General features: G+C 66.7%; 41 protein-coding genes and 1 tRNA gene. 24 read left to right on the top strand and 18 right to left on the bottom strand.

Annotated elements, in window-relative coordinates; all coding sequences use genetic code 11:
* Nucleotides 1–476 precede the first annotated feature (476 nt).
* From ABD089_RS03885 to istB, 5 genes are all read left to right on the top strand, one after another.
* A complete protein-coding gene (locus ABD089_RS03885; RefSeq protein WP_343884896.1) occupies nucleotides 477–1,037 on the top strand; it encodes a hypothetical protein in 561 nt (186 codons plus the stop codon).
* A gap of 311 nt (nucleotides 1,038–1,348) precedes the next feature.
* Nucleotides 1,349–1,918: a hypothetical protein gene (locus ABD089_RS03890; protein ID WP_343884897.1), complete on the top strand. Its 570-nt coding sequence runs from the start codon at nucleotides 1,349–1,351 to the stop codon at nucleotides 1,916–1,918.
* 75 nt (nucleotides 1,919–1,993) lie between these two features.
* Nucleotides 1,994–2,068 (top strand) — tRNA-Thr (locus ABD089_RS03895).
* Nucleotides 2,069–2,379: 311 nt separating this feature from the next.
* Nucleotides 2,380–2,802, top strand: a complete 423-nt coding sequence (locus tag ABD089_RS03900; protein ID WP_386769119.1) for a Mu transposase domain-containing protein — start codon at nucleotides 2,380–2,382, stop codon at nucleotides 2,800–2,802.
* Complete coding sequence (gene istB, locus ABD089_RS03905; RefSeq protein ID WP_343884899.1) at nucleotides 2,799–3,632, top strand: IS21-like element helper ATPase IstB; 834 nt, start codon at nucleotides 2,799–2,801, stop codon at nucleotides 3,630–3,632. Before ABD089_RS03900 ends, istB begins: the two co-directional genes overlap by 4 nt.
* Nucleotides 3,633–3,663: 31 nt before the next feature.
* On the opposite strand, the gene ABD089_RS03910 is transcribed toward istB, so the two are convergent.
* From ABD089_RS03910 to ABD089_RS03955, 10 genes are all read right to left on the bottom strand, one after another.
* Nucleotides 3,664–4,473 carry a DUF6339 family protein gene (locus tag ABD089_RS03910; protein WP_343884901.1) on the bottom strand — a complete coding sequence of 270 codons (810 nt, stop codon included), beginning with the start codon at nucleotides 4,471–4,473 and terminating at the stop codon, nucleotides 3,664–3,666.
* The gene (locus ABD089_RS03915; RefSeq protein WP_343884902.1) at nucleotides 4,470–5,345 is read right to left on the bottom strand and encodes a hypothetical protein; all 876 of its coding nucleotides are present in this window, start codon (nucleotides 5,343–5,345) and stop codon (nucleotides 4,470–4,472) included. Before ABD089_RS03915 ends, ABD089_RS03910 begins: the two co-directional genes overlap by 4 nt.
* Before the next feature lie 5 nt (nucleotides 5,346–5,350).
* On the bottom strand, nucleotides 5,351–7,165 hold the full coding sequence (locus tag ABD089_RS03920; protein ID WP_343884903.1) for a hypothetical protein: 1,815 nt from the start codon (nucleotides 7,163–7,165) through the stop codon (nucleotides 5,351–5,353).
* Nucleotides 7,162–8,124 (bottom strand): PD-(D/E)XK motif protein, encoded by a 963-nt coding sequence (locus ABD089_RS03925; protein WP_343884904.1) that lies wholly within the window; start codon nucleotides 8,122–8,124, stop codon nucleotides 7,162–7,164. The genes ABD089_RS03920 and ABD089_RS03925 overlap by 4 nt, the downstream gene beginning before the upstream one ends.
* Nucleotides 8,117–10,708 (bottom strand): Z1 domain-containing protein, encoded by a 2,592-nt coding sequence (locus ABD089_RS03930; RefSeq protein ID WP_343884905.1) that lies wholly within the window; start codon nucleotides 10,706–10,708, stop codon nucleotides 8,117–8,119. The genes ABD089_RS03925 and ABD089_RS03930 overlap by 8 nt, the downstream gene beginning before the upstream one ends.
* Nucleotides 10,709–10,817: 109 nt before the next feature.
* Nucleotides 10,818–12,266: a DNA cytosine methyltransferase gene (locus tag ABD089_RS03935; RefSeq protein WP_343884906.1), complete on the bottom strand. Its 1,449-nt coding sequence runs from the start codon at nucleotides 12,264–12,266 to the stop codon at nucleotides 10,818–10,820.
* A gap of 84 nt (nucleotides 12,267–12,350) precedes the next feature.
* The gene (locus ABD089_RS03940) at nucleotides 12,351–12,722 is read right to left on the bottom strand and encodes a very short patch repair endonuclease (RefSeq protein ID WP_343884907.1); all 372 of its coding nucleotides are present in this window, start codon (nucleotides 12,720–12,722) and stop codon (nucleotides 12,351–12,353) included.
* Between the two features lie 140 nt (nucleotides 12,723–12,862).
* The gene (locus ABD089_RS03945; protein WP_343884908.1) at nucleotides 12,863–13,405 is read right to left on the bottom strand and encodes a hypothetical protein; all 543 of its coding nucleotides are present in this window, start codon (nucleotides 13,403–13,405) and stop codon (nucleotides 12,863–12,865) included.
* Nucleotides 13,406–13,657: 252 nt separating this feature from the next.
* Nucleotides 13,658–14,464 (bottom strand): hypothetical protein, encoded by an 807-nt coding sequence (locus ABD089_RS03950; RefSeq protein ID WP_343884909.1) that lies wholly within the window; start codon nucleotides 14,462–14,464, stop codon nucleotides 13,658–13,660.
* Nucleotides 14,464–15,357: an ABC transporter ATP-binding protein gene (locus tag ABD089_RS03955; protein ID WP_343884910.1), complete on the bottom strand. Its 894-nt coding sequence runs from the start codon at nucleotides 15,355–15,357 to the stop codon at nucleotides 14,464–14,466. Before ABD089_RS03955 ends, ABD089_RS03950 begins: the two co-directional genes overlap by 1 nt.
* A gap of 129 nt (nucleotides 15,358–15,486) precedes the next feature.
* Here ABD089_RS03955 and ABD089_RS03960 point away from each other — a divergent pair, with 129 nt between their 5' ends.
* Nucleotides 15,487–16,692 carry a sensor histidine kinase gene (locus tag ABD089_RS03960; protein WP_343884911.1) on the top strand — a complete coding sequence of 402 codons (1,206 nt, stop codon included), beginning with the start codon at nucleotides 15,487–15,489 and terminating at the stop codon, nucleotides 16,690–16,692.
* Between the two features lie 21 nt (nucleotides 16,693–16,713).
* A complete protein-coding gene (locus tag ABD089_RS03965; RefSeq protein ID WP_343884912.1) occupies nucleotides 16,714–17,370 on the top strand; it encodes a response regulator in 657 nt (218 codons plus the stop codon).
* Nucleotides 17,371–17,656: 286 nt separating this feature from the next.
* On the opposite strand, the gene ABD089_RS03970 is transcribed toward ABD089_RS03965, so the two are convergent.
* On the bottom strand, nucleotides 17,657–19,270 hold the full coding sequence (locus tag ABD089_RS03970) for a DUF885 domain-containing protein (protein ID WP_343885380.1): 1,614 nt from the start codon (nucleotides 19,268–19,270) through the stop codon (nucleotides 17,657–17,659).
* Between the two features lie 293 nt (nucleotides 19,271–19,563).
* On the opposite strand from ABD089_RS03970, the gene ABD089_RS03975 reads away from it, so the two are divergent.
* Together ABD089_RS03975 and ABD089_RS03980 are read left to right on the top strand one after the other, a co-directional pair.
* Entirely contained in the window at nucleotides 19,564–22,269 is a 2,706-nt protein-coding gene (locus tag ABD089_RS03975) for a S8 family serine peptidase (protein WP_343884914.1), read from the top strand.
* Nucleotides 22,270–22,489: 220 nt separating this feature from the next.
* Complete coding sequence (locus ABD089_RS03980; RefSeq protein ID WP_343884915.1) at nucleotides 22,490–23,830, top strand: flavin monoamine oxidase family protein; 1,341 nt, start codon at nucleotides 22,490–22,492, stop codon at nucleotides 23,828–23,830.
* A gap of 92 nt (nucleotides 23,831–23,922) precedes the next feature.
* Here ABD089_RS03980 and ABD089_RS03985 read toward each other — a convergent pair whose 3' ends face one another.
* Nucleotides 23,923–24,564: a TetR/AcrR family transcriptional regulator gene (locus ABD089_RS03985; RefSeq protein WP_343884916.1), complete on the bottom strand. Its 642-nt coding sequence runs from the start codon at nucleotides 24,562–24,564 to the stop codon at nucleotides 23,923–23,925.
* Nucleotides 24,565–24,698: 134 nt separating this feature from the next.
* On the opposite strand from ABD089_RS03985, the gene ABD089_RS03990 reads away from it, so the two are divergent.
* Entirely contained in the window at nucleotides 24,699–26,813 is a 2,115-nt protein-coding gene (locus ABD089_RS03990; protein ID WP_343884917.1) for an MDR family MFS transporter, read from the top strand.
* Nucleotides 26,814–26,899: 86 nt separating this feature from the next.
* On the opposite strand, the gene ABD089_RS03995 is transcribed toward ABD089_RS03990, so the two are convergent.
* Both ABD089_RS03995 and ABD089_RS04000 read right to left on the bottom strand, forming a co-directional pair.
* Entirely contained in the window at nucleotides 26,900–27,238 is a 339-nt protein-coding gene (locus ABD089_RS03995) for a P-II family nitrogen regulator (RefSeq protein ID WP_343884918.1), read from the bottom strand.
* Nucleotides 27,235–28,617 carry an ammonium transporter gene (locus ABD089_RS04000; RefSeq protein WP_343884919.1) on the bottom strand — a complete coding sequence of 461 codons (1,383 nt, stop codon included), beginning with the start codon at nucleotides 28,615–28,617 and terminating at the stop codon, nucleotides 27,235–27,237. The genes ABD089_RS03995 and ABD089_RS04000 overlap by 4 nt, the downstream gene beginning before the upstream one ends.
* Before the next feature lie 221 nt (nucleotides 28,618–28,838).
* On the opposite strand from ABD089_RS04000, the gene ABD089_RS04005 reads away from it, so the two are divergent.
* Nucleotides 28,839–29,570 carry a hypothetical protein gene (locus tag ABD089_RS04005; protein WP_343884920.1) on the top strand — a complete coding sequence of 244 codons (732 nt, stop codon included), beginning with the start codon at nucleotides 28,839–28,841 and terminating at the stop codon, nucleotides 29,568–29,570.
* Between the two features lie 45 nt (nucleotides 29,571–29,615).
* Here the strand turns inward: ABD089_RS04005 and ABD089_RS04010 are convergent, their stop codons facing one another.
* Together ABD089_RS04010 and ABD089_RS04015 are read right to left on the bottom strand one after the other, a co-directional pair.
* Complete coding sequence (locus ABD089_RS04010) at nucleotides 29,616–30,104, bottom strand: SixA phosphatase family protein (protein WP_343884921.1); 489 nt, start codon at nucleotides 30,102–30,104, stop codon at nucleotides 29,616–29,618.
* A gap of 25 nt (nucleotides 30,105–30,129) precedes the next feature.
* Entirely contained in the window at nucleotides 30,130–31,149 is a 1,020-nt protein-coding gene (locus tag ABD089_RS04015) for a TRM11 family SAM-dependent methyltransferase (protein ID WP_343884922.1), read from the bottom strand.
* A gap of 41 nt (nucleotides 31,150–31,190) precedes the next feature.
* On the opposite strand from ABD089_RS04015, the gene crcB (ABD089_RS04020) reads away from it, so the two are divergent.
* Nucleotides 31,191–31,700, top strand: a complete 510-nt coding sequence (crcB, locus tag ABD089_RS04020) for a fluoride efflux transporter CrcB (RefSeq protein WP_343884923.1) — start codon at nucleotides 31,191–31,193, stop codon at nucleotides 31,698–31,700.
* Entirely contained in the window at nucleotides 31,697–32,056 is a 360-nt protein-coding gene (crcB, locus tag ABD089_RS04025; RefSeq protein ID WP_343884924.1) for a fluoride efflux transporter CrcB, read from the top strand. Before crcB (ABD089_RS04020) ends, crcB (ABD089_RS04025) begins: the two co-directional genes overlap by 4 nt.
* A gap of 136 nt (nucleotides 32,057–32,192) precedes the next feature.
* Here crcB (ABD089_RS04025) and ABD089_RS04030 read toward each other — a convergent pair whose 3' ends face one another.
* Nucleotides 32,193–32,756, bottom strand: a complete 564-nt coding sequence (locus ABD089_RS04030) for an inorganic diphosphatase (RefSeq protein WP_343884925.1) — start codon at nucleotides 32,754–32,756, stop codon at nucleotides 32,193–32,195.
* Nucleotides 32,757–32,821: 65 nt separating this feature from the next.
* Here ABD089_RS04030 and dacB point away from each other — a divergent pair, with 65 nt between their 5' ends.
* From dacB to ABD089_RS04080, 10 genes are all read left to right on the top strand, one after another.
* A complete protein-coding gene (gene dacB / locus ABD089_RS04035; protein ID WP_343884926.1) occupies nucleotides 32,822–34,252 on the top strand; it encodes a D-alanyl-D-alanine carboxypeptidase/D-alanyl-D-alanine endopeptidase in 1,431 nt (476 codons plus the stop codon).
* A complete protein-coding gene (gene tilS / locus ABD089_RS04040) occupies nucleotides 34,252–35,211 on the top strand; it encodes a tRNA lysidine(34) synthetase TilS (protein WP_343884927.1) in 960 nt (319 codons plus the stop codon). Before dacB ends, tilS begins: the two co-directional genes overlap by 1 nt.
* A 9-nt stretch (nucleotides 35,212–35,220) precedes the next feature.
* Nucleotides 35,221–35,772 (top strand): hypoxanthine phosphoribosyltransferase, encoded by a 552-nt coding sequence (hpt, locus tag ABD089_RS04045; protein ID WP_343884928.1) that lies wholly within the window; start codon nucleotides 35,221–35,223, stop codon nucleotides 35,770–35,772.
* Nucleotides 35,773–35,953: 181 nt separating this feature from the next.
* On the top strand, nucleotides 35,954–38,236 hold the full coding sequence (gene ftsH / locus ABD089_RS04050) for an ATP-dependent zinc metalloprotease FtsH (protein WP_343884929.1): 2,283 nt from the start codon (nucleotides 35,954–35,956) through the stop codon (nucleotides 38,234–38,236).
* Nucleotides 38,237–38,274: 38 nt separating this feature from the next.
* On the top strand, nucleotides 38,275–38,871 hold the full coding sequence (folE, locus tag ABD089_RS04055; protein WP_386769118.1) for a GTP cyclohydrolase I FolE: 597 nt from the start codon (nucleotides 38,275–38,277) through the stop codon (nucleotides 38,869–38,871).
* A complete protein-coding gene (folP, locus tag ABD089_RS04060) occupies nucleotides 38,871–39,698 on the top strand; it encodes a dihydropteroate synthase (RefSeq protein WP_343884932.1) in 828 nt (275 codons plus the stop codon). The genes folE and folP overlap by 1 nt, the downstream gene beginning before the upstream one ends.
* A gap of 76 nt (nucleotides 39,699–39,774) precedes the next feature.
* A complete protein-coding gene (folB, locus tag ABD089_RS04065; RefSeq protein ID WP_343884933.1) occupies nucleotides 39,775–40,131 on the top strand; it encodes a dihydroneopterin aldolase in 357 nt (118 codons plus the stop codon).
* Nucleotides 40,128–40,679 (top strand): 2-amino-4-hydroxy-6-hydroxymethyldihydropteridine diphosphokinase, encoded by a 552-nt coding sequence (gene folK / locus ABD089_RS04070; RefSeq protein ID WP_343884934.1) that lies wholly within the window; start codon nucleotides 40,128–40,130, stop codon nucleotides 40,677–40,679. The genes folB and folK overlap by 4 nt, the downstream gene beginning before the upstream one ends.
* Nucleotides 40,676–41,167, top strand: a complete 492-nt coding sequence (locus ABD089_RS04075) for a DUF3180 domain-containing protein (protein ID WP_343884935.1) — start codon at nucleotides 40,676–40,678, stop codon at nucleotides 41,165–41,167. Before folK ends, ABD089_RS04075 begins: the two co-directional genes overlap by 4 nt.
* A 63-nt stretch (nucleotides 41,168–41,230) precedes the next feature.
* Entirely contained in the window at nucleotides 41,231–41,830 is a 600-nt protein-coding gene (locus tag ABD089_RS04080) for a hypothetical protein (RefSeq protein WP_343884936.1), read from the top strand.
* Nucleotides 41,831–41,866: 36 nt separating this feature from the next.
* Here the strand turns inward: ABD089_RS04080 and ABD089_RS04085 are convergent, their stop codons facing one another.
* Complete coding sequence (locus tag ABD089_RS04085) at nucleotides 41,867–43,006, bottom strand: NADH-quinone oxidoreductase subunit D-related protein (protein WP_343884937.1); 1,140 nt, start codon at nucleotides 43,004–43,006, stop codon at nucleotides 41,867–41,869.
* Between the two features lie 180 nt (nucleotides 43,007–43,186).
* Here ABD089_RS04085 and ABD089_RS04090 point away from each other — a divergent pair, with 180 nt between their 5' ends.
* Nucleotides 43,187–43,504: a histone-like nucleoid-structuring protein Lsr2 gene (locus ABD089_RS04090; RefSeq protein WP_343884938.1), complete on the top strand. Its 318-nt coding sequence runs from the start codon at nucleotides 43,187–43,189 to the stop codon at nucleotides 43,502–43,504.

Raw genomic sequence — 43,504 nt, forward strand, 5'->3', positions numbered from 1 at the left:
AATCGAGGGGGCGCCTGCACGTTCCCCGAGTCACCGCCTCCCGGTCCCCGAGCGTGCCGGGGTCCCTCCGGCCAGAATCCGCCACAACGTGCGTGTCAGAGCAATCCGGTCCCGCCACGGGACCGGATCCGACTGGGGCGCACGTTTTGGCGAAGGTGTGTGCAAGGAGGCACACCGGGTCACCGCCTCCCGGTCCCCGAGCGTGTCGGGGTCCCTCCGGCCAGAATCCGCCACAACGTGCGTGTCAGAGCAATCCGGTCCCGCCACGGGACCGGATCCGACTGGGGCGCACGTTTTGGCGAAGGTGTGTGCAAGGAGGCTCACCGAGTCACCGGCCCCACGGTCCCCGAGCCTGCAGAGGGACCCTTCGTCCTGCGCACGCATCCCCGCCCCGCCTGTGGACAGGTCTCGAACCCACAACGGGTTGTCCACAGGCAACCGCTCGTGGGGTGTTTCTGGACCTGTGGGATGGCACGATGCCGGACATGAAGCGTGTGGGTGTGCTCCTCGTGGCGTTGGCCATGACTGGATGTTCGGGTGGTGGGTCGACCACTCCTGAGGCGTCGACGATGGCGAGTTCGGCGACGCCGTCGGTTTCGAAGTCCGTGTCCCCTTCAGAAGACCCGCTCTACCTGGAGGCCGTCGAGGTCTACAAGAAGCTCCTTGCTGAGGAGCGCAAGCTCATGCTCGCAGGTGGAGCGGACGAACTGCCTCAAGCAATGGGGGCACTCTTGATGGACCCCGCGAGAGCGGCGATGCAGCGCACCTACGCTGCCTCCAAGAGGACGGGTATTCGACAGGCAGCCGCTCCCGAGTCTCGTATCACGTGGCATCCGAATCCTGGCGTAAGTCAGGAAGGGTCCATTACTTCCTTGCAGTCCTGCGAAGACGCTCGTAAGGTTCCCATGCTCTATGAAGGAAGCGAGCTCAGCAAGGGTGACTTGGTTAACCGCACCGTGTTCTTCAAGAGGGCGCCGAGCGGGAGCCTCGTCGTCGTTAGCTTGACCGCCAAGGTCGGTACAAAATGCGCTTTCTGAAACGAACCGAAATGCCATTGGTCCTGGCTATCTCGTTGTTCGCTGCGCCGGTGGCCTCAGCTGCTACCAACGAGATTGAACTAGCGAACTCCGGTGCCGCTGCCGCGCTACGGGCTCGCGAGACGGAGGAAGCTGCCGACAGCTCAGGGTCCCGGTCTCATGCCCAACCGAAGAATCCGGGCACGAAGGACGAAATAGCGCCGTCGCGGAATCGAGGCCAGCAGGCACGAACGACTGGAACCGCGGCCGTCTCGATTCCCGCCCCTGATGCCGCTTTCCCCCAACTCTGCGGGGGCGCCAGCGTCGGTCCCATGTGCATCGTGGATGGTGAGCTTCCCGAGGCGACACCTGCGACTCCTGCTCCCGCGCCGCCAACCCCGGCCGGTGAGGCCGCAGCGGCCCCGGCACCCGCAGCCCCCGATCCCTATGTCCTGGTGAGTCGGGCGTTGGCGCAGCTGACGCTGCCCGATGCGGTCCCTTCGATCTCGCCGGACCCTGCCAACAACGAGTGGGGGATGCTCGCGGTGGGACTTCCGGTCTGGTTTTCTTCGGACGAGCCGGCCTCGGTGGATGCGTCCACGACTCAGCAGGGGATCGCGATCACGCTGGTCGCGACGAAGCAGTCGACGACTCTTGATTTGGGTGATGGTTCGACGATCGTGTGCACGTCGATGACCGTGCGTCCGATCTCGGCGCCGGCGATGCAGAAGTCCCCGGACTGCGGCCACACGTACGTGACGCACGGCGATTACACGATCACGGCCACGACCGTCTGGAATCTGGACTGGGCTGCTCTCGGTCAGTCGGGGTCCTTTCGGATGCAGATGTCCGGTTCCTCCGACCTGAAGGTGGGCGAACTCACCTCCAAGGTCGTCCGCTGAGCCAGCGGCTCGAGATGACTGGAGCCGGTGCCGGTTGCTATGCTGCTCCTCGGCGCTCACGCAGGTGGGCGCCACGCCGCCTTAGCTCAGAGGTAGAGCAACGCACTCGTAATGCGTAGGTCTGGGGTTCGACTCCCCAAGGCGGCTCCAATGGCAAGCCGCACAGAGGGCGTCTCTCCTGTAGCGCGCAAGGGTTACCTCGTCGGTTCTCTAGACAACAAGCAAACGGCCGGGGGACCGGGGTCAAGCTCCCCGCCCCGCCACGTGACCCGGAGTTCAAGGGCCTGGTCGAGCGCCGTAACGGGTTCTTCGAGACCTCGTTCCTACCCGGGCGCACCTTCACTGGCCTCGGCGACTTCAACGACCAGTTCACTGACTGGATCGACACGAAGGCCAACCGGCGCCACCTGCGCGCGATCGGCGCCACCCCGCGTGAGCGGTGGGACGACGACAAGTCTGCGATGGTCGCCCTGCCACCGTTCAGTCCGCCGGTGGGGCTGACGAACAGGATCCGCCTGGGTCGGGACTACTACGTGCGGATCGGCTCGAACGACTACTCCGTGGACCCGTCCGCGGTCGGCAGGTTCGTCGAGGTGGTCGCGACTCCTGACGTCGTCGCGGTCACCTGCGAGGACCGGATCGTCGCGACCCATGCCCGGCATTGGGGAAGCGGCGCCACGATCACCGACCCGGACCACGTCGCGACGGCGAAGGAGCTGCGGGGCTCGTTCAATGCGGCGCGTGCTGCTGCGGCGGCACGTAAGACCAGCCGCGCTCACGGCGACGGGCACGTCGTCGCGCTACGCGCCCTGCCCGACTACGACGACCTCTTCGGCGTCGGCTTCCACCACGCCCCCGACCTGCAAGGAGTCCACACCTCATGACCGCTATCGCCACCGATGTGTCGTCGAAGATCGCCTACCTGGCCCGCGCACTGAAGACCCCCACCATTGCCCGCACGTGGGAAGACATCGCGGTCCAAGCGCGCGACCTGGGCTGGTCGCATGAGGAGTACCTCGCCGCGGTCCTGGAACGCCAGAACAGCGAACGCGAGGCATCGGGGGCGATGATGCGGATCAAGACCGCTCACTTCCCGGCCATCAAGACGCTCGAGGACTTCAACTACGACCACCTGCCGTCGCTGCGCCGCGACATTCTCGCGCACCTAGCCACCGCGACCTACGTCGCGAAGGCCGAGAACGTGATCCTGCTCGGCCCGCCCGGGATCGGCAAGACACACCTCGCGATCGGGCTGGGCGTCAAGGCCGCACAGAACGGCCACTCCGTGCTGTTCGACACCGCGAGCAACTGGATCACCCGGCTGGCCGGCGCCCACCAGGCCGGAACGCTGGACGCCGAGCTCAAAAAGATCCGCCGCTACAAGCTCATCATCATCGACGAGGTCGGCTACATCCCCTTCGACACCGACGCCGCGAACCTGTTCTTCCAACTCATCGCGACCCGCTACGAGCAAGGCTCGATCATCGTCACATCGAACCTGCCATTCGGCCGCTGGGGCGAGGCCTTCAGCGACGACGTCGTGGCCGCCGCGATGATCGACCGACTCATCCACCACGCCGAGGTCATTGCCCTGTCAGAGAGTCCTACAGAACCCGCGCCCGCCGCGAACTCCTCGCCAAGAACGGCAACAAGTAGACGACCAGGTGCTCAAATTTCACCCGTCGAAACCTGCTCAATTTTCAGCCGCCGCTGACAGCATGAGCTGAACCTTGTGGTTGCGTAACTCATCCCTTGGCGCGGCGCGGGCCCGTAGGCTCAGATTCCTTGCTGAGCCCAGCGCTGGACACGTGGTCGACGGCCTTGTCTACAAAGGCACTCAGTTCCGCGTCGGACAGCAGATCTAAGGTGCGGGCCCCGGACTGGTAGCACAGACGCTTCATCAGGTTGCGTGTGAAGTCCATACGTTGCCTCGACTGGTCATAGGAGGCGACAGCGCGTGCTGCTGCCTGCACCAACCTCTTGTTCCGGGCCAGCGCACTTCGCTCAGTGAGTGCCACGAACTCATCTTCACCAAGCGGGTTCTCGGCCGTCTCCATCACCTCCCCGAGCACGTTGTAGCGCTGCCAAGAGGTCTTCACGTAGTTGCGGTCTCGGGCCCCAGCCGTCTGTGCGCCGACCCACCGGTCGATTGAGAGTTTGTAGCCCTCGTCTCCCGATGAGCCTGGCCACCGTTCGTTGACGATGTCCGGGAGTACATACAAACTGAGGAACGACCACGTGCCGTCGTGAGCAGCATCGCCGGGGATGGGATCCAAGAATTCATTCAGCGCCCTACCCAGTTCAAGGCCGTGACGGTCATTGGCAGCCTTCGAGGGCACGTGGATCGGGGTCACAGTTTCACGAATCTTCGCTCGCCAGTCACGAATCTCTTCGAGGGAGGCGGCCTGCCCGCCGGTTTCATTGGGCCGGGATTCACTGGCGTCGAGTTGAACGAGGTCCAGCGGGTCGAGACCTTGACCCAAGAGAGCCTGCAGATCTCGGAATCGTAAGTTTGCTCCTTCGGATGTCAGCCGAGGAATCAGACGCGAACTCATTCGCCTACCTCTCCGAACAACCGGACGCCACCCTTGAGCCGCGTCAGAAATTGAGGCTGATCGTCGGTGAGGTCTTGGCAAGCCTCAGAGAGACCGACCCCAACAAAGTTCGCACACAGACCGTCCATGACTTCGCCGAGCGATTCATCAGGCCATGAGTCCTGGTGCTCCTCAAGAACGCTCTCCCGAACATTCAGGAGCATCTGTAGGAGCACATCATGGAACAGAGCGCTCTGTAGCTGAGGGACTGAACCGGTGCGGAGTGCCTTCGACGCTGGGTGCCCTGTATTTACTTGGAGGCGTACTGCGCTCATGAACGGCAGGTCAAGGTCGGCCCCACGCATCGCCAAATGCCAAGGGGCATCCTCCGGCAGACCTATCGTCCTGAAGTCGATCGCCTCGGTGGGGAACCCTGCCCCATTGCCTTCCAACTGGACTCGCCAGATCATGTCTCCCGTGTGCAGGCGGCTGCCCCGGAGGTGGGCCACTCTGTCCATTGTCCCGGGGGTGTCGGGGCGGTCGAGGAGGACCCATGAGGAGATTGTGATGGCGTCGCCGACGGCGCCGGGAGGCACTGTCAGCTCGACGAATCCGTCTCTGTCGAGCGCCTTGCTGATGTCTGCGGTCTCGATGTGTCGCCACCCAGTGGCCGGGCAGTCCACCTGCAGTGCAAGGACGATGCCAGATAGGTCGGACAACCCCGTCTGGGATCGGAACTTCAGATCATTCACATGGAACTGCTGAACCACTTGCAGTGGAGTGAGATAGTCCCAAGCTCGCACCTGCTCGGAGGCCAGGAACTGCGTCTCGCCGCTCCTCAGGACAGGCTCCTGCGTTTCGACCGCCGTTGCGTCGGCAACGTTGAAGGGCATTGCTCTCATGCTGGCTCAGCCACCTTGACGTCAACCTCAATCGCGACCCCAGTGGGGTACGCCACGTCGACCCAGTAGGAGCCGGACCCGTTGACATTCAGGGTCGAACCTCGGGAGCCATCGGACCAGGCGACAATCCCGATCTCATCAGGAGCGAGCAATGTGCTCCCGTCGATCGAAATGGACAACTTCCCGAGTGCCACCCTCAAGGCCTGCTCGGCGGAGACGTCAAAGAAGACACGAGACCGTTCCCGGCCGAGGTCCACGTCACGCTGCACGGAGGGAAGCGGGGTCACGCGCGAGAGCTTCGCCTCACCTGTGCTCCTCCTCTCCTTGCGAGCGGCCCCTTCGCGGGTTTTCCTGTCCTTTCGTGCCACGGGCGAGGGGCGCGACCCTGTGGCTACTCCAGCGAGCCCGGCGAGAGCGGCCGACAGCGCCGCGGTTGGCGCTGCACCCTCTGCCTTGTCGACCACAGGCGTTGGCGACATGAAATCCCTCACATGGGTCTTGATCTCGCGTAGCGCAACGTTCACCACGCGCTTCTCTCCCTTGTCATTCATGAGCGCTGGAACCCATGCATCATGAGCAGGCGGTTCTGCGTTGGCGAAGTGGTTGTTCAGGCTGTCAAGCGGCCGAAACACACCCACCCAGTTGAGGACGTCATGAGTGCCTGCTCTGAACTCTTCTGAGCGCACGATCAGCTCTGGGGCGCGCATCAGTGCCACCTTCCCGGAGAGCCCGCCCAGCGGATCTTGGGGATTGGAGAAGTAGCGTGTCAAGGCCAAATGGCCCACCAACATGACAGGTCTCTGGAGTCGAACGTCGAAGCACGTGGTGTGCATGTCGGTGGCCGGTCCCTGCTTCCCTCTTCTTGCCACGGACAGAGCGTGCCCAAGCGCATCGAAGGTCGGCGAATTGGACGGGACTATCGGCACCGGTTCCCCATGGTCGTACAAGGCGATGTCCATGCAGTGTTGCTGGGCTTGGTCCGGGACGAGTTTCGGCCAGAGGTTCTCCATCACGGCAAGGGGTACGCGCTCTCGCCACGATGCCTCCCCATCGGCATCGGGATCCCACGGATCAAGGATGAGTAGCGAGGTGCCAGTTTCGTGGGGGCCGAAGTGATGTTCGAAGAGCGCCTCTCCCAGCCGCTTGGCTTCATCCCCGAGTAGCGGCACGATGCGGGTCGGGCGCTGTGATTCATGGACAGTGAGTCCCCACCACTGCCGGCCGGTGAATCGCTCGCCCTTGAGAGTGAATCCCGAGTCCATGGCGGAGGCGATGAAACGGTGCTCGACCCTGCCCGCGTGCACGGTCGCGCTCCAGATGACGATGGTGGAGCAGCGACTTGCGACATAGCTCGCGGTCTTCCCGAACCCGTATGTTCCCCCGCCGCGCTCGTTGTCCGGAGGAGCGCCTACGGCAAGGACGAAATCCACCCAGTCGTGAACTCCTTCCGTCACCAAATCATTCCTCAAGGCGCCGCCCAGGCCCTTGGTGTTGCGGTCGCTGATCTCGATTGCATCGAATGGCTTCTGGCGTTGCAGAAGGTACTCGAGCCTCGAACCGGGCGCAGTTTCTCGGAAGATGTTCCAGCGCAGTACATCCAGCTCGGAAAGTCCCAACGTCCGGAGACGGATCTCGAACTCTGGGACCTGATCCCGGTTGCGAGCGTCCCAGCTGTTCTGAGCAGTTTCACGAACGAGCAGGCTGCACAGATCGAGTTCTGGTTGCCCCAACAAGCGCTTCGATCCTGCCCCGTCGATGTCGCCCGCCCCGTTTGCCTTCGGGTACCAGGTGAGATCCTTCAAACCGATCATGCGGTCATGATCCTGTCCATGTAGTGGTGGAACTCTTCGGCTGCCATGGGTGGCCCTGCGGCGACGAGGTCGAGTGTGTACTTGACGCGCTTGATGGGTCCGCGCCTATGCTCTGGAATGTCGGTGCTGCGCAGACCGGGGAAATTGTCGTCGACAGCCCAAACAGCCGGAGGTTCTGGGGCGAGAAAACGATTGGTGTCGGGGTCCCCGCCCAGCACGAATCGAGCACCCGCCAGTTTCTGCACCAGTTCGTCCCTCAGTAGGCCTGCGCGGCAGAGTTCGGTGACCATGTCGGTGATGTTGCGTCCTTGGGGTGAACTCTCCACACGCAGACGCGCCAGAACGAGTGGCCTGTCAGGTGGTGCGTCGAGCTGATGGATGGACGAGATCGTGACATCAAGCCCCTCTGTGCGAGAAGTTTTCACCTCGATGTCGCCCTTCGGCGTGGTGAAGTCGTGGAGGTCCATCTCTGGTCCGCTCCACGAGTCGAGGGCAAACCCGGAATTGCGACGCACCAGCTCTCTCAGGACCACGAGTTCACCGAACAAGCCCCGCGCCTCTTCTTCCGACAGGGCAGGTGCTGGCTTGAGGAGCTGTTTCCACTCACGAAGAGTTCGCTGCAGTGAATCCGCCGCCGGCCGCTTCTCGCTCACCGTCTGCCGGATGACTTGGTCGGCGAACGCGGCAAAGACCTTGGACAAATCATCGGAGGAGCAGATCAGGTCCAAATAGCGACGCGACTTGAACTCTGCTTCGGTCAAACGCAGGTTGTCCCACACCTGCGCCTCGAAGGTCTGCCCCTCAGCAAGCGGTGCGAGGATGTGGCGCTGTCCCTTTGAATCTGCGGCGAGCAGGAGTCCCGTCTCGGGCAACCCTACGGGGCGCCCGATCAAGGTGGGGTGGTCGGAGTTCCAGACTTGGCTCAGCGCGATGCTGAACTCCATGTAGGAGTCAGTCATCGTTTTCCGCTTCCACAGGCGCGTCCTCGGTGTCCTCGGGGAGGTCCTCATCCAGATCCTCCTCGTCCACCACCGCATAGGGGTTGGTTCGAACTCCGATGAAGGTCGCTTCGTCCCCTGACGGGTCATCAACGTTCGGGAAGATGATGCTGAATGCGAGGACTGGGTTGGTGACAGGCATGTCCCTTCGACTCTTGCTCCCGAGCTTCGCCTTCGCATTGGGGCTCAGGACGTAGATCAGTAGGAGACCTTGTCCGTGCGCGTGCTCGCGCCTCGCTCGCTGCCGTGCGCTGAGGGTTGAGGGCGTGCCGTCCTGAGGCATCACCCCTTCGATGTCAGCCAGCCAGTCTGAAGGAGACATGACCGCCTTGAAGTCCAGCCGCCCTGGGTGGCTGTCCTTCAACGGCGCGCGCTGGGACATCGCCACGCTGTGACCACAGATCGTGTAGCTCTCCTCGGCAAGGTGCTCAGCGTCTGTGTTGTTGTTGACCATCACGGTCCATGCGCAGTCTGATCCATATTCGTCGAGCCATTTGGTCATCGCGTTCCGCTGCTCAGGGCTGTTGAGAATGCTCTGGTCCGGATGGGACGTGAAGCTGTTCAAGAACTGGGAGATGTGGGCGGACCGGACGTTGCGCTTCACCAACCGGCGGCGCTGGTCGACTTCGGGACTGCTGCCGATGAGTTGTTCGACAGTGAGGCGATTGCGCGCCTGTACCTCGCTCGAGCCATCGAGGATGAAGCTTTGGCGCAGAGTTCCGCTGAGGCTCACATTGACAAGTTTGGCTTGCTTCATCCTGCCAACTGACGTTACCTCGAGACGACCAGGGTGGCACCGGATCTTGACCCCAACCTGTCGCGGCGTGAACTCGCTGCCTTCGAGGGACTTGATCTCTTCGCGTAGATCCCGCTCAACCCTTGCAAGGAATGCGTAGTCCTTGTCCAAGCCTTCGGAAACCCAGATCCGAGGGAGATCCTCGTAGCCGTCGCGGTAGCCGAACCACCGACCCATCTGCATCAAGGTGTCATAGGTGTTCGTGCTCCGCGTGAAGAAGGAAACCACCAACCCCTCCAGAGTTAGTCCACGAGACAGGGTGCCGCCGCCGACTGCGACGACCGTTTGCGGACCATTCGTGAAGTCCAGCCTGTCATCCGACAGGCCGTTGTCCACGACTACCTTCATCTCTTCCAAACAGTGCCGCAGTTGACGCCAGATGTTCTCCCACGACAGGGTCGCCTGCTCCGATTCCAGAGGGACTCGATGGCTTTCTGCTTTCCAGAGATCCCGGTAGACGGCTTCGTCCAGAGTCCTGCGTTGCACCTGCAGCCACTCGTTGATGGCATCACGCATGGCCATGTGTGGGTCTGCGTAGTGGGTTGTGTGAACCAACATCGAGCTGTGGCCAGAGTCTCCCCGGAGCCTTCGGATCGCGGTGGCTACGAGGAACCACCGCAGGGCCCGTTGCAGGCTCGGCACGACCTCTGCTGCGGCTGCCTTCCGCTCATCCTTGCCCGATGGAGGACGCAGGGCCTCGACCTCGCTCTCTGGAACCGGGCGAACCATGTCCAATCCATCCGAGTAAGTCTGCTTGCCGTCCTCCACGGCCTCGGCAGCGCCGAAGACGCGTTCCGGACCGAAGTACGTCGGGCCTGGCTCGATCGTCGTGATGAAGTCGTCCGGAAAGAGTTCGTTCACCTCATCAGGGTCCATCAGCATGTTGGCGAAGGGAGTGGCGGTGTACGCGAGATAGGTCCCGACCCGGACCTCCTGCCAGATCTCTCGCATCAGGCCGTTGATCGTCGAGATCGCCTTCTTCGCGGTTGGGCTGTTGGGCGTGGCTTGGTCCGCTTCATCGTCGATGATGAGGATGGGCAAACGCTCCCGTGTCGCGTCGTCAAGGGCCTTGAGCCCTTCCAGCAGGTTTCGCAACCGCTTCGGATTCTTCTTCACCACGGCTGCGGTGACGTGCCCTGCGTTGAAACTGCGTTGCGGATAGTCGATGCTGGCGAGATCTGTGTCCTTTCCGGTGAGCAATTCCCAGTTGGACGCAAAGACGTCGTGAACCAACCGGGCTTGGGTCTGCTGGCGAAGGTTGTTGTACAGGCCCGCCAGAACAATGATGACGCGATACCCAGCGTCCACGGCCTTCGCTATGACGCCGGCGTAGTTGCCGGTCTTGCCGGACTGTACGTTCCCCATGACGAGGCCCTTACGGGTACCGACGGTCTTGGGGTCAGCAAGGAGAGCAGTGATGTGGGTGGTGGAGGAGTCCAGATAGTCGACGCCGGGCTTGCCAGCTGCTACCCAGTGCTCGCGATAGGCGGACCAGACGCCGTCGACCAAGGGCTTTGCATACCAGGGCCCCACTCGCACCGCGTCAGAAGTCACGGACTCGTCAAGAACGAGATTTGCTCGTTGCAGCTCGACCACGCGGGCTGCAGCCAGATCAACGTCTGCCTTGGGCCAACCATAGGAACGCAGCTTTCGGGCCGCCTCGGGGAGGCTGATCCGCTCGCTGGAGCACAGGGCCACCAGATTGTTGACCAAGGGCTGGATGGCATTGTCGTCATTGGCTGGGGGCACGTCGTCAAGCTACTGCCCTGACTCGCAATTTTGGACGGCTGATCCCATCCTTCGGCGAAATTTCAGGTTTGCGAACCATCAAGCGTGGAAGAACTTCACGGACCAGCCGTCACAAGGCGCGCAGGCCCGCCGCCACTTGCTCACCAATCTGACGAGCCAAGTACGGGGGCACGGCATTGCCCACCTGGTGGTACTGGGCCGTCCGATTCCCGCAGAAGAAGTAGTTGTCAGGGAAGGACTGAAGTCTGGCAGCCTCACGGACCGTCAGGCTACGCATCTGTTCCGGGTCAGGGTGGATGTAGTAATGACCGTCCTTGGCGATGTGTGAAGCAACGGTGGAACTTGGAGCATCACCCGCCTGTACCTTGAAGCGATCCAGGAAGGGGGCCTTCTCCGACGAGAGATTCTTGTGCGCAGGGCGCAACGCCTGTGGAAGTTCTTGAACGTTGGGGTGTTCCTTGTCGCGGCGCATCCTGACCGCCAGATACTCATAACGCACGAGGTCACTGAGCATGTGCGCGCGCGGTTCATGCAGTGTCAGGCAGCTGAGTTCAGGGTCCACCAACCACTCGCGCAGCCCTGCGGCATCGGTCCGTGCCCCAACGCTGTCGTAAGGGGCATGGGCTGCTCCCAGACCCGGGGGCTCTGAGTGCAAGCTCCGGAGGCCCGCGGCCTCGCGTCCTTGGTTCCGGGCTTCGCGCCAGCAGTCCACGCTGTCTGAGCGACGTGGACTGACCCAAGAGCGAACCTTGGGCAAATCTCCCAGGACGTCATCGACGGTGGTGCGGCTCCGCGGCTTGAGAGGGCGGATACGCACACCAGAATCCGATCGGATGCCCAGAAGGATGACTCGGTGGCGTCGCTGGGCGACACCATAGTTCTCAGCCCTGATGACGTAATCAGAGGGTTGTGGTGTCTTGTTGTCCACCACGAGGGAGCGGATCTCATAATCGCCGCCGAGGGAGAGGTCGCTGTGGATGAGATCGAACATGTTCTGGCCACTGTGTCTGGAGGAGAGCAGGCCCTTGACGTTCTCCATCACGAAGACAGTTGGCCGGAACTTGTCCAAGATGTGCAGGTATTCGCGGAAGAGGAAGTGTTTCTTGTCCTCGTAGAACGTTTCGTCGCCCCGACGCCGGGATCTGCCCGCCAAGGAATACGCTTGGCAGGGCGGGCCTCCGATCAGAACCCACGGCTCATCAGCAGGAACGCGTGCTTGTATGACCTCGTCTGACTCATGCCGTGTGGCTTCTCCCAGCTCGATCTGGAAGACCTCGCGATCCGTCGCCTCCGCCAGCGCGGCGGCGAATGCACTGTCGCCATCCAGCTGAGCACGACTGATGCGCCCGTTGAGGAAGTCGTAGTAGACCTGTGGCAGTTGACCCTCTCGTCGCAGGCTCCTGACTGCGGCACGAAGACGGAGTGTCGCTATGGCGTTGGATTCCATCTCAAAGGACGCAGCCGTCTTGAATACGGGCTCGCTATGCGCGTCCGTGACCGACGAGAACCCCTCGTTCAGGCCACCAGGGCCCGCAAACAGATCAATAACGGGGATCACAGCCAGTCACTTTCTCGAAGGTTGGACCAGGTTACCTGGTTCATGTCCAAGAGTCACCTGCCAACCAACTCTTCCGAAGGTCTGTCAACAGTCCTTCAGCGTCGCCTCGATGCGATCCACGGCGTCTGCCGGCGTCTCGTGCTCCCAGATGCGGACAACACGCCAACCTGCGCTGGCGAGCGCCGCGTCCGTGTCCGAGTCCCGTGCTCGATTCGCCTCGAGCTTCGCGGCCCACCATTCTGCGTTGTTCTTCGGTGACACACAGTGCTCCGGGCACCCGTGCCAGAAGCAGCCGTCGACGAACACGGCAAGCTTCTTCCTCGTGAAGGCCACATCGATCGTCCGTCGGGGCATCCCGGGGACCTTCGCGCCAACCCGATAGCGGTAGCCCTTGGCGTGCAGCAGCCTGCGGAGGGCGAGCTCGGGCGCCGTGCCCGCGCGCTTCTGCTCGGACATGCGCGTGCGAACCCACTCGTGCTGAGGGGTGGGGCGAATCGTTGGCATTCGTCCAGTGTTCATCGCGCCCGGTCAGTGGCCAAGCGGATCGCTTCGTGTGCATGCAAGCGACCGGGCGAGATGATTGGTTGCTCCTGACCCTACGCAGGCTTCACTGGCCCGTCTTCCCAGGGCGAGGCCAAGTCACTAGGGAGGCGGAATCCAAGGGACTCGGCCAAGCGGTGGACCCAGAAGCTCGCCCCTTGGCTGGAGATCCAACGCTGCTTGTTCTCGTCGTTGAAGGTGGGGCCATCGCCCTTGGACCACGCAGTAACCGCGCGCCCGTCTTTGTAGCCAGCCTTCTGGGCGTACCGACTGACCTCTTGGCTGGTCGCCCCACGTCCGTAGCGCCGGTTGATCGCATAGATGCCCCCCAAGTAGGTGAGGGAGCACCAATCCTGTTCCTCCCGCGTGCCGATTACCTTTGGCTTGCCCAAGGGGAGGTCAGTTTCGGGGTCCCAGACGGGCAGCTCGGCATGCGTTCGCTTGTCCTCGCTTGAGCCAGCGATGTCGCGATCAGGTGCCGCGCTGATGCCCGGGCCGGTCGGGATCTGCGCCATCAGGGCTTCGAGCTGGTCCGCCAGCCCCCGCGCCGAACTGGCTAGGACCTTGAGGGTCGAAACGGTGAGTTCTTCTGTAGCCATCTTCCTTCTCCTTGCAGCTAGGTTGCAAAGTCATAGTAACGAGTCTGCAAACAGATTGCAATGCAACTGCGCGGACCTGCCCAGTTGTAAGAAGCGTGCATGCGGTCTGGATCGTGCTTACAGTTCAGATTGCTGCGCGAGTTCACCCCGTCAGTGGTCGCCGTCCAGAGCTGCACCGATCAGGATGCCGATCACCACCATCGCCGCCAGAACGAGCCTCCCGCTGCCCGAGCCGGCCTGCTTCCCAATACGTCACTTCACCTCTCGTCGCACGGTCCGCCAGATGCCCAGGGCCAGGGGCAGGGCGATCCAGATCAGCCCAGCTGTTCCGAGTTGTTCCCACTGGCGCAGCGTGAGCTGGTCGCCAGCCATCAGGGGAGCCTGGGCCTGAGACAGGTCGATCCACGCACCGAGCCTGGTCAGCGGACTCCACACGGCCGTCACTATCGCCCAGATCGTCGGCACCAGGAAGAATGCACCGACCGCGATCGGCACCGACATCAGCAGCGCGCCGAAGGCGACGCCCTGCAACACCGACAGCATCTGCATCACCCAACCGCCGAACAGGTCGGTCCAGCCCCAAGACAGGGCAATCTCGGACGACTTTCCCGCGGCCGTCATCGACACCACGTGTCCCAGCGCGGCCAGTGCGATCGTCAGTGCGAGCACGCCCGTCCCCAGGGCCATCGCGGCCAAGGCCTTGGCAGCCAGTACCCGGACTCGTCGAGGTTCCTGGGTGAAGGTCACCAGCGCGGTCCGCTGGCTCCACTCATTGCAGATCGTGACGATGCCCAGGATCGGCAACAACATGCCCTGCGGCATCACCGTCGCCGCCAGCAGAAAGTCGTAGCTGAGGCCCTGCTCGCGCCCCACCCACATCGAGATGCCGATCACCAGCGCCGTGATCAGCCCGATCGCGATCAGCAGTCCGCGTCCAGCTCGGGTGTCCAGCTGCTTGCGCATCTCCACCCGGAACAGCCGTCCGAACGACAGTCCGCGTCCGGTGAGGGGAGCGTCCATCGGGGCCAGCAGGTTCTTGCCCAGCGTGGTCGTGGTCATCAGAAGGTCTCCTTGCGTGCGGTGTCTGCGGTGAGTTGGAGGAACAGTTCCTCGAGGTTGCTGTCCGCGGGGCGCAGCAGCACCAGCGGGACCCCCGCCTCTGCCGCCAGGCGTCCAACGACCACCGTGTCCCCTTCGACGTCGAAGGCCCCGTCGGGCCGTTGCCGGAACGACAAACCACCACGGGTCACCGCGTCCACCAACCCCTGCCGGGTCATGGAGTCGACCACGCACCCTGGCCGGGTCAACAACTGGTGCATGGAGCCCTGCGCGACGATGCGTCCATGGCCGATCACCACCAGGTCGTCGGCCACCTGCTGCACCTCGTTCAACAGGTGCGAGCTCAACAGCACCGTCCCGCCCTGGTCGGCGTAACCGCGCAACAGCTCGCGCATCCAGTGGATGCCCGCCGGGTCGAGACCATTGGCCGGCTCGTCGAGCACCAGCACCTTGGGCGAGCCCATCAGCGCACCGCCGAGGCCCAACCGCTGGCGCATGCCGAGCGAGTAGTCCTTCACGCGGCGCTTGGCCTCCAGCTGGGTCAATCCCACGAGGTCGAGCATCTCGTCCACGCGTCCCCTGGGCGCCTCGGTGACCAGACCGGCCAGGTGCAGCACCTCGCGTCCGGTGCGTCCGGGGTGCTGCGCGGACGCATCCAGCATCATCCCCACATGCCGGGCCGGGTTGGGCAACTCCACGTACTTCTTGCCGAGCACGCGCGCCGATCCCTGCGTCACGGGGGTCAGCCCGCACAGCATCCGCATCAGCGTCGACTTGCCGGCGCCGTTCGGCCCCAGGAAACCGGTCACCCGCCCAGGCTGTGCGCTGAAGGTCACGTCATCCACGGCGGTGAAGGTGCCGTACCTCTTCGTCAACTGCTCCACTTCGATCATGGGTCCATCCCATCCGACAACGGTCCGCGGCACCTCCGTCCTGGGACTGAACCACCCCCTACCTCGGTTGGGGATCGGACCGCCTGAGGTCGGGGGCCAAGGGGCGCACATATTCCTAGACTCGACGTCATGACGAGCACCGCGACCCGCCCCCGAGCGCAGCTGCTGTGGGCGGAGACCTGGCGCTTGCTGGCCTGCTGGCTGATCGGCTTCATCATCTTCGCGATCGCCTGGAGCGCCCCGCTCAACGGCACCCCAACCCCGCACCAGGACGCGTGGATGGGCATTGACATCATCGCCGGTGCGCTGCTCAGCCCGCTGGTTCTGTTGCGCTGCCGGTTCCCGCTCGCGACGACGATCGTGTTGACCGCGCTCAGCATCGTCTCCGCGGTGGCGGTGCCCGCCCAGACCCTCGCGACGATCTGGCTGGCCGGGCGGCGACGACTGCGCGAGGTCATTGCGGCCGGTCTGGTATGGCTGGTGGGGGTGGCCGTGAATGACCGCTACATCACCCCGATCATGGGCGACAACGCCACCAGCTCCGGACCCGTGGTCACCATCGCGTTCAGCATGTTCGCCTTCGTCGCCGTCGCCGCGATCGGCTGGAGCCTCGGCGCACGGCGCGAGCTCCACGATTCGTGGCGCATCAGCGCCGAGTCCGCCCGCCGGGAACAGGTGGCGCGCGTCGCCCAGGCCCAGACCGCCGAACGCGCCCGCATCGCCCGCGAGATGCACGATGTGCTGGCGCACAAGATCAGCCTGGTCAGCATGCACGCCGGTCTGCTGGCCTACCAGGACGACCTCACCGCCGACGAGCGCAAGCAGACCGCGGCCGTCATCCAGACCACCGCCCAGCAGGCGCTGTCCGAACTCCGTCACGTGCTCGGGGTGCTTCGGGAGGACGACCACGAGGCCCTCCAGCCCCCGCAGCCCTCCCTCCTCGACCTGCCCACCCTGCTGGCCCAGGAGGAAGCCGCCGGGGCGCAGGTCACGCTGCGGGTGCCCGAGGGTTTCTGGGCCGAGGTCGCGCACCTGTCGCCCACCACCTCCCGGCACGCCCAGCGCATCGTCCAGGAGTGCCTCACCAATGCCCGCAAGCACGCGCCCGGTCATCCGGTGACCGTCACCGCCGGCGGCGCTCCCGGCATCGCGCTGGACCTTTGCGTGAGCAACCCTCTGGCGACCCAGGGGTCCGGGGTGCCGGGCGCGCAGCTGGGTCTGGTCGGGCTGGCCGAGCGGGCGCAACTGGCGGGCGGGACGTTGACCGCCGAACCCGAGGGCGGACGATTCGTCGTCCGCGCACATCTTCCCTGGCACGGCAGCGACGAGCAGTAGCGACGAGTAGTGAGGACGGACATGACCGAAACCCCCGTCAGGGTGGTGATCGTCGACGACGACGCGCTGGTGCGCCAAGGCCTGCGGCTGATGCTGCGGGGGTCGGGCGTCGAGGTGGTCGCCGAGCACGCGGACGGTGAGGGCGCCGCCGAGGTGGTGGCGCGCGAACACGCGGATGTCGTGCTGATGGACATCCGGATGCCTCGTCTGGACGGGATCCACGCCACCGCCCAGGTGCTCGCCGCCCGTCCGTGGGCGCGGGTGCTGGTGCTGACCACCTTCGATGCGGACGAACTGGTCGTCGACGCCATTCGCGCCGGGGCCGCAGGCTTCCTGCTCAAGGATTCAAGCCCGGAGCGGATCGTCGCATCCGTCCGGCAGGTCGCGGCGGGGGAGCCGGTGGTCTCCCCGTCCGTGCTGACGCAACTGATGGAACGTGCTGCCGGGGCGCCGACCAGCGGACGTGGCGATGACGCCAGGCGCCGGTTGGCGCAGCTGACGGCCCGGGAACGGGATGTCGTCCATTGCCTCTCGTACGGGTTGTCGAATGCCGAAGTTGCCGAACAGTTGGTGCTCTCGGTGCCGACTGTGAAGGCGCACGTGTCGAGCATCCTGGCCAAGTTGGGTGCGGAGAATCGGGTGCAAGTGGCGCTGTTGGTCCAGGAGGCGCGGGGCTGACACCGGACAGGATCGGGGGTCGTGACGGAAAACGCTGAACACAACGCTGAACACATTGAACCGCCCCTGTTGATTGCTCAACAGGGGCGGTTCGTTCAGGTGTGGCCGCTGCGACGAATCGGGGGTTTCGTCGAGGGCCTTCTATTGTCCTCGGCCCACACGATTCGGGGGATCATGGAGCCAAGGTTCCGCTGGTCCGATTCGGGGGTTCGGACCAACAAGGAAAACTCAACCAGCTCGGGCACACTTGGAACAAGTGGAAAGGGTGAATCACGCCCGTTAAGAATTAACTCTGTGCATCGACAGGGTTTGAACCGTCAAGCACCGCTTGGCGCAGCACGTCAAGGCCCACCCCGCCCACGTCCAGGGCCCTGCGGTGGAAGGACTTCAGGTCAAAGGCCTGGCCCTCTCGCTCACGCACCTCGTCCCGCAGCCGCAGCCACAGCTGCTCCCCAAGCTTGTAGCTGGGCGCCTGCCCGGGCCATCCGAAATAGCGGTTCACCTCGAAGCGCCCGAAGGCCTCGTCCATGTTCACGTAGTGGTTGAAGTATTCCCACGCCTTCTCGAAGGTCCACTCCCCGCCGCCCACCAGCTCTGGCGCCTTGAAGCCACAGTGGACGCCGATGTCGATCACCACGCGCACCGCGCGCAGCATCTGCCCGTCCAACAACCCCAGCCGGTCGCCCGGGTCGTCCATGTAGCCCAGGTCGGCCATCAGCCACTCCGAGTAGAGCGCCCAGCCCTCGCCGTGCCCCGACACCCAGCATCCGTGCCGGCGCCAGCGATTGAGCAGTTCGCCGCGGTAGGCCGTCTGCGCGATCTGCAGGTGATGCCCTGGAACGCCCTCGTGGTAGACCGTCGTCAGCTCCCGCCAGGTGCTGAACTCGGTCACGTCGTCCGGCACCGACCACCACATCCGCCCGGGACGGGAGAAGTCCTCGCTCGGGCCGGTGTAGTAGATGCCGCCGTCGTGGGTCGGCGCGATGCAGCACTCGATCCGCCGCACCGGTTCGGGGATGTCGAAGTGGACGTCCGCCAGCTCGGCCAATACTGCGTCGGCGCGCGACTGCATCCAGCGCTGCAGCTCGTCCGTGCCATGCAGGGTGTACTTCGGGTCGGCATCAAGGATCGCCACGGCCTCCTTGACGCTGGCACCGGGACGGATGCGCGCGGCCGTGGCCAGCATCATCTGTTCGATGCCCGCGACCTCCTCCAGGCCCCACTGGTAGGTCTCGGCCAGGTCCACCTGGGCGCCCACGAACTGCCGCGAGTGCAGGCGGTAACGATCGATGCCCACCCCGTCCACCTCAGTCGACAGCGGCGCGACCTGATCACGCAGCCGGGTGGCGCTGTCCGCGTAGGACTGCTTGGCGACCTGGGCGCCCGCCCAAACCTGCTCGCGCACCGTCTCGGGCGCGCCGGCAGCGAGTTCGTCGAAGAAGCCACCGTCGGCCGACCACTGGCCCAGCTGCTCGGCCAGCAGGGCCACCTGGCGCCTGGCCGGCAGTAGACCCCGCTCGATCGCGGCGAACGTCGATTCGAAGGCCTGCTCCACGGCGGTCGGGACGACCTTGAGCCGGCGCGCGATCGTCAGCCACTGCTCGTCGGTGTCGGTCGGCATCGCGTCGTAGACCTCGCGGATCGCGTGCCAGAAGGAGGCGATGCCGTTCAGGTTCAGCAGGCTGAGCCCGGCCTCGTGCGACTCCACCTCGAGCCCCAGTCGCTCGCGCATCGCGGCGATCGTCACCTTGTCGACCTCGTCGACCGGTTGCAGGGAATCGAGCGCTGCGAGGGTCTCGCGGCTCAGCTGCACCTGCGCCTCGATCCCGGCGGGGGACAGGTCGTCGTACTCGTCCTGACGCTCGGTGCTGCCCATCTCGGTGAGAAACATCGGGCTCATCTGCAGGGACCTGTCGAAGTGGGCGTCCGCGAGTTCGTCGACAGCGGTGCGGGTGCGTGGTGTGGTCACCTCCGGGACTCTAGCCACGCGCCGCGCCGCCGTGAACCCGACGACCCCACGCCCGGGGGCAATTGTTACACGCAGGTCAAATTGCGTGAGCAAGCATTTACATGCCCTCAGCCCACCCTTAGGGTTCCCACATCCGGGGTGACAGACGCCCCCGGCACCCCACGTGCCGGCCCCGCCGGCATCCCACTTCGCCGGCCCGGGTACCGGCCTAAGAAGGAGAACCCATGAACCACCGCACCGGGCGCCCCGTCCGCGGGTTCGGCTGCGGCCTTGCTGCCCTCGCCATGATCGCGGGCGTTTCGCTCGCACCCGCCCACGCCGCTCCCACCAGCGCCGCCGACCTCGGCAAGCTGAGCGACTACATCACCCAGGTGAAGGCCGACGGCAAGGGCGCCACCATCGTGCCCGACCGCTACTTCGTCGCGGTCGCCGGCAATCCGACCGCGAGGGGCGGCAGCGCGGCTGACGTCAAGTCGCGCCAGGCCGCCGTGAAGCAGGCGTCGAAGGCGAAGGGCCTGGATGTCACCGTCACCAGCTCCTACGACAGTCTGTGGAATGGCCTGGCCGTGCGCACGTCCGAGGCCGACGCCATCCAGCTGCAGGCCATCGACGGCGTCACCGGCGTCTTCCCGATCGTCGCGATCGACAAGCCCGTGACCTCCAGCACCGCCAAGCCCGACATGTTCACCGCCGGCAACCTGACCGGCGTCAACATCGCCCAGAGCGAGCTCGGCTACACGGGCAAGGGCATCAAGGTCGGCGTCATCGACTCCGGCATCGACATCGACCACCCCGACCTGGGCGGCACCGGCACCAGCGGCACCACGGCCTTCCCGAACGCGAAGGTGGCCGGCGGCTACGACTTCGTCGGCGACGCGTACGACGCCGAAACCAACCCGGTGCCCGTCCCCGACCCCATCCCGGACGACTGTGGCGGCCACGGCACTCACGTCTCGGGCATCATCGCGGGCCAGGGTGACCCGGCCAAGAACGGCGTGCGTGGCGTGGCGCCGGACGCGACCCTGTACGGCTACCGCGTCTTCGGCTGCGAGGGCTCTGTCGACACCGAGATCATCATGCAGGCGCTGCAGAAGGCTGGCGACGACAGGGTGGACGTCGTCAACATGTCCCTTGGCGCCTCCTTCATGAGCTGGCCCAACTACCCCGACGCCGTGGCCAGCGACAACCTCGCTGCCCGCGGGACGATCGTCGTCGCCTCGGCCGGCAATGAGGGGGAGTACGGCGGCATGGCCGTCGGATCGCCCAGCGTCGGCTCCAAGACGATCAGCGTCGGTTCGGTCGACAACACCATGAACACCGCCTGGGGCTTCTCGGTCAACGGCAAGCCGATCGGGTACGCGCCCGCCGAGGGCGCCGCCGAGGCTCCCACCAGCGGCACCATGCCCATCGTCGTCGGTGATCCGCTGAACGGGTGCCTCACCATGAGCCCGGTTCCGGCTGGCTCTGCGGTGCTGGTGCAGCGCGGCGAATGCTCCTTCCGGGACAAGGCGTTGGCCGCGCAGGCCGCCGGTGCGTCCGCGCTGGTGATCTACAACAACCAGCCGGGGGTCATCTCGCCCACCGTCGCCGGCGACCCGGCCATCTCCATCCCCGTGGTGATGATCACCAAAACCGACGGCGATGGGCTGAAGGCGACCATCGATGCCAACGGCCCGCAGACCATCGACTGGGCGAGGGTCGTCGTCTCGTCCGAGAGCGAGACCGCCGGGTTGGCCAGCGACTTCACCAGCTGGGGCCTGGCAGCTGATCTCTCTCTGAAGCCCGACGTCGCCGCCCCCGGTGGCAACATCTGGTCGACCGTCCCGCTCGAGCAGGGTGCCTACGGCTCCAAGTCGGGCACCTCGATGGCCGCCCCGCACACCGCCGGTGCGGTGGCCCTGCTGCTGCAGGGGCGCCCCGAGCTGAAGGGCGACTGGGAGGCCGTCCGCAACCTGCTGCAGAACACGGCCGACGAGGAGCGTCCGTGGTCGTTCGCGCCGTCGCTCAGCGTCCAGGAGATGGTCACCCGTGAGGGCGCGGGCCTGATCCAGATCGACCGCGCCATCTTGTCGAAGCAGTCCGCCGCCCCGGGCAAGATCAGCCTCGGCGACGCCGACATGGCCCCGGCCAGCACGAAGGTCACCGTCCGCAACGACTCCGACGAACAGGTCACCTATTCGCTGTCGAACTTGACCGGCGTCGGTTTCGTCGGCAACTCCAACCCCGAGTTCGACCTGTTGGACGCGCAGGTGACCATGCCGGCGACGCTGACCGTCCCCGCCCACGGCACAGCCTCCTTCGGCGCGGCCATCTCCGCCCCCGCCGGTGCCCCCTCGGGCTACCAGTACGGCGGCTGGCTGCAGCTGAAGGCCGACAATGCGCAGGAGCTGTCCATCCCCTATGCGGGCATGGCTGGCAACTACCAGGACCAGCAGATTCTGGCCGACGCGGCCGACGGCACCCCACTACCGAGTCTGGCGCGGACAGTCGGTGGGGAGGTCCAGCTGATCGGCAAGCAGCAGGCACGCCCGCTGTTCAAGATGAAGGGCGACGACGTCCCGATCGTCGTCTTCCACATGGAGTACCCGGCCGCCGCGCTCAAGCTGGATGTCTACGCCGCCAACGCCGACGGGACGAAGGGTGCCCGTCTCGGCACCGCTTTCTCTGACGGCGTCAACGGCCGCGACACCTCATACGTGACGCTGGCCTGGGACGGCAGCTTCATCGACTCCAAGGTGAAGAAGAACGGCAAGACCTCGGTCAAGGCCGGCACCTACATCCTGGAGCTGAAGGCACTCAAGGCCCTCGCCGATCCGGCGCAGGCCAGCAGCTGGGAGGTCTACGACACCCAGGCCTTCTCGGTGAAGTCCGCCCACGCCAGCACCAACCAGACCCGCTTCGACAAGGTGGTCTCCGGGCCGCTCTCCTGAGCCGCCAGTCGCACTGCACGACACCTCACCACCAACACCTGCACGACACCAGGAGGGGCCCCGCATCAGCGGGGCCCTTTCGTGTACAGCAACGGAATCTGGCTGCCGTGGTGACGGCGCCATGACAGCCCGCAGAACATCACCACCCCGACCTCGGGGGTAGGTGCGTGGCCTAGTAGAGTCGCTCGCGAACTGGCAACCAAGGGTCAAGGGGGGCGGCATGCTCGACTGCATCGTCGTGGGCGCAGGGCTCGCAGGTCTGCGGACGGCTACCGAGTTGGTCGCGGCCGGACGTGAGGTGCTCGTCCTCGAGGCCCGTGACCGGGTCGGTGGACGGGTCGAGACGATCCGTACCGAACACGGTGCCGCCCTCGAAATGGGCGGACAGTGGATCAACGATGGCCATGAGCGGATGCTCGCGCTGGTCGAAGAACGCGACCTCACCCTGGTCGACCACGCGGACGGCGCCGTCGTCGTCCGCCTGGGTGGAGGTCGGCGCCATGTGCCAACCAAGGACGAACTGGACGAGAACCTGAGCCCCTTCGAGCTGGCCGATCTTGGCCAGGGACTGCTGCGCTTCCGCCGCCTGGGGGAGCGCATCTCCCACGACGCCGCCTGGGCGGACGCGAACCGGCCCTGGTTCCAGCAGAGCGTCGAGACCTGGGTCTCGGCCAATGTGCGCACCCCCGGCGGTCAGCAGTGGTTCGGACGGGTCTTCGAGGGCGCCTTCGGGCGTCCCGGCGACGAGATGACCCTGTTGGAGGGCCTCCAGCGCTCGAACAATGGGCTGGATCTGGAGTCGCTGGTGACCGTGAATGGCGCGCTGAAGCAACGCCGCGTCGCCGGCGGCATCGCGCAACTGTGCGAGGCGATGGCAGCCGACCTCGGCGACCGTCTGCAGCTCGGCGCACCCGTGGTGGCCGTCGAGCAGGACGATGAGCAGGTCGTCGTCGTGCTCGCCGATGGGACGCGACACCAGGCCGCGCACCTGGTCTTGACCCTGCCGCCCAGACTGGTCAACGGCCTCAAGTTCACCCCCGAACTGCCCACCTGGCGTCGCGAGACGGCTGAGAAGGTGCCCGCCGGAAACGTGATCAAGGCCGCCCTCATCTACGAGACGCCGTGGTGGCGGCGTGAGGGTATGTCCGGCCAGGTCGGCTCCGACGAGGGCGCGATGCGCGTGATCATGGACAACTCTGGGCCAGATGGCCACGGTGTGCTGATGGGCTTCTTCGAGGGTCCGGACGCGCCGTCAATCGCCACCCGCTCTGAGTTCCTCAGGAAGCGGGCGATGGAGGACGTCGTCAAGCAGGCCCTCGGCCACCACGGTGGCGAGCCGCTGGCCTATCTGGATCGCAACTGGTCCACCGAGCAGTACACGGGTGGTTGCCACGGGGCGCACTTCGCTCCCGGGGTCTGGACTGCCTCTGGTCCGGTGCTGGCCGAGCCCGAGGGACGCGTGTACTTCGCAGGATCCGAGTACTCCTCCAAGTTCAACGGCTACATGGAGGGAGCGGTCCGTTCGGCCGAGCGGATCGCCAAGCTGCTGCTGCGCGGCTGACGAGCAACTCCCTGAGCCGGGCGCTTCACGTTCCCCGAGCCGCGCCTCACCGTCCTTAAGCCGGTCTGGGGGATCGTGGTGGCTCGGGAGGGTCAGCGATCCAGCCCGGGGGCCAGCGCGTCCAGGATCTCGTCCAGCATCACCAGCGCCTCCTCGCTGGTCTGGGCGAGGTTGACGGTGGCTGCCACTGCTCCGAAGGTGGTCGACGCGAGCATCGCCGGCAGCCAGCTCGTCCCCGTGCTGTCGCCCAGCCGCACCTCCAGCGCCAGGCGCAGCGTCGCCTGCGCATCGCGGTGCTGGCCGAGCATTGAGCTGGCGAGCTCGGGATTTTGTCGGAGCACCTCGCGGCGCAGGCGCCAGCCCTCCTCATCCCTGGTGCCCAGTTGGACCATCCGGCGCGCCAGACGGCGGCACAGGCCGAAGGCCGACTCATGAGGTGCCGATGACTCGAAGAACTGTCCGATCCGCTGCGCCAGCAGGTCGATGCTGCCGGTGAGGGCGGTTTCCTTGGTGGGGAAGTAGTTGAAGAAGGTGCGCTGCGAGACCCCGGCCGCAGCAGCGATGTCGTCGGTGGAGACATTCCCCAGTCCTTGTTCGGAGACCAACCTCAGCGCCGCGAGGTGGATCGCGTGCCTGGTCTCCTTCTTCTTTCGCTCCCTGAGCCCAAGCGCAGCCCCGTCGTCCAGACCTGTTTCGTCAGCGGGGAAAAGGTCGCCAGAAGTTTCCTGAGTCACTTGGGAATTATTGCAGTCTCTGCAACATTTCTCTACAGTGGACGAGCTGCCGCACCGACGCTCACCGTGTCGACACGACCCAGGCGACCCCCGGAGGCAGCCGCTCACCCAGACCACTTCGTCCAGGAGCACCCATGACCTCAACCTCGGCCACCACGGCCCCGCCCTCCTCGGCAGCCGCCGAGTTCGATGGGCTCTCACCGGAAAACCGCCGCATCTTCGTCGGCCTGATGCTGGGCATGTTCGTCGCGTCCATCAGCCAGACGATCGTCGGCCCAGCCATGCCCCGCATCGTCGCCGAACTGGGCGGCATGGACCACTACTCGTGGGTGGCCACCGCCACCATGCTGGTCAGCGCGATCACCGTCCCGATCGTCGGCAAGCTCTCCGACCTCTACGGACGCCGCGGGTTCTATCTCGGCGGCCTCTTGGTCTTCATGCTGGGCACCGCCCTCGCCGGACTGTCGCACAGCTTCGGCTTCCTGATCTTCGCCCGCGCCGTGCAGGGCCTGGGCACCGGCACCCTGATGCCGTTGTCACAGACGATCATCGGCGACATCATCCCGCCCCGCCAGCGTGGCAAGTACCAGGGGCTGATGGGCGCCGTCTTCGGCATGAGCTCGGTAGCCGGGCCGTTGGCGGGTGGCTGGATCACCGACCACTGGGGCTGGCGCTGGCTCTTCTTCGCGTCCATCCCGGTCGGCATCGCCGCCTTCGGCGCGATCTTCCGCTTCTTGCACATACCGCACGAGCGTCGCGAGGTGACGATCGACTGGGCGGGCATGGCCACCCTCACCACCGCGCTCATCTGCCTGCTGCTGCCCACCTCGATGGGCGGCACCACCTGGGCCTGGAGCTCCCCACAGGTCATCGGCCTCTACGCCGCCGGTGCGGTGCTGACGTTCGCCTTCGTCCTGATCGAGCGCAGGGCGGTCGAACCGGTCATCCCGCTTCGCCTGTTCCGTTCGCCGATCTTCACCCTGTCGAACATCGCCGGCTTCTTCATCTCGATCATGATGTTCGGCGCCATCATCTACATCCCCGTCTTCGCGCAGGGTGTGCTGGGCGTCTCGGCCACCAACTCCGGCCTGATCCTGATGCCGATGAACCTGGCCCTGATCGGTCTCGGCATCCTGGGCGGCTTGCTGGTCACCCGCACCGGCCGCTACAAGGAGCTGATGCTCGCCGGCGTCGCCATCATGGGCGTCGGCTACTGGCTGCTCAGCAGGCTGGGCGTCGACTCCAAGCAGAGCGAGCTGACCCTCGCGATGACCGTCATCGGCATCGGGCTGGGCCTGTGCATGCAGCTCTACACACTCGTGGTGCAGAACAACTCCGCCCGCCGTGACCTGGGCGTGGCCACCGCCGCCACCCAGTTCTTCCGCAATGTTGGCAACACCATCGGCGTCGCGGTCTTCGGCACCATCATGACCACCGAGCTCAAGGACGCCATCGCGCGCCACCTGACGCCCGAGGCCATGGCCTCGATGCCCGCCGGCACCAAGCTGTCGACCGGATCCGTGCTTGACCCGACCGTGCTGGCCAAGCTGCCGCCCGCGGTGGCCGCCGCGATCCGTGCGGGCCTGTCCGACGCACTGCACTCCGTCTTCGTGATCGGCATCCCGCTGGCCGCCCTGGTCTTCTTGATCACCTTGGGCATCAAGGCCGTGCCGCTGCGTGACACCGTCCACAATGCCGACCAAGCTGGCGTCGAACTGCTCGACTCGATGGGCCAGTCCAGCGGCACGGACGCGCGGGTGCCGCTCGGCCGTCTCGGTGGCCACACCCGCTCGGGGGAGCGCCTCTTGGGTATGCAACTGGAGCTGTTGGCCGGTCAGGCCCGCCGCGACGACCGTCCGCTGCTGCGCAGGGCCATCACCGACCTGGGCAACGGCAGCTTCGACGACGGTGTGTTCATCCTCAACCAGACCGGCCGGATGCTCACCAGCGAAGACTCCGACGAGGTCGCGAAGCTGGAGACCTATGGCGCCGAGGTGGCGCACCGGGCCGGGCGCAAGGGCGGCATCCTGGGCTCCGCGCTGCGTGAGGAGCTGGCCGTCCGGGTCGCCGACGTCGAGCGCGAGCACGTCATTGCCGGTCAGGAGCCGACCATCGCGGAACGCTTTGAGGCCGTCGACATCACGCGCCTGCGCGAGGCCAGCCACGACCTGGTGAACGCGCTGGTGATGGACCTCAACGACTCGCCGTCCCAGCGTGGGGTCTCCCCGCGTCGCGCTGCCGAGGAGTAGCCCGGCGATCAGCCGCTGGAGCGGCTCCAGACACAGGGATCGCCGCCCGATTTCGGGCGGCGATCCTTCATGTGTGTGTGGGTTGGTCAGATGGCCTGTCCACCTCGCTCACCGGTGCGGATCCGCACCACCTCGTCCACGGTGGAGACCCAGACCTTTCCATCGCCGACGGTGCCGGTGCGGGCTGCGCGGCAGATCACCTCGACGACACCGTCGGCCTCCTCGTCGGCGGTGAGCACCTCGATCTTCACCTTCTCGATGAAGTCGATGACCACCTCGTGGCCGCGGTAGACCTCCTTGTGGCCGCGCTGGCGGGCGTAGCCGTTGACCTCGGTGACGGTCATCCCGTTCACCCCGTGCGTGGCCAGGGCGATCTGGACGTCGTCCACGGCCTCGGTCTGGACGATTGCGGTGACGAGCTTCATCGGGTGGCCTCCAGGTCAGCGGCGGTGTTGGAGAGGTTGGTCGCGTCGACCGGGCTGGCGGGGGAAGCGGGCAGCACCAGCGACTTGGCGACGCCATAGCTCGAGTACTGCACCTTCGACAGGTCGTAACCGGTCTCGGCGTGCTCGCCGAGGTCGATGCCGGTGGCCTCGCTGCGTCCGTCGACGCGCAGCCCGATGGTCATGTCGATCAGCTTGGCGATGACCAGGCTCACGACCAGCGAGTAGGCCAGGACGGCGAAGGCGCCGATGGCCTGGCGTCCGAGCTGTTCCAGCCCGCCGCCGTAGAACAGACCGGCGCTGCCGCCGGAGAGCACGCCGTCAGCGAAGAGGCCAACGGCAAGGGTGCCGACCAGGCCACCGACGAGGTGGACGCCCACCACGTCGAGCGAGTCGTCGACGCCGAAGCGGTACTTCAGTTCCAGGGCGCAGGCGCACGCCGCACCGGCCAGGACGCCGACCGCAATGGCACCCATCGGGGTGACCACCGCGCAGGCGGGGGTGATGCCAACCAGGCCCGCGACGATGCCGGAGGCGGCGCCGAGGCTGGTGGCGTGCCCGTCGCGGATGCGTTCGACCGCAAGCCAGGCCAGCATCGCCGCGGCGGCAGCGACCAGGGTGTTGACCCAGGCCAGGCCCGCCAGCGGGCCGGCGGACAGGGCGGATCCGGCATTGAAACCGAACCAGCCGAACCACAGCAGGCCAGCGCCAAGCATCACCAGGGTGAGGTTGTGCGGACGCATCGGGGTGCTACCGAAACCGACGCGCGGTCCCACGACCAGCGCAAGGGCCAGAGCGGCCGCGCCGGCATTGATGTGGATGGCCGTGCCACCGGCGAAGTCGAAGGCCTTGACGGTGTTGGCGATCCAGCCTCCGTGTTCTGCGACGTAGCCGTCGAAGGCGAAGACCCAGTGGGCGGCGGGGAAGTAGCACAGCACCGCCCACGCGGTCGCAAATGCGATCCACGCGCCGAACTTCATCCGGTCGGCGACCGCGCCGGAGACCAGCGCGACCGCGATGATGGCGAAGGCGGCCTGGAAGCCGGCGAAGACGAGAAGCGGGATCTGGTGGCCGTCAGCGCCCACGGCGATGTCAAAGGTGCCGCGCAGGCCAGCGAACTGCAAGGGGTTGCCGACCAGGCCGTGCCAGGACTCGCCAAAGGCCATCGAGAAGCCGAACAGCACCCACAGCACGCCGACGATGCCCATGGTGACCACGGACATCAGCATCATGTTGAGCACGCCCTTGGCGCGCACCATCCCGCCGTAGAAGAAGGCGAGGGCGGGGGTCATCAGCAACACCATCGCGGCGCTGACCAGCACCCACGCGGTGTCACCGGTGTTGATGTCGAGGAGGTTCATGGCGGCAACGATGCTGGTTGCGTGTTTCGGGGCAATGTCTCGTGCGTTACGGGCGGGTCACACATGTTCGCCGTACATTGCGATCGTGTTTCCTGGACGCTCCCGTTGTCTGCGATGGCTCCTGACGTACGGCAGCCGGGCGGCTATGGTGTCAACAACCGGGACAAGGTGGTGCCCGGCCGAGTGGGTGGCCGATGTTGTGCACACGGTGCAGTGCCGAGGTGGATGCTGATGCGAGCGCGTGCCCCGAGTGCGAGGCCGCCCTGTGGTGTTCCGGGGCGCTGCGGGCGACCTCGGCCCGGGAGCCTGCCCAGCACCACATGGATGTTCTCGCGACCCGCCAGCCGCCGGCGGAATGGTTCAGCGACCCGGTCGTCACCCGCACCCAGCCGCGAGTCGTGGCGCCCGGTGCGGCTGCGGTGCCGCGCCAACGCTTCGTACCCGTGCCGGACCCGGACCAGCAGCCGTGGGTACGCGCACGTTCGGCGATCGTGATCGGGGCTGCGATCGTCGTGGTGGCCGTGCTGCTGGGGGCCTTCCACCACCTGCTGACCAGCACCTTCCCCAGCTTCGGGAGGGTCGGGGCGTCGGTGACGCCGTCGACAGGGGCGTCGGTGACGCCGGCGACAGGTGCCTCGGTCGCCCGTCCGAGCGCGCTGACCGCTTCTGCCAGCGCGTCCGCCAAGCCCGCAGCCACCAAGTCCTCGCGTCCGGTGACGGGTTCGATCCCGGCCAGCGCCGCTCACTGCGGTGCGGGGGTCGGGGCTGGCTCGGGGACCTCCTGTGGACTCGCGCGCGCGGTCGCGGCCAAGGTCCCGGACTGGCCCAAGGACTCCTTCAAGGTCACCGCGACCAGCCCCAGCTCGGGCAAGACCTACACGGTGAACTGCGTTGCAGCGGCGATCACGGTCTGCACCGGCGGCCGTGCGCTGCTGGTCTACGTCCTGAAGTGACGCAGCGACAGGCTCGGGAGCGGGATGCGGCTCTGGGAAGGCGGGTCAGTAACCGATCCGCTGGACCCCGGCCAGGCGCAGCGACTCGTCGTCGGCCAGGTCAGACCAGGATCCCTCGAGGCTGAACTCGCTGTAGGCAGCGGTCGGGAACCAGCACTGCAGGTCGTCCGCCTCCTGCGGTGACGACGCATAGGCCAGTTCCGCGCTCAATGACGGGACGCCCGGGGAGTGCGCCACCACGAGCAGCACCTGCACCTCGTCCGGCACCTCCCCGATGCGCTGCGCCAGCGTCTCGGTGCCGCAGTTGTAGAGGGCCTCCATGAACTCGGCGGGGGCGGCGATGCCCAAGCACTCCCAGGTCTGGCGGGCGCGCGTCGCGGCGCTGACCAGGGCGAGCTGCACCCCCTTGCCAGCCAGCTGCGTCCCGACCTCGGCGGCCTCCCGACGTCCCTGTGGCGTCAGGTGGCGCCCCTTGTCGCCGTCCGGGCTGAAGCCCTCGGCCGAGGCGTGCCGCATCAGGATGAGAGTCCGCATGGCGGTGAGCCTACTGTCGAGCGGTTCAGCGGGGCTTGGTGGCCACCATCAGGTCACGATGGATGGACGAGTCGACGCGGTGCGCGAATCCGTTCCAGGCTTCACCTTCGCAGGGAACCAACCCGTTGGCGCTCAGTTCGGCGGCCAGCGCTTCACGGGTCATGCCAAAGGTGTTCCACGACAGGCCAAGGGCACCGCCGGGCTTCAACTGCTCGACCCACACCGGCAGCGCCTCCCCGAGCAGCCCAGCCGGGGACCGGTCTCGCTTGCCGGCGTGGCCGCGGACGTCGGTCTGCTGCGCCCCATGCACGACGCCATAGGGGGCATCGGTGACGATCGCGTCGAAGGTCTTCTTGCCGTACAACTGCTTGGACGTGCGGGTGTCGCCGGTGAAGACGGCCATCGTCAGGTCGCCGCCATCCTCGGCGGGGCGCTTCAGCGTCGCGTCGAAGCGCTTGCCGAGCACCTTGCCCTCACGTCGCACGGGCGTCGTGTCCGCGGTGTGCTTGACGCGCTTGCGGCGCAGCCAGGTCTTCAGGTACGCGGCCATCGCCTCGACGGCCTTGGTGTCACCCTCGACGCCGAAGCCGTGGTGGCCGAGCATCCAGGCCACCATCAAGGTCGTCCCGCGCCCACACAAAGGGTCCAGCACCTGCAGCGGCCCGGTGGTCCCGGTCTGTACCTGCGCGAGCGTGACGTTGAGCAGCAGCTGGGTGAACTGCTCATTGGTCTTGCCCGGGTACTTGGGGATGGTCACCAAGTCGTCGTCCAGCCCGTAGGCCTCGGGCAGTTGCACGGGGCGCAGGAGTACTCCCTGCTGTTCGAACAGTGCCAGCGCCGCCGACTGACGGGCCAGCACCTGCAGGCGCTCCTCGCCGAAACCGTCCATCTCGAAGCCCAGGTAGTCGACGCCCGAAAGCGTCGTCGGCCCCACCTCGGAGGCGAAGTCGGCGGTGAGTTCGAGCTCGGCCGCGGACAGTCGGGCGGACTCCCCGGCGTAAACTCGGTTGGCGGACGGGGCCAGCATCATCAAGCAGGTGGACACCCTCGACATTCTCCCATGACCGGGCACGACGATTGGACGCGATGAGCAGCTCCCTGCCCCAAGGTTCCGGCAGTTTCCTTCCGCGCGACTTCGTCGACCCCGACGTCGACGCGATCGCGACCGACCGTCCCCTGCACCTGCGCACCCGCTACCTCTACGTCGTCTTCGTCGGCGGCATGCTCGGGACGATGGCCCGCTGGTCGCTGGGGGAGTGGCAGCCGGCGCGGCACGGTTTCCCGGTCGCGACGCTCGCGGTGAACCTGGTGGGTGCCTTTTGCCTCGGTCTGTTGCTGGAGTCGCTGGTGCGGTTGGGGCCCGACCGGGGTTGGCCCCGACTGGCGCGGCTGCACTTCGGGACGGGATTTTTGGGATCGTTCACCACCTACTCCGCGCTTGCCGCCGAAACGGTGCTGCTGGCCGACCACGGTCGGGTGGGTGATGCCGTGCTCTACCTGCTGGTCAGCGTGCTGGTCGGGGTGTTGTTCGCCTGGGCCGGAATTGTGGTTGGTTCCCGCACCGCTGGGGCCCGGGTGGCGGAGGCGACGCGATGAACCTGCTGCTGATGGCCTTGATGGGTGGACTCGGCGCGGTGGCCCGGTTCGTCACCGACGCCGCGCTGCGTTCCCGGATCACGGTGGCGCTCCCGCTCGGGACGCTCCTGATCAACCTGTTGGGATCCTTCATCCTGGGTGGTCTGACGGCGGGCGTGGTCCGCGGCGGTCTGGACCCGGACGTCCGACTCGTGCTCGGGACGGGTTTCTGCGGCGGCTTCACCACCTTCTCCACGGCGAGCGTGGAGGTCGTCCGGTTGGTGCAGTCGGGCCGTATCGGCGCTGGCCTGGGCCACCTGCTGGCCAATGCGATCGGCTGCGTCGCCGCTGCTGCCCTGGCCTACTCCTTGTTCTGAGCGACCCCGTTCTGAGCGACCCCCGGCTTGTTCTGAGCGACCCCAGGCCTTGTTCTGAGCGACTCGCACCCGCCGGACGCGTGCAAAAGGGCTCGCCCGAATGGGCGAGCCCTCACGTTCAGGTGCGGCCAGTGGGTCAGTGGCTCACGAACACCGTGTGATGTTCGTAGGCCGTGCCCTTGGCCCGCTCGAGCGAGGCGTGGACTTCCTTCTCCGCGCCGGCGCGGCCCGTCCAGGTGGCGCCTTCGACCGACTTTCCGGGCTCCAGATCCTTGTAGACCATGAAGAAGTGCTCAACCTCGAGCAACATGTACTCCGGCACGTCGGCGATGTCCTGGAGGTGGTTGCGACGCGGGTCGGCGGTCGGGATGCACAACACCTTGTCGTCACCGCCCATCTCGTCGGTCATGCGGAACATGGCGACGGCGCGGCACTCGATCAGGCAGCCCGGGAAGGTGGCCTCGTTGCCGATGATCATCGCGTCGAGGGGGTCGCCGTCCTGGCCGAGCGTGCCCTCGATGTAGCCGTAGTCATAGGGGTACTGCGTGGACGTGAACAGCGTCCGGTCCAGGCGGATGCGGCCGGTGTTGTGGTCCATCTCGTACTTGTTCTTGGTTCCCTTGGGGATCTCGACGGTGACGTCGAAGTGCAGTCCCTGGGGCAGAGGATGGAAGCCGGGCTTCACGAAATCATCGGTCACTGGGGAATCTCCTATGATTGATGCACCTGAACACGCCGAACACTACCGCCAAAACAGGAGTTGGAGTGAGTCGAGAACGAGCCCGCTCCCGTGAGGCGATCAGGCTAGGCGTGCTCGCGGCCGTCGTGGCAGTGAGCGTGGCGGGAGCGGCGATCGGTGGACGACCCGCCCTTCATGCCACAGGGCTGTGGAGCGATCAGGGTTCCGCGACCGTCAGCCCCACCTTCTTCGACCCAACTCCGAGCGGTTCCGCGAGCACTGGTGCGGAGCGTTCCGGCTTCGGGGTGGCCCAGTCGGCGGCGCCGGCGAGCCAGGGCCCGGTGCCCGGGACCGCTGCCCTCGCGGCTGCCATCAACGCCCTGCCCACCAACGGTTTGGGGACGACGGCGGGCGTCGTGTTGGACGCCGGGACGGGCGCCGTGCTCTACGCGAAGGGTCAGCAGCAGGCGCTGATCCCGGCGTCCACGAACAAGGTGATGACCTGTCTGGCTGCCCTCGACGCCCTGGGCCCCGACCACCGCTTCACCACCAAGGTGGTGCTCTCCAACCCCAGCCGGGTGGTGCTGGTCGGGGGTGGTGACCCCTACCTCTCCCAGACTGGCGGCACGTACCCCAACCCGGCCACCTCGGCGCAACTGGCGGCCCAGACTGCTGCGGCACTGAAGAAGGCTGGGACGACCAAGGTCTCGCTCGGCTACGACGAGTCGCTGTTCAGCGGCCCGAACTGGCACTCCAGCTGGCCCGACGGCTATCACGACCAGGTCACCACCATCAGCTCGTTGTGGGTCGACCATGGGCGCGCGACCGCCAATGGCCCCGTGACCCGCACGCCCGCCCTCACTGCCGCGCAGGTCTTCGCCGCGCAGCTGCGCAAGCAGGGGATCACCGTCGTCGGGGCTCCCGTGGCCTCACCGGGGGCGGGGACGAAGACCGGCGCCACCCAGGTGGCCGCCGTGCAGTCCCTGCCGTTGCGCACCATCGTCCAGGAGGTGCTGACGCACTCCGACAACTCCGGCGCCGAGCTGCTGTTGCGCCAGGTCGGCATCGCCGACGGCCAGGGCGGAAGCTTCGTGGGCGGCGCCAAGGCCGTCACGGCGCGCCTGGCCAAGCTCAACGTCCCCACGGCCGGCGTGCGGGTATCGGACGGCTCCGGGCTGTCGCGCGACAACCGGCAGACGGCGCTCGCGCTGGCCACGGCCATGCAGGTCGCAGCAGACAGCGACCAGTTGCGCGCACTGGTCGAGGGCCTGCCGACCGCAGGCGTCTCCGGCACCCTCGGGGGCCGCTTCTACACCGACCAGGCCCTGGCGGGCCGCGGCTGGGTGCACGCCAAGACCGGAACGCTCTCGAAGGTCTCCGCACTGGCCGGGGTGACCCGCACCGCCAAGGGACGTGACGTCGTGTTCGCCTTCGTGGCCAACAACCAGACCGACGAGTGGGGAGTGCGCAACTGGCTCGACGGGGTGGGCGCCGCCGTCACCGGCTGCAACTGCTGATGGCCCGTCGCGCGCTCAGCGCCGCGCAGCTGGCCGTGGTGCAGGCCGTCCGTTCGGCTCTCCTCGATGACGGACGTCCGCTGCGGCTGGGACTGTCCGGGGGGGCGGACTCCTGGGCCTTGGCCGCCGCGGTCGCGCACCTGGGAGTTCCGGCGCGGGTCGTCGTCATCGACCACCAACTGCAGCCCGGGTCCGGGGAGCTCGCCGCGACGGTGGCCGAACGGGCCAAAGGGCTGGGGTTGGACGCCGAGGTGGTGGCGGTCGAGGTGCTGAACTCCGGTGGGGGGCTCGAGGCCGCGGCACGCAGCGCGCGGCTGGCTGCGCTGTGCCAACCTGGGACGACCGTGCTGCTGGGGCACACCCTCGACGACCAGGCCGAGCAGGTGTTGCTGGGCCTGGCGCGAGGGTCGGGTGCGGCCTCGCTGCAGGGGATCGCGCCGGTCGCTGCCCGGGGTGAGGCGACGATCGTCCGTCCGTTGTTGGGGCTGCGCCGCGAGATCACCGCCCGGGCCGCCGCCGACTGGGGGATCGAGGCCTGGCAGGACCCGATGAACGGCGACCCGCGTTTCCTGCGGGTGCGGGTGCGCCGGGAGGTGCTGCCGATGCTGGACGAAGCGCTGGGGCCCCGGGTGCGTGAGGCCCTGGCCCGGACCGCGTCGATGTTGCGGGAGGACAACGACCTGCTGGACGAGCTGGCTGGCGAGGCGTTGTGGCGCTGCCGCAGCCCGCGGGGCCTGTCGTGCGAGGCGCTTGGCGGGGAGCCTCCGGCGCTGGCGACCAGGGTGTTGCGCGGCTGGCTGGTTGCCGCAGGGGTGCGGGAACCGAGCCGGGCGCAGGTGCTGGCCGTCCAGGCACTCGTCCACGACTGGCGTGGCCAGCGTGGCGTCGACCTGCCCGGGGGCCTGCGGGTCGGCCGTTGCAGGGGGGAGCTGGTGATCGGTCCGGTTCCTGCCAGCTAGGGTGGAGTAGTGGACGCAGCCGACATTTCCCAGGACCTCACCCACGTGCTCTACACCGCCGACGAGGTGCAGCGCCGCGTGGAAGAACTGGCCGCCGAGATCGATCGTGACTACGAGGGACGTGAAGTCCTGCTGATCGGCGTGCTCAATGGCGCGGTCATGGTGATGAGCGACCTCTCGCGAGCCATGAAGAGCCACCTCACGATGGACTGGATGGCCATCTCGTCCTATGGCTCGGGCACCAAGAGCTCGGGCGTCGTGCGCATCCTCAAGGACCTCACCCGGGACATCTCCGACGTGCACGTGCTGATCGTCGAGGACATCATCGACACCGGCCTGACGCTGAGCTACCTGGTGCAGAACCTCCAGTCGCGTGGGCCCGCCTCGGTCGAGGTGGCGGCGATGTTCCGCAAGCCCGAGGCGATCACCGCCCCGGTGGACGTGAAGTACGTCGGCTTCGACATCCCCAACGAGTTCGTCGTCGGCTACGGCCTCGACTACGCCGGCCGCTACCGCAACCTTCGCGACGTCGGCACGCTGGCCCCGCACGTCTACAGCTGAGCCGTACACCACTGCCATCGGACGACGACGTCCCTCCCCCGGTGGGAATGTGTGTCCGGGCCCGGTCCGCTGCCCCTTTTCGACCGTAGACGCTGGATTGCGCGCCGACACCAGGCCCAGCGGCAGTCTTGGCGTCCGCTGGTAGTGTCAAGGTGCTGATTCCCTCGTCCCTAGGCAGTCGATGAAAAACCTCCAGAAGGCCTTCCGCGGCCCCGTCGTGTGGGTGCTGGTGACGATCATGCTCGTCATCGGTGCGGTCCAATTGATGAACCGGACCACCGGCCCCACCGAAGTGCCCACCAGCCAGGCCCTGTCGATCCTCGAAGGCACCGACAAGCTCACCGAGGTGGTGCTCAACGGTTCCGACGACACGATCCGCATCAGCGCTGCCGACGGCAAGAAGTACCGGTCCAGCTGGGTCGGCAACCAGAGTGAGCAGATCGTCGAGACGCTGAACGAGCGCGTCGCCGCGAAGACGCTCGACCAGTGGCGCGCCGAGAACCCCGGACCCTCGGTCTGGAGCACCCTGCTCTACAGCGGCCTGCCGCTGCTGCTGATGATCGGCCTGCTGTTCTTCTTCCTCAGCGCCGCCCAGGGCGCGGGCGGCCCGCGTGGCGTGATGGGCTTCGGCAAGTCGAAGGCCAAGGTCGCCACCAAGGACACCCCCAAGACCACCTTCTCCGACGTCGCCGGGTGCGCGGAGGCGATCGAGGAACTCCAGGAGATCCGCGAGTTCCTCGCCGAGCCGACCAAGTTCCAGCGTGTGGGTGCCAAGATCCCCAAGGGCGTGTTGCTGTACGGGCCTCCCGGCACCGGCAAGACCCTGTTGGCCCGCGCCGTCGCGGGCGAGGCGGGCGTCCCCTTCTTCTCCATTTCCGGCTCGGACTTCGTCGAGATGTTCGTCGGCGTCGGCGCCAGCCGCGTGCGAGACCTCTTCGACCAGGCCAAGGAAGCCAGCCCGGCCATCATCTTCATCGACGAGATCGACGCCGTCGGGCGCCATCGCGGCGCCGGTATGGGCGGCGGCCACGACGAGCGCGAGCAGACCCTCAACCAGCTGCTCGTCGAGATGGACGGTTTCGACACCACCACGAATGTCATCCTGATCGCCGCGACGAACCGTCCGGACGTCCTCGACCCCGCCCTGCTGCGTCCGGGACGCTTCGACCGGCAGATCGCCGTCGAGGCCCCCGATCTGAAGGGACGAGCCCAGATCCTGCGCGTCCACGCCGAGGGCAAGCCGATGGCCGCCGACGTCGACCTGGACTCCATCGCCCGCCGCACGCCCGGCTTCACCGGCGCCGACCTGGCGAATGTGCTCAACGAGGCCGCGCTGCTGACCGCGCGCCTCAACCTGCCCGTGATCGGCAATGCCGAGCTTGGGGAGGCGATCGACCGAGTCATCGCCGGGCCGCAGAAGAAGACCCGCCTCATGGACGACCATGAGCGCCTCGTCACCGCCTACCACGAGGGCGGACACGCCCTGGTGGCCGCAGCGATGCCCGGCAATGACCCGGTGCAAAAGATCACCATCCTGCCCCGCGGACGTGCGTTGGGCTACACGATGGTGATGCCGGACGAGGACAAGTACTCGCAGACCCGCGGCCAGCTGCTCGACCAGATGGCCTACATGCTCGGCGGACGAGCAGCAGAGGAACTCATCTTCCACGACCCCTCCACCGGCGCCAGCAACGACATCGAGAAGGCGACCAAGGTGGCTCGCGCGATGGTCACCCAGTACGGCATGAGCGAGCGCCTCGGCGCCGTCCAGCTCGGGGGCGGCGACACCGAGCCCTTCGTCGGCATGGGTGGTTCGCAGCCCAGTCGCGGCTTCTCCGACATCACCGCCGCCGTGGTGGACGAGGAAGTCAGCGCCCTGCTGCAGGCGGCCCACCAGGAGGCCTTCGACGCACTGGTCGAGAACCGCGACGTGCTGGACGAGCTGGCCCGCCAGCTGCTCGAACACGAGACCCTCGACAAGGCCCAGGTCGCCAAGATCTTCGAGCCGCTGCGTCGCCACCCCGGTCGTGGCGCGTGGACAGGCTCCGACAAACGCGTCCCCTCGGACATCCCGCCGATCCCGGTGCCCGCGCGGCCCGAGCCCGAGCAGGGCCCGCAGGCCGAGGCCCAGCCCGCCGCCGTGGACCTGCCCCCCGGTAACACCGGCCCCGGCACCACGCCGCCCGGGGCCTGGCAACCGCCCGGTGAGTGGGCTCCGCCGACCGGCCCCACCCAGCCCACGCCTCCGATCCATGACCCGTGGAATGGTGCGCCCGGTCAGGACCTGTTGCCGCCAGCCACCGACCCGTGGAGCGCCAAGCCGGATGCCTGGCCCTCCCAGCCGCCCGCGACCGGGCCGCAAGTCGGCCCCGGCGGTGGCCTGCCCGGCCAGGACCCGCAGCCCCCGCAGGGTTGGGGCGCCGCTGGCAGCACCAATCCGTGGGGACGTCCGCCTCAGGATTGACGGCGCACAGCTCACCCGCACCGGCCCACGGCCCTAGCATGGGGCGGGTGAGCGAGACTCCTGGACGCACCTTCGACCACGATCGCATCGTGGCCGCGGTGCGCGAGATCCTGATCGGCATCGGCGAGGACCCTGACCGCGAGGGCCTGCGCGAGACCCCGGAAAGGGTCGCGCGCAGCTATGCGGAGATCTTCGCCGGCCTCGGCCAGGACCCGGCCGAGCTGCTGGCGACCACATTCGACGTCAGCCACGACGAGATGGTGCTGGTGCGAGACATCGAGCTGTGGAGCGTGTGCGAGCACCATCTGGTGCCCTTCACCGGCCTCGCCCACGTCGGCTACATCCCGGCCAAGGACGGCCGTGTCACTGGCCTGTCGAAGATCGCCCGCCTGGTGGACGTCTACGCGAAGCGTCCGCAGGTGCAGGAGCGCCTCACCACCCAGATCGCCGACGCACTGGTCGAGCACCTCGAGGCCCGCGGCGTGATCGTGGTGATCGAGTGCGAGCACCTGTGCATGACCATGCGCGGGGTCCGCAAGCCCGGTTCCAAGACGGTCACCTCCGCGGTCCGTGGCCTCCTGCGCAGCCCGGCCACCCGCGCCGAGGCGATGAGCCTGATCGTGGGCCACCGCTGATGTCGCGCACCCTGGTGATGGGGATCGTCAATGTCACCCCCGACTCCTTCAGCGACGGCGGCGACCACGCCACCGTCCCCGCTGCCGTCGCGCACGCACGGCGGCTGTTGGACGAGGGCGTGGACATCTTGGACATCGGCGGGGAGTCCACCCGTCCGGGTGCCGAACGCCCCAGCCTGGCCGAGGAACTGCGACGTGTCGTCCCCGTCGTCGAAGAACTGGTCGCCGCCGGGGCGGTCGTCTCGGTGGACACCATGCGCGCCGAGGTGGCCCAGGCCTCCATGGCGGCCGGCGCGAGCATCATCAACGACGTCTCCGGCGGTCTGGCAGACGACCAGATGGTGCCCGTGGTGGCCCGGGCCGGCGCGGACTTCGTCTGCATGCACTGGCGGGGTTTCCTGGGCAGCGGGCACACCCGCGCCGACTACACAAACGTCGTCACCGAGGTGCTCGCGGAGCTGACCGAGCGCTTGGACGCATGCGTTGCCGGCGGCATCGCGCCGGAGAAACTGGTCAGCGACATCGGCTTCGGGTTCAGCAAGACCGCAGAACAGAACTGGGAACTGCTGCGCCACCTGGACGCCTTCCAGGCCTTGGGATACCGCCAGCTCGTCGGGGTCAGCCGCAAGCGCTTCCTCGGTGAGCTGCTGGACGGACGCGAACCAACCGGGCGCGATGCCGCCACCGCGGCGGTGACCGCGATCTGTGCCCAACAGGGCATCTGGGCGGTGCGTACGCACAGCGTTCAGGATCACCGCGACGTGATCGCCGTGGTGGAACGGATGGCCAGCAGTTCGGGAGTCGACTCCGCGGGCGGTAACCTCTGACTCGCGTCCGCCGCTGGCGGCGCGTTGGCGGTTCGAGTCCGGGGGCAGCATGCCCCGGCGGACGAGGGAGTGGCGAGTGCTGGACTGGATCACGATCCGTGGCCTGAGGGCCTTCGGCTTCCACGGCGTCTTTGCCGAGGAACGGCGTGATGGCCAGGAATTCATCATCGACCTGAGGCTCGGCCTCGCGGTCCACACCGACTCAGACGAACTGCCCGACACCGTCGACTACTCGCGCATCAGCGCGGAGGTCATCGCGATCGTCCAGTCCGACCCGGTCAACCTGATCGAGACCCTGGCCGGACGCATCGCCAACCATTGCCTCACCCACGAACTCGTCGAGGTGGCGCAGGTGACGGTCCACAAGCCACACGCCCCGATGGACCTCGCCTTCGACGACGTCTCGGTCGACATCACCAGGAGCAAGCCATGACGAACCCCCTCGTGCCCGATGTGGACACCTTGGGCAACCTCCGCCCCATCCAGAAGGTCGTCTTCAGCCTCGGCTCGAACAGGGGCGACAGCCTCGAGCACCTGCAAGGTGCCGTGAACCTGCTCGCCGACACCCCCGACCTCATCCCGGTGGACATCTCGGGCGTCTACCGCACCAAGCCGGTCGGTTCGGTCATCGACCAGCCTGACTTCCTCAACCTGATCATGGTCGCCGAGACGGTCATGGAGCCGTTGACCATGCTCGAGCGCTGCCTCGCGGTCGAGCAGGCGCACCAGCGTGAGCGGATCGTCCCCGGCGGACCGCGCACCCTCGACGTCGACCTGATCATGGTCGGTCACCGCGTCGTCAACACCGATGCGCTCACCCTGCCCCACCCGCGTGCCCACGAGCGGGCCTTCGTGCTCGTCCCGTGGCTCGAGGCTGATCCCTTGGGGGAGCTGGAGGGTGCGGGCAAGCTCGCGGACCTCGTCGCCGCCCTCGACACCCGCGGTGTCGTGCGCACCGACGACCTGATCACCCTGCCATGACAGCCGGTGACGGGGACGGTCGTCTTGGCCTGACCACGCGGATGCAGGCCATCGTGATGACCCTGGTCGGGGGAGCCTTCGGCTACCTCGTGCTGGGCTTGTTCGACCTGACCAACCGCACCATCCCCGTCACGCCATGGTCCATGCCGATGATCTTCTTCGCGCTCGCCGTGGCGGCGCTGCTCTACTCGCGGGTCCTGGCGCGGCAGGTGCGCGAGGCCCGCGACACCCTCGACCACGAAGCCGGCCTGCGGGCCCTGGTGCTCGGCAAGACCTTGATCGCCACCGGCCTCGCGCTGACGGGCTGGCACCTCGTCTACCTGATGCACTTCGTCGGTCAGTGGTCCGTCGAGGGGCCGCGGGAGCGGATCATCCGCGGCTTGGCCACCGTGCTGGTCTCGGCCCTGGTGGCTTTTGCCGGGTGGCGTCTCGAGCGCGCCTGTCTGGTCGATCCCGGCGACGACGATCCGGACGGCGAGGCTCGCTGAAACCCTGCACGGAAAGGGCCGGATGCGACCAATCCACCCCTGCGGGCGGGATACAATCTTCCCGTGACAGCGCCCCGCCATTCTGGCCAGAACTCACCCTCCCGCCGCAGCACCGTGACCGGCCTCGTGCTGGTTTCGTTGGGTGCCATTGCCTGCGCCGCGGTTGGCCAGACCTGGTCGATCTACGTCGGCCTCGCCCTGGTCATCGCCGCACTCGTCTGGTCCACCTGGAGCAGCTGGCGCGAGATCGATCGCCTAACCGCCCTGCACCACGAGCAGGTGCGTGGGATGCGCGATCACGTGCGCGCCACCTCCCGCGCCCACCACACCGAGCTGATGGGTCTGGTCGCCCGCTTCAATGCCCGCGCCGAGACGCACGCCGCGCACATAGCGACGCTGCGCGCCGAGCTGGCCAAGGAACATGCCAACGGGCAGGCCCTGCGCTCCGACCTGGGCACCGCGCAGGATTCGTTGGACGCTTCCAGCGCCCGAATGGTCGAGCTGCAGAAGCAGTTGTCCGTGGTCGAGGCGCAGTTGGCCGTCGCCACCACCGAGTTGGAGAACCTGTCGGCCACCGCTGACGCACAGGTCGTGCAGATGCCGCGGCGCGGCAGCCGTCGCGACGCGGCGGTCGAGTCGGACGCTGGGCGTCGTCAGGCCTGAGCCCCTGTTCCAGGCTGGGTGGATCGCTCCATGCCGTTACTTGTCGAGGTCGCCGATCGTCCAACCCAGTGAGGCCACCACGAGGTCGACCCATTCCAGCGGGCAGCCCGCCAGCGCCACCTCGAGCGCCTGCGCGTTCGCGAAGGAGGGGGTGCGCAGGTGGACGCGCCATGGTGTCCGCTCGGCCCGCGAGACGATGTGGAAACCCGCTGGCCCCCAGGGCGCCTCGAGGGCGAGGTAGGCCTCCGCGTCGGGCAGCTTGATGATCTTCGCCAGCTGGGTCGCGATGGGCCCGTCCAGCGCGGGTAGCGCGGCAGCGCAGGCCCGGATCAGAAGGCTGACGGTGCGAAGATCAGCGACCAGTTGGTGCAGGCGCGCGATGGCGCTGCCGGAACTGGTCACCGGTGTGGTGTTCAATGCTTCCGGATGGGCTGAATCTGTGTGCAATGACGCATAGGCGAGTGCCGATGTCTGGCTGCGGAGGTCTCGGCCAAGGCCAGCCGCACGAGCGACCGGACCGCCCAAACCCAATTGCTCGACCATGGCGGCGTCGAGGATGCCCACGCCGTCGGGGAATGAATCGATGTGGGCATCGAGTGCCGGAAGAAAATGGTCAATGGCCTGAACCCAGCCCAACAGCGCTGACACCCATTTGTCGTCCACGTCTGCCGCCATCCCACCCAGGCGGGTGAGCATCGGGTGGACACGATTGCCAGACCAGTCGAGCATCAACTCACGCCCAGTTCCTCGTGCGCGCAAAATGTCAACGGTGAGTCGTTCATCGTTGGCTCGATGTGCCACCCAGGACAGGTGCGCCAAAAGGCATGCTGCGGTGGAGAACTCGGCCAGGAGCGTGCGCAACATCGTGGCCCGCGGTGACGCCACGAGCCCCATCAGGTGCTCGGCGGTGATCGCCAGACCGATTTCCCCGTGGGCGGGGGTCTGCCAGTCATGGCGATCGGCAAGCATGAGTACCTGGCGGTAGTCGCGCACCTCGAACAGTTTCTCGGCGCCGCGGTGGCTGAATCCCGGCTGAACGCGTGCCTTGGTCAGGGTGCCCGAGTCGACCGCCGCATCCACGAGCACCAGTCCCACGCGCGTTGGGTGGTTGTCCCCAAGGTCTATCGGGTGGGCATTCGGCAGCTCCCGGCCGAGGTCTCCGATGGTGATCAGCACGGGCCAAGTGTAGGCCCGAATCCGGGAGCCTCTGGAACTCTTCTGACGCTCATTCCGCGGGCGCATTTGGCACAGCTGGCGAAATGACCAGCCTTCCTTGTTCCGGTGAGGGCCGTGATTCCGTTACTGTTGGGGGCGACAGAAACCCCATTTCTTGGATGGACTGGAAAGGTGGAACATATGGCACAGCGTGTGCACATCGTTCTCGAGGACGACATTGACGGTTCGCAGGCGGCCGAGACCGTGAGTTTTGCGCTGGATGGCGTGAGCTACGAGATGGATCTCTCGGAAGAGAATGCCGAGAAGCTCCGCAACGAGATGGCTGTCTGGGTTGCGCACGCGCGCCGTGTCGGTGGCCGGAAGGCGGCGGGCCGCAAGGCCAAGGCTGGTTCCGCGAATGACATTCGCGCGTGGGCGATTGACCAGGGCATGAAGGTCAGCGCCCGCGGTCGGGTCAGTGCCGAGGTGCGCGAGGCCTACGAGAAGGCGAATTCCTGA

Origin of the sequence: Luteococcus sanguinis (genome assembly GCF_039527675.1) — a bacterium.
In the GTDB taxonomy this organism is placed as follows: domain Bacteria; phylum Actinomycetota; class Actinomycetes; order Propionibacteriales; family Propionibacteriaceae; genus Luteococcus; species Luteococcus sanguinis.

Bases quoted from the DNA above. Each gene is read 5' to 3' on its own strand.
- ABD089_RS03885 (WP_343884896.1), top strand. From the start codon at position 477: ATGCCGGACATGAAGCGTGTGGGTGTGCTCCTCGTGGCGTTGGCCATG.
- ABD089_RS03890 (WP_343884897.1), top strand. From the start codon at position 1,349: ATGTGCATCGTGGATGGTGAGCTTCCCGAGGCGACACCTGCGACTCCT.
- ABD089_RS03900 (WP_386769119.1), top strand. From the start codon at position 2,380: ATGGTCGCCCTGCCACCGTTCAGTCCGCCGGTGGGGCTGACGAACAGG.
- istB (WP_343884899.1), top strand. From the start codon at position 2,799: ATGACCGCTATCGCCACCGATGTGTCGTCGAAGATCGCCTACCTGGCC.
- ABD089_RS03910 (WP_343884901.1), bottom strand. From the start codon at position 4,473: ATGAGTTCGCGTCTGATTCCTCGGCTGACATCCGAAGGAGCAAACTTA.
- ABD089_RS03915 (WP_343884902.1), bottom strand. From the start codon at position 5,345: ATGCCCTTCAACGTTGCCGACGCAACGGCGGTCGAAACGCAGGAGCCT.
- ABD089_RS03920 (WP_343884903.1), bottom strand. From the start codon at position 7,165: ATGATCGGTTTGAAGGATCTCACCTGGTACCCGAAGGCAAACGGGGCG.
- ABD089_RS03925 (WP_343884904.1), bottom strand. From the start codon at position 8,124: ATGACTGACTCCTACATGGAGTTCAGCATCGCGCTGAGCCAAGTCTGG.
- ABD089_RS03940 (WP_343884907.1), bottom strand. From the start codon at position 12,722: ATGTCCGAGCAGAAGCGCGCGGGCACGGCGCCCGAGCTCGCCCTCCGC.
- ABD089_RS03945 (WP_343884908.1), bottom strand. From the start codon at position 13,405: ATGGCTACAGAAGAACTCACCGTTTCGACCCTCAAGGTCCTAGCCAGT.
- ABD089_RS03950 (WP_343884909.1), bottom strand. From the start codon at position 14,464: ATGACCACGACCACGCTGGGCAAGAACCTGCTGGCCCCGATGGACGCT.
- ABD089_RS03955 (WP_343884910.1), bottom strand. From the start codon at position 15,357: ATGATCGAAGTGGAGCAGTTGACGAAGAGGTACGGCACCTTCACCGCC.
- ABD089_RS03960 (WP_343884911.1), top strand. From the start codon at position 15,487: ATGACGAGCACCGCGACCCGCCCCCGAGCGCAGCTGCTGTGGGCGGAG.
- ABD089_RS03965 (WP_343884912.1), top strand. From the start codon at position 16,714: ATGACCGAAACCCCCGTCAGGGTGGTGATCGTCGACGACGACGCGCTG.
- ABD089_RS03970 (WP_343885380.1), bottom strand. From the start codon at position 19,270: ATGAGCCCGATGTTTCTCACCGAGATGGGCAGCACCGAGCGTCAGGAC.
- ABD089_RS03975 (WP_343884914.1), top strand. From the start codon at position 19,564: ATGAACCACCGCACCGGGCGCCCCGTCCGCGGGTTCGGCTGCGGCCTT.
- ABD089_RS03980 (WP_343884915.1), top strand. From the start codon at position 22,490: ATGCTCGACTGCATCGTCGTGGGCGCAGGGCTCGCAGGTCTGCGGACG.
- ABD089_RS03990 (WP_343884917.1), top strand. From the start codon at position 24,699: ATGACCTCAACCTCGGCCACCACGGCCCCGCCCTCCTCGGCAGCCGCC.
- ABD089_RS03995 (WP_343884918.1), bottom strand. From the start codon at position 27,238: ATGAAGCTCGTCACCGCAATCGTCCAGACCGAGGCCGTGGACGACGTC.
- ABD089_RS04000 (WP_343884919.1), bottom strand. From the start codon at position 28,617: ATGAACCTCCTCGACATCAACACCGGTGACACCGCGTGGGTGCTGGTC.
- ABD089_RS04010 (WP_343884921.1), bottom strand. From the start codon at position 30,104: ATGCGGACTCTCATCCTGATGCGGCACGCCTCGGCCGAGGGCTTCAGC.
- crcB (WP_343884923.1), top strand. From the start codon at position 31,191: ATGAGCAGCTCCCTGCCCCAAGGTTCCGGCAGTTTCCTTCCGCGCGAC.
- crcB (WP_343884924.1), top strand. From the start codon at position 31,697: ATGAACCTGCTGCTGATGGCCTTGATGGGTGGACTCGGCGCGGTGGCC.
- tilS (WP_343884927.1), top strand. From the start codon at position 34,252: ATGGCCCGTCGCGCGCTCAGCGCCGCGCAGCTGGCCGTGGTGCAGGCC.
- ftsH (WP_343884929.1), top strand. From the start codon at position 35,954: ATGAAAAACCTCCAGAAGGCCTTCCGCGGCCCCGTCGTGTGGGTGCTG.
- folE (WP_386769118.1), top strand. From the start codon at position 38,275: ATGGGGCGGGTGAGCGAGACTCCTGGACGCACCTTCGACCACGATCGC.
- folP (WP_343884932.1), top strand. From the start codon at position 38,871: ATGTCGCGCACCCTGGTGATGGGGATCGTCAATGTCACCCCCGACTCC.
- folK (WP_343884934.1), top strand. From the start codon at position 40,128: ATGACGAACCCCCTCGTGCCCGATGTGGACACCTTGGGCAACCTCCGC.
- ABD089_RS04075 (WP_343884935.1), top strand. From the start codon at position 40,676: ATGACAGCCGGTGACGGGGACGGTCGTCTTGGCCTGACCACGCGGATG.
- ABD089_RS04090 (WP_343884938.1), top strand. From the start codon at position 43,187: ATGGCACAGCGTGTGCACATCGTTCTCGAGGACGACATTGACGGTTCG.